The organism is Clostridium sartagoforme AAU1 (genome assembly GCF_000401215.1).
In the GTDB taxonomy this organism is placed as follows: domain Bacteria; phylum Bacillota; class Clostridia; order Clostridiales; family Clostridiaceae; genus Clostridium; species Clostridium sartagoforme.
This window is the reverse complement of record NZ_ASRV01000091.1, coordinates 1-57,671: the sequence shown is the minus strand read 5'-3', so window position 1 is coordinate 57,671 and position 57,671 is coordinate 1. Positions and strand designations below refer to the sequence as shown.

Below are 57,671 nucleotides of genomic sequence, written 5' to 3'. Positions count from 1 at the left end.
TATCTGTATTAGCTAAACTAGAAAGATTGGAAATAAATTTATAATACTATTTAAGAAGGTTATTTTTGAAGTTGCTAATTTCAAAATAGCCTTTTTTAAATTTTTCACTATTTCTTTATTCAATATTTTGCAAAGCAAAATATAATCTGCGAAACAAATTTATAAATTAAATTCTCACTTTTATAATAATTACATATATTATTATAAACAAGTTGTAGAGGTGATAACGATAGAAAACATAAATCCAAATAAGGTAGATGCAGTATTAGGATTAATACAAAATGTACCGAAGAACATATTAAGTAAATTAGGAATAAGCTATGGAGATAAATTTTCACAATTAAATATAATAGAAGTTACTATAATATCAGGAGATAGTGAGGAAAATGTAAGAAGTATCGTCCAAAGTTTAGGTGGAACCTACGAAAATTTAGGGTTTGGATTTGGAATAGTCAATATACCAACTGAGAATCTATGGAGATTAGCAAGTAGTGACTCAATACAATATATAGAATTACCGAAGAGTTTATATACAACAGATGCTCAGAGTAATAGAGCTGCTTGCGTAAATACAGCAAGAGAAGGATATAACATTAGAGGTGAAGGAATTTTAATTGGATTTATAGATTCAGGAATAGATTATACTCATCCAGCGTTTAGAAATCAGGATGGGACTACAAGAATAGATTATATATATGATTTAAGTGATAATGGCAAAGTTTATAATAGGGAAATCATAAATACTGCACTACAGAATCAAGATCCATTTACAATTGTACCTTCATATGACAATACAGAACATGGAACTCATGTGGCTGGTATAGCTTGTGCTGGTGGAAATATAAATAATGCTTTTTATGGTGTAGCTCCGGAAAGTTCGATTGCTATGGTTAAGTGCACTAGAGGACAGTATGCTCTTAGTACAAACATAATGAGGGGAATTAAATTCTTAGTAGATAAGGGAAAGGAGCTAACTAAACCATTAGTAGTAAATATAAGCTTAAGTACTAATGATGGAGCTCATAATGGTAGCAGTTTATTAGAACAATATATATCAACTATAGCTACTCTAGAAAGAATTACAATTGTTATTGCAGCAGGAAATGAAGGAGATGCGGCGCATCATGTTGGTGGGGATTTATCAGGAGAAAAGAGAATACTTATAAATATAGCCGAAGATGAAGCTGCTGTTATATTAAACTTATATAAACCTGTCTTATCAGAAATAGCGATAAGAATAATTAGTCCTACAGCAGCAACTAGCGGAGACATAATAGTACGTGAAGGATACAACGAAGGATTTATTGGACGAGATAGATATCAAGTATTTTATACAGGGCCTAAACCATTTGACTTAATAGGAGAAATATCTATTGCATTACTTACAAATGGACAATATATATCTTCAGGTCAATGGGAAATTAGGATATTTTTATTAAATGAATATACAGGTTTATTTGATATGTGGTTACCAATATCAGAAGGATTAAATGTTAACACAAAATTTCTTCAACCCACAGTTTTAAATACACTGGGAATACCAGCAACTGTTAGTAATATAATTGCAGTTGGGAGCTATAACTATGTCACTAATAATATATCACCTTTTAGTGGAAGAGGAAGGCCCTATATATTTCAAACAATAAGACCAGATTTGGTGGCACCAGGAGAAAATATATCATCAACAACTCCAAATAGATCTTTTGATACTAAAAGCGGAACATCTATGGCAGCTCCGCATGTAGCCGGAATAGCTGCATTAATGATGGAGTGGGGGGTTGTTAAAAGAAATGATCCGTATTTATATGGAGAGCGGCTAAAATACTACTTGGTTACATCTGCAAAAAGGCCTAGAACAGATGTTAAGTATCCTGATCCAAGTTGGGGGTATGGAGAGGTATGTCTAAGTTCTGCTATAGAAAGTATAATAAATAATATAGGGTTTATTGGTACTAGAAATAGTGGGAATTATAGATATGATGAAGAAAAACAAAGCGATAGCAATGGAATTAATTATAAAGATATCACGGCTGAGGAAAATAACGTTTTTATTAAATTGGAGGAAAAGGAAGTGGATATCAAAAATAATAAGTATAGACAAATGAGTATATACAAGGATCTTCAAAGTGAAGCACTTCAAAATTATCAGAATTACTCAGAGGTTGTAGGTTTTTTAATTGAATATAGTTCTAGGGAGCAAGCGCTAAAAGTAAATGATATACCAGGTGCATCAATTGTGTTAGTAGATAATAACTTTGGAATCGCTTTTATACCATTTAATAGAGTACTAGAACTTGAGCCATATGTTAAAGATGTAGTTTCAATAGAAATACCTGTAATTTATACATTAGAGCAATCTTCACCTGTAGAAGCAAGTGGGGCTCCGTTATTTCATAACAATCCATTTATACAACTAAATGGGAGAGGCGTTATTGTTGGAATTATAGATACTGGAATAGATTACTTAAATAGTGAATTTATGAGAGAAGACGAGACTACAAGAATAGTAAGAATATGGGATCAAAGCATAGAAGGAAATAGTAGAATATATGATGTTAAGCTAGGCGTAGAGTATAATAGTGATCAAATAAACCAAGCTATACAAGCTAATAAAAGAGGAGAAGATCCATATGCAATAGTTAGAACTAAAGATGATATAGGACATGGGACAATGGTGGCAAGTTTAGTTGGTGCTAGAGGAATAAATCCAGAAGTTATGGGAATAGCTCCAGATTGTGAGTTTGCAATAGTTAAATTGAAACAAGCTCCAAGTGTGATATTAGATTATGCAGGTGTTAGTACACCAGGAAGTGGAAGATATACAAGTATAGAACTATCTTTAGCAATACGGTATTTGAATATGTTAGCAAGTGACTTAGGGAAGCCTATGGTTATATGTCTCCCTGTAGGAAGCAATATAGGATCACATGATGGGACCAATGTAGTTGAGGCATATATATCACAAATAAGTATTCAACTAGGAGTAGTATGTGTTACGGGTACTGGAAATGAAGGTGATACAGACACACATACAGAAGGAAGGTTTGATAGACCAGGGCAAATAAGAACTTTAGAAATCAGAATTGGAAAGGGACAAAGAGATTTAAATTTTCAAATATATATTCAACAACCTGATAAGGTTTCAATAGGAGTAGTATCGCCCTCTGGAGAAGTCGTTGAAAGAATACCAGTAAGACTAAATAAAGTTGAAAAGGTAAATTTTATTTATGAAGGAACAAGAATGAGAATTTCATATATATATCCAGATCTTTTTACAGGAGACCAGATAATAAGTATAGAAGCAAGAGGGTTAAAGGAAGGAATATGGCAATTTAGATTATATGGAGATTATGTAGTGGATGGACGATACTGGAGTTGGCTACCACAAAGAAGTTTACTTGATCCAGATACCAAGTTCTTAAGTCCAAGTCAATATACGACACTAACAATTCCTGCAACAGCAAGAAGTGTAATAGCAGCAGCATTTTATAATCAAAACAACAATGCAACTATAGGACAATCTGGTAGAGGATTCACAAGAGATGGGAGAATAAAGCCAGATATTGCAGCAGGAGGAATAAATGCAATAGTTACAACACCAGGCGGAGGAACTAGGATAGTTAGTGGCTCATCTGTGGGGACCTCCATTACAGCAGGATGTTGTGCACTTTTAATGCAATGGGGAATAGTTAATGGTAATGATCCGAGTTTATATGCAACGGAAATAAGAACTTATTTAATAAGAGGAACTAGTATGAGAGTTGGAGATATATATCCAAATGAGCAGTGGGGATATGGAACAATTAACATGAAAGGAGTATTTGATGCTATAAGGGAAAATTTAGCAGGTGGAGTTGATCAAACAAGATCAAATGATGACTATGAGGATAATGATTTTTTTGTAAGTAAGCCTGAAGAAATATAATAGAACTATTTTAACTATAAAAGCATATATTAATTAGAGGAAAAATATTAAAGGAGTAATATATGGCAGAAAAGGGTAGATTAAAGGTACAATGTTTTGTTAAGGAAAGTTATATACCCGTTGATGATACGAGAATAGTTATAAGACCGTCAATTGGAGGCGAAAGTACAAATGATATAGTTTTATCAACTAACTCTATGGGAGAATCTGAAATAGTAGAATTAGATGCTCCTCCACTAGAATATTCACAGCAGCCAACAGGACAAGTACCTTATAGTATGTATGACATAAGAGTAGAAAAAGATGGATTCCAAAGTATATTAATAAATAGATGCCAAGTTTTCCCGGAAGAATTAGCAATACAAGAGTGTAATCTTATAGAATCTTTGAATAGAGCTTATAGAACGGAAACGATAAATATTCCACCTAATACAGCCATCCCTCCAACAATCTTAAGTGCAACAGATGGCTCAAATGGAGTTACTGGCTTAAATGGTATCACTGATTTAAATGGGATAACTGGAGCTACCGGAGGAAATGTAGCAAATATAAACGAAATTATAAATATAGGACCAAATGTATTAAATGGAAATTATCCTGAGAAGATTCCAGAAGAAGAGGATAAACCATTACCACCTCCAACAAGTGGAGTAGTTTTACAAACACCAGTTGTACCTGAATTTATAGTGGTTCATGCAGGAGGGCCTAATAATACATCAGCACCAAATTATAGAGTTTTATATAAAGACTATATAAAAAATGTAGCATCTTGTGAAATATATTCAACATGGTCAGAAAATACAATAAGATCAAATATATATGCTATAATTTCTTTTACCTTAAATAGAATATATACGGAATGGTATAGGGGTAAGGGAAAGAACTTTGATATTACAAATTCAACAGCATACGATCATGCATTTACTTATGGAAGAAACATATTTGAAAGTATTAGTAGAGTAGTGGATGATATTTTTGCGACTTATATAAGAAGAATAGGGCGGAAGCAACCTCTATTAGCTCAATATTGTGATGGAAAGAATGTATCTTGTCCAGGATGGATGACTCAATGGGGAAGCAAATACTTAGGAGATCAAGGGAAAGGTCCTTATGATATATTAACAAGTTTTTATGGAAGTGATATAGAATTAGTAACTGCAGAGCAAGTTAAAGGTATTCCTAAATCATATCCAGGATATAATTTAATAGTAGGTTCTTCAGGACAAGAAGTTAGAACAGTACAAGAATTTTTAAATAGAATATCACAAAACTATCCATTAATTCCTAAAGTAGCTCAAGATGGTATATATGGCGCTAAAACTGCTGAGGCGGTAAGAGTATTCCAAGGAGTATTTAATTTACCAAAAACAGGAATAGTAGATTATGCAACTTGGTATAAAATATCAGATATTTATGTAGGTGTAACAAGAATAGCAGAATTAAGAAGTAGTGCTAGAAATGTTCAAAGAATATTTATACCTCCTAGGTCTTTTGATAACTATTATGATTCAACAGTTCCTAAATTTAATTATATAGATGATATGGTATAGCATAAACAAATTAACAATTAAAAATGATTTGATTTTTAAAACTCCTACGGGAGTTTTTTGTTAAGTTTCCATCTTGTATTATTAATTTTTTATCATGAATAGGTATTTATAAAAAAAATATACATCCTTCGACAGTACTTCTTTTTTTATTATAATAGAGGTATAATAGATATAAATATGTGATAATCTTAACGGTGTTATTATAAATTAAATAAAATTAGGGAGGTAGGTTATGAAAGGCACAGTTGTTTCTACATGGATAAGAACATGTAGAGATTTGTATGGAAATGATATTATAAATAAAAGTTTAAAATCTGTAGATTGGTCGGAAGATATAGTATTTACACCTTTAGAAGATGTAGATGATACTAAAATATTTAAACTTATAGAAATTATAGCTAATAATGTAGATACTCCAATAAATAAATTATGGCAAATTATTGGGGAAAATAATTTAAATAAGTTTTTAGAGGACTATCCTGTATTCTTTAAAAGGGTAAATTTATATAAATTTTTAAATTCCCTTAACTTTATACATGCAATAATAATGAAGAAGATAAAGGGAGCAAAACCACCTAAAATGGTATTGGAACCGGTAACAAATGATAGCATATATTTTACATATAGATCAGATAGAGAACTATTTGATTATTTTTTAGGGTTATTACATGGAAGTGCTAAATATTTTGGTGAAAAAATCGAAGTAAAAGAGATAGAGAGAAAAAAGGGAGAACTTAAAGTACACATAAAATTTGAAAATACTATTCAACATAGTAAAAAGTATAATTTTAGTAAAGCTTTATCAAGTATAGGCTTAAAAAGCTTAGAGTTAAAGATGACTATGCCTATATTTATAATTATGACTTGTGTTGGTATAGCACTTTCAGGATTGGCTAAGGGTCTATTAATTGGGGGCATATCAGGAGTCATTTCAGCTATTGTATCATATATGACAGTGAAGCCTTTAAATGACATAATAGAAAATATAGAAAATAGAAATTTTGAAGATATTGATAGAAGCATTAAAACTAATGATAAGCTTGAAAAAATATATTTAGGAATATCAAAATTAAAAGATAGCATAGGTAAGGATTCAACATCTGCTAATCTTGCAATAAATGAGTTGTCAGTATTTACTAACAATATGTACAATACTACAGAAAAAATGAAGGAAGCAACTAGAGAAATAGCAGAGTACTCCGAACAGGTTTCACAATTAGCTACTCAACAAGAAATAAGCACTGAAACTCTTGTGAAACAAACCAATGAAAATATGGTAGCTTTAAAAGAACTTGTACAATCTGAAAATAAAAATAAAGTAGAGCTAGATAAATCAGTAGAAAAGATAAATCAAAGTCATATTAATGTAGATAAGTCAAGTGAAGCTATAAAGGAATCCTTAAAATCATTTATGAATGTAAAAGAAAAAGGTAAAAATCTTAAAAATAAAACTGAGGATATAACTAATATAGTATCATTAGTTTCAGGAATCGCAGCACAAACAAATCTTTTAGCATTAAATGCTTCAATAGAAGCAGCAAGAGCAGGCGAACAAGGTAGAGGCTTTGCTGTAGTTGCAGAAGAGGTTAGAAAACTTGCTGAGCAATCTCAACAAGCGGTAAAGGATATTAATAGTAATTTATTATATTTTGCAGATGAAATAAATTCATTAGTAGGTAGCATAGAAAGTCAATATAGCGTATTAGAATTAGAAACTACTAACTTAGAAAATGTAAGAAAAATAAGTTCAGAAGCCAATGACCTAATTAAAGTTGTATCAGATGAAACTAATAAATCAATAACTCAATTAAATAGTGAAGTGGAGTCTGTAGAAGAAATGTTTAAAACTATTGATTCATTGGCAGCAATTGCAACAGAGAACGCATCATCATCACAAGAAGTTAACAGGAATATAGAAGAATTTACCAATAATATTCAAGATATGATTGAAACACTTCAAAAGGTTAAGGATGTTGGAGACAACTTTGCAAATGATATAGAAATATAATTGGAAAAAATTACACCTCAGGGGTCCAAAAAATTGGAACTTAGGTGTAATTTTTTTGTTTTATTATTTAGGACTTTTAATTTAACTCATGTTTATGTTTAAAATAAAAATAAATAGTTTGGATTATAAATACTAAACTAAGTAATCCAAAAAAAGGATATAGAGATCCTATTAACTTAGAAAATCCAATTCTTGATATAGGAAGAGCAATAATTATAACTAAGAAAATTGCTTTCTTAAAGTCTATGTTTAAAGTATTATCTAATGTCTTACTTATAGAGTAAACATCAGAAACTTCAGTCGAAAACATTTCCAACCAAATTACAACTAGTAACAATGCTTGAATTATGTTTCCAAAACGCTGAGCCACAAATAACAAAGGTACTTCATATTGATGTATATATGGTTGATTTATCATTAGCAAGAAGTTTATTGCAAAGCTTAAAGCAGCTAAACCTAAAGCTCCTAAAGCTATTCCATAGAACATGGTTTTAGGCTTTCTAACTTGATTACTTAAAGGAACTAAGACTCCTAAACAACAAAGTGTATTATAACCTGAGTATAAAATAGTAGATAAGGTTATCCCTGTTTTTTTAGGCTCAAACTTAGTCAAAAATTCTAATGAAATCATATCTTTGCAAAACATAAAATATAGTATGGTTATTGTAGTGATAGTTATTACCAAAGTTGGAACAATAAAGGAATTTATCTCTATTAATCCATCAGTATCTCTTAAAAGGAAAAATATAGCTAAGGCTATCATTATAAGAGAACCGATTATCTTAGGTATTCCAAAAAATTGATTTATTAAAGCTCCGCTACCAGCTAAAATAATTGATGCACTAGAAATGAGATAAAGAGTAGTGATAACACCAGTTATTTTACCAAGAAGATTTGGGCTAACTACTTTAATTACATCTCCATAAGAGTTTAACTTATACTTAATACTTATTTTGGAAACCATAGTACCCATGATTACATAAAATATGCCACAAGCTATAATTCCTACAAAACTAGATATTCCATATGAAGTAAAAAACTCCTTAATCTCTTGTCCAGAAGCAAGTCCAGCACCAACTATTGTTCCTATAAAAACAACAGCTATTTGAAAAATTTTAGAAAGTTCCCGTTTCATTTATATATCCCCCTAATTTCTATCTATTAACAAATATATATGTATTGAGTTACTTTTATTCTTCAAAAATGAATAAGGTATATATTCTTAGGGAAAATAAGTTTAAGGACAATATGTAAGGAGGTATTATAAGTGAAGAATAGAAAAATAATAATGTGTTATTTATTAGTAATTATGAATCTTTTTTTATTATCATGTTCTAAAAAAGAAATTCATGAAGAGGCCAACATAGATTTATTTAACCCTAAAGCAGCATCAGAAGTAGCAAAGGATTATTTAAATTATGTAAAAGAGAATAATATTGAAGAAGCAAATAATTTATGTACAGATCAACTTATAAGTAAAAATAAAGAAATATCTATGGGAGGAACAAGAATAATATCTTATGCACCTGATAATTTAATAGAATCCTCAGGATCTGCATATATATTATTTAATGTAGTTAGAAATTCAGAATCAGAATCAAGATGTGATTTAGATAATTATGCAATAAAGGTAGTTAAGATTGGTGATGAATACAAAATAGATGAAATTAAATCTATAAACAAAAAACAAGTTTTTGTTAGAGATAGATCATTAAGAGTTATTGGAGAGGATGGGGGAAAAAGTGATTTAATACTAACATTAAACAATTTGCCAAGAGATATTTATTTAAGTGAAAATAAAGTAATGCTTTATAAAGAACAAACACCAAATGAAAAATTTGGGCCTATATCAATAGGATATAGAGGCCAAAAGGTAGCAATTTCAACAATAGGTGATAATAAATCATTTATATCAATTGCATATATGGAAGAAAGTAAGGAAGCACAGGCTCAAGCACAATCAGAAGAAGCTGGTGGATCGGCAGATAAAGGAATTACAGGAAGTACCAATTTAGAAGAAGTATTAGATAAACCTATAGCCAAAAAAGTAATATCACTAGATATTTTAGATAACATAAAGTTACAAGACTTGATTTTCTCAAAGGAAGAGGAATATTTAATAGTAAGTTATTTAAATTCTAATTCATTAAATAGAATGAATGTTTATAGCACATCAAAAGGTGATCTTATTAAGCTAAAATTTAATGAGATGTTTCCAGAAGATAAGTATAACATAGCATTAAAGGAATTTGATAAAAATACAATTACTATTGAAGTAACAGGAAAGACTAAATTAGATAATATAAACAAAGAAGTTATAGGTAATTATAAAGTAAATATGGAAGAGGAAGAAATTGAAAAAATATTTAATTCATAAAAGGCTTAACATATAAAAATATTGTAGTAGAATAAAAGTACAACTTAAAATAAAGTTGTACTTTTACTTTTTAGGAGGAACTTATGAAAACATGGAATGGTAAGAGATATCATAGTTTAAACTATTATCTTAGAAATAAATTTAATGAAAAAGTGTATAAAATATCACTAGATGGAGGATTTACATGCCTAATAGGGATGGGAAAGTTGCTACGGGGGGATGTACTTTTTGTAGCGCAAGAGGTTCTGGAGATTTTGCAGGAAGTAGAATTTTATCAATAACAAAGCAGTTTGAAGATAGAAAAGATATGATGGAGAAAAAGTGGAAGGATGGAAAGTTAATTGCATATTTTCAAGCTTACACAAATACATATGCTCCAGTAGACGAACTTAGAGAAAAGTATGAGGAAGCTTTAAAGCAAAAAAATGTAGTAGCAATATCAATAGCAACAAGACCAGATTGCATCGATAATGATGTTTTGGAGTTCTTAACAGAGCTAAATAAAAAAACTTATTTAATTATAGAGTTAGGCCTACAAACTATAAATGATGAAACGGCAAGAGACTTTAATAGAGGATATGATTTTGAAGTGTTTGATAATACTTTAAAAAGGCTATTAGAAAGAAATATAGAAGTTGTAGCTCATACAATTTTTGGACTACCAGGAGAAACAAAAGAGGATATGCTAAAGACTGTTGATTATATAGCACATTCAGGAGCCAAAGGTATAAAATTTCATTTGCTTCATTTAATGGAGGGAACAAAGATGGTTAGACAGTATGAAAGCGGAGAGTTAAAATTGTTAAGCCAAGAAGAATATATAGATTTAATATGTGAAGGAGTCTCTATGTTGCCAGAAGAAATGGTTGTTCATAGGCTAACAGGAGATGCCCCAAGAGAATTATTAATAGGTCCTATGTGGAGTTTAAAAAAATGGGAAGTGTTAAATGCTATAGATAAAGCATTAGAAGATAATGATATTTGGCAAGGGAAAACTTTTAAATAAATTGCTTCACAATTTATTTTAGTCCACAGTGCAAAATTCACAGTTCACAATTTTTGGGTAAGGGAACAAGGAACAGGGAACAGGTAACAGGTTATTATATAAATTGCGAAGCAATTTCTTTTAGTTCACAGTTTTTTCTAGTTGATAATTGAGAGTGGAAAGTGGAGAGTTATTGAAATAATAAGAAAACTATTATTAAAAACTCTTAGAGTTTTTATATGTCCTAATCTTAGAAACTACGTAGTAGTTTCATCCATAACTTTCAACTATCAATTTTCAACTCTCAACTAATTAATAACTGTGCACTGTGCCTTGTGAACTGTGAACTGAAAAATGCTTCGCATTTTATTACAAGGGGGTTTTTATGAATATAGATGTTATTATATCAGCGGATCATATTAAGGAAGAATATCTAGAAAATAAAACTGTGGTAGTGATAGATATGCTAAGAGCAACATCTGTTATTATTACAGCCTTAGCCAATGGAGCGAAGGAAGTCATTCCAATGTTGACCGTAGAAGAATCTTTTAAGAAGAAAATGGAACTTTCAAAATTAGGAATACCATCTTTACTTGGAGGAGAAAGAAGAGCGGTAAAAATAGAAGGATTTGACTTCACAAATTCACCATTAGAATATACTAAAGAAAAGATAGACCAAAAGGTAATTATATTAAGCACTACTAATGGGACAAGGGCTATTAATTTGAGTTTAAAGGCAAAGAAAATATTAATAGGAGCAATGATAAACGCTAATGCTGTTGTTGAATTATTAAAAAATCAAGAAGAGGATATAGTATTTATAAATTCAGGAACCAATGGTGAATTTTCTATGGATGATTTTATATGTTCAGGATATATGATAAATTTATTGTGCCAAAGTCATGAACATAACTTATCAGATATAGCAAAGACGGCTAGATATATATATGCTAATAATAGTGATGTGGTACAGTATATAAAAAATGCTAGGCATTATAATGTATTGAAAGCTTTAAATTTAGAAGAGGATTTAAAATATTGTTGTAAAAAAAGTATTGTTGATATAGTTCCCATAGTCAATAAAAGTAGCAAAACTATATCTATAATTAGTAAATGATAATAAATTTCAATTATTTTAAATTTTCTATTGACAATAATATGAAAAGATTATATTATAATATTAGATTGATAATGAATATCAATTAAGCGGAAAAAATACTATTAAAAGCTCCACACTTTTAATAGTATGGATTATATACAAACAAACTAAACTCCTATAATTATAGAATTTATTTCAATAAAAGATGACTAAGCATTACACTTAGTCATCTTTTATTTTGTTTGAAAATAATTGTAATATTTTTAATTTATTATCGATATATAAGATGAAGAAGTAAATAGGAGTGAGTAAATGCGAATTGATGAGAATAACTTTATAGAGAACTTAAAGAAGAAGCATCCTAAAGCTTTAAATTATATTGTAGATACTTATGGAGGATTAGTTAATACAATAATCACTAATGCTCTTAAGTCAATTGGAGACAGAGGGTTAATAGAAGAATGTATAGATGATGTGTTTATTGCTGTATGGGAAAATGGATATAAATTTATAGGAACTAGAGATAACTTTAAAAGTTGGATAGCGGGGATATCAAAGTATAAAGCAATAGATTATTTTAGGAAAAATTCTAAAAGAATTAATACTGAAATAATAGATGAAAATATATCTGACAAAAAGGATTTAGAAGAAGAGTTTATAAATAGTTTAGAGTCAAAAAGGTTACTGAAACTTATAATGACCTATGAAGAACCTGATAAAAGTATTTTTATTAGAAAATTTTTACTAGGAGAGACAAGTATTGAAATAAGTAAAGCAATTGGAATGACAATAAGCAATATAAATACCAGGATATTTAGGGGGAGACAAAAAATAAAAAAAGATTTCTATGGAGAAAAGGAGGTATTATAGTATGAAAGAAAAAGATATTTATGAATATTTAAACAATCTTAATATAGAAACCATAGATGAAGAAATTTCATTAAATAAAATTGATAAGAAAAGAATAAAAAGGAGACTATATAAGAAAATATTTTATAATAACAAAAGAAGATATTTAATAGTTGCACTATTATTTTTAAGCTTTATATTTGTAATATCTCCTATAGGAAATGATGTAATTGCTAAAATAAAAGAAAAATTAGTCTTTAGTGCTTCACATGGTATTATTTCTTTAGAAGAAGATAAAGAAATATATATGTTAGAAGAGCCTTTTAAAGTAAATATCAATAATAAGGATATATTAGTTAAGGGTATAATAAAGAAAGGCGAGAATTTATTTGTTCAAATAATATCAGAATCATATCCTGAAGAAGCTAAAGAAATAGCATCTGGAATTAAAATAAAGTTAGAAGATGGAGAAGTAATTAATATTGACGGTTATGGTATTGGTTTTAGTACTACATCAATTATAGAAGTTGGAATTAATATAAAAAACAAAAAAGTGAATAAATTTGTATTAATGTTTAAAGATGAAGAACTAAAGGAAGTAACTTTAGAAAAGGCTGAGTATAAATATAATTATAATGATATTGGTGGAAATATAGATAATAAAGGTATATTAATTGGTGGAACTAGTTATTATGTACAAGGAGAAAGATATTTTAGACTTTGGAATGATGAAAGTGCGATAAGTTCAAAGCAGTATAATGTATCTATAGGAAATATAAAAATTGATAAGGTGTTAGATGAAGGCGGAAAAAGTTTGAACTTTGAAGCTAGTAATGATGGTACTGGGAAGGAATATAAAATATTAGAAGAATATAATGGAAAAATAAATATAGAAATAAAGGAAATAAGTTTAGAATATAAGTTTAAAAATCCCACTAAAATAACAATTAAAGATCCTAAATATGCAGGAGATTATAAATTAAATCAAGAGTTGTCATTCGAAGGAATAGATGATATTGCAAAGATAACAGAAGTAAAAAGATCAAATGATGAAGTTGTAATAGGTCTTGATTTTTCTAATAATAATTCAAGTGATAGATTTATATATATGATTTTAGATAGTTCTAAATACAGTGGAGGAATGGGGAATATGGAAAATTTAATTGGCGAAATAAATATTGATTATGAAGATATAAGTATCTTTGAAAAGCTTACAAGGAAAATAAACCTTAAGCTTGATGATATCGATATTTTGCAAAAGGGAAACTGGAAATTTACAATAGAATAATTTAAAAAGTATTAGAAATATAATATGATTTTAGAAGAAGATATAAGAAACTTTATTAACTTAAAAATTATATAGAAAAGTTTTAATCAAAAATTAAATGAAGTGTATTATATAATATAAGAGTTTAATAGATAATAAAATCATAAAAATTAAAAAAATAATTAAGAAGAAACTCAACTAATAAAAATTAAGTTTCTTCTTAATTTTTAAAATTTATCAATAGTAAATAATTTTATCCTTTTATTAAAACATTTTCATTAATTACAAGGTAACTCATATTTAGTGTAATCTATTATTATGATATTATTAATATTGTACATAAGATTAAATTAAAGGAGGAAATTCCTATGAGCAAATCTAGAATAATTACTCTTATAATTTCGGGATTCTTAGCCATAGCAGTGGCTGGTGGAGTATACTATACATATTCTAAAAATGAAGTTGGTGATAATAACACAACTAATATTGAAGAAAACAAAAAACTTGCATCTGATAAAAATAAGAATGATAATGATAAAAATAAAGAGACTGAGATACCAGATAATAGTGATGGAGGACCAAATATTAATGAAGAAAATAATGATGGAAGTCCTGATTTAGGTGGTAATGTTCCAAATAATAATGATAATTCTAATAACGAAACTGTACCTCCGAGTCAACCAGAACAAGCGCCTCAAGCTCCACAAGGAGGTAGTGTTAATCCTAATACTATTACGCCAGAGGTTCCACAACAACCATCAACCTCAGATAATAGTAATTATATAGCAGAAATTGAGCAAGCTATTTTTCAAAGAGTAAATAAAGAAAGAGCAGCAGCGGGACTTACAGCTCTAAGTTATAATACAACTATGGAATACTATGCTAGAATAAAATCAAAAGATATGGGAGATAAAGGATACTTTGATCATAAAGACCCACAAGGTAGATTAATTACAGAACAAATGAAAGCAGATGGAGTATCATATAATGCTTGGGGAGAAAATATTGCTTATATCCAAGGTGCTAGAGGAGATTCTGCTTTAGCAACACAATTTATGGATAATTGGATGAATTCACCAGGACATAGAGCTAATATATTATCATCAAATTTTAGTAGTATAGGCATTGGTGTTTTTAAGATAGGAGATACTTATTATGCAACACAAGAATTCTATAGATAATAAATAAAAATTAAAAAGCTATTATTTCACAATTATAATTTTATGAAATAATAGCTTTTTAAATGAATTTGTTTAAATTACTATATAACTTGGAATATAAAGAATTTTAGATAATAAGATTCATCGGAATTCCATAAAATTGGATGGTCTGCACTTTGAGTTCTTATTTCAACTTGCCTTAAGGTTCTTCTAGCATCATGAGCTGCTTCTTGAACTGTTTTCTTTAATTGTTCTTCACTCATATAATGAGAGCAAGAGCAAGTTGCGAAATAACCACCTGATTTAACCATTTTTAAACCTCTAAGATTTATTTCTTTATAGCCTCTAATTGCAGATTTAATTGTGTTTCTTGACTTTGTAAATGCTGGAGGATCGAGAATAACAACATCAAATTGTTTTCTTTCTCTAGACCAGTCACCAAGAATATCAAAGGCATTATGACATTCAAATTTAACAGTATCTTGAAGATTGTTAAGTTCTGAATTTTTTCTAGCACAATCGATGGCATGTTGAGATACATCAATACCTAATACTGATTTAGCTCCTGCAATACCAGCATTTAATGCGAAAGACCCTGTATGAGTAAAACAGTCTAATACATCCTTGTTCTTACAAATTCTATGTATAGCAGCTCTATTTTCTTTTTGGTCTAAAAAGAATCCTGTTTTTTGGCCGTTTTCTAAATCAACTATGTATTTAACTCCATTTTCTATTATTTCAACATTTGTATCAAAGGGTTCAGTTAAAAATCCTTTGGTTTGTTCAAGGCCTTCTATTTCTCTTGTTTTTATATCACTTCTTTCATAAACGCCCTTAGCAGAATACTCATCAACTAAAATTTTAACTATTATATCTCTATACTTATCCATACCTAGAGTAGAAATTTGAATTACATAATAATCTTCAAATTTATCAACAGTAAGGCCAGGTAAAAAGTCAGCCTCCCCGAAAATAAACCTGCAAGATGATATATCTATAACAGTTTTTCTATATTCAAATGCATTAGAAAATCTCTTTTTAAAAAAATTATAATCTATTTCCTCGTCAATGTCTGTTGTCATTATTCTTATAGTAATTTTACTTTTATCATTTATATAACCTTTACCTATAAAAATCCTTTATGATTATATACTTCAACTATATCGCCGTTTTCATAATCACCATCATATTCATTTATTTCATCAATATATATCCAAGGTCTACCTTGCTCAGCTCTTTTATTCTTTCCCTTATGTAAATAGAACTTACTTGCCATAACTTATCCTATCTCCTTTTTAAATTAAATCTTATAAAATTATAACATATATATAATTAAATCAATATTATAAAGTTAAATAGTACAAGTTTAATATAATAACTTTATGTGAATTAATAGGTAGTAGAGACAAATTCACCAGTTAATCCATCAAATGCAACTAATGGATGATATCCATTTGCGGAATAATGAAAATTGTACCTAAAACCATATTGATTCCTATAGGTTTCACAATTAATTGAATCTAAATCAATCAATACTTGTTTAGGTTTTTTGATAGAGTAAACTTTATCTTGATCTATAGGATATCAGCATTAAATTTTAGAACTATAGCCCACTAAAATATTAAATATTTATTAAGAATTGAAATTAATACAATATTAGACAAAAATATACATTTAATTATGGTAAAATATTCATGTATTATAAATAAATTATGAGGTGATTTTATGAAAGCTAAAACAAAACAATTGCTAACATTACTTATGGCAGGGTTACTGTCTATTTCTGTTCCATTTACTACTTATGCAAGTACTTCAGCAAAAAATTCACTTGTGAATGTTATTGTTTCTGAGAGTGATGAACAAACTATAATTGCTCAAGTACCAAAAGAATATGTTGATGAATATAAAGAAAAATTAAAGGATCCAGTTTTTAAACAAGAGCAAATTAACATGATGAGTGGTAATAATAGTGATCTTTCAGAAGGAAAAATTGTTGCACAAAGTCTTCCTGAAGGAAAAATGATTGCACAAAGATATTTGTATAGGTCTGATATAAAAAGGATATATGAATCTGCTACGGCACCGAATGCATTGGAAAATCTTATTCTTAATTTTGGGCCAAGCGCTGCTGTTTCAAAGATAATAGCAACTTTAGGGCTAGGTAGCCCATGGGGTCTTGTAGGTGCATTAGGAACTTGGGCAGTTGAGTATATAAGAGTTAAGCCAGAGGACTGGTGGACGCAATCGTATATAATGATTTTAGAAAAGAGTATTAGTTGTGTAAGAGTATCACATATTCAAAATCTAAAGCCAACATATCCTGCAGCTTGGTTAATCTTAGAAAGGCTATAAGTTTATTAATATATGAAAACTAATTATTTTATAAGAAATATTAAAGTTTTATGTAATAAAAAGATATTTATATATTTTGTTCGAGGGATTGGATGGATAGTTTTACCCATTGCAATTCACATAGGATTATTTCACAAGGGAGTTTTGGATGAATATCCAATTTTATCTTTAGTTTTTGTTTTAATATTTCTTCTTACAGATTATAAAGTTAAATATAAAGATATGAAAACTTCAAAACGAGTGATTATACTTTTATCATACCTTGTTGCTTGTATTATATGTGGATATATCGTTTATATTATAGGTTGCAAATTCTAAAAAATATTATAAAAAATAAAGAAAAAGATTATGTGTTATATAAATTAAGGTATAATCTTTTTAAATACTAAATAATTAAAGTCTTAGAAAACTAAGGCTTTTTATTTTGCTTAAAAATCGTCCTATGTGCTTTAGGTGTATAGGGGAAAATACTATTGTTAAACAAAATAATTTTGTTTAACAAGGCTCATGGAAGTTTGTGGGATAAGGAGGATATATGTTAAAGAAAGAATCATTAAAATTAATAGAAAAAGCTGGTGATGGTGAAAATATAGATTCATTGCGAGAAAATAATTGGTGATGGTAAAATGGATGAAGCTTAGTTTTCTTTAATAATTTTTCTATATTAAATTCATTGATAAATTTATACCCATAAGTTATGAATATAAAATTTAAATACAAATATAATTATAGTATAAAGCAATTATTTGGGGGATTTAGATGATATTTAAGGCAATTGTTATACCAACTCCAAGAAGAATACGAAAATTTGTGGAGGACAAAATAGATGAATTGACCTGCGAGAGCATAACAAGGGATAAAATTGAAAATAAAAAATTAGAACATATGGATATGACAAAAGATACTTTTAAAAATTATGGATTATCAGTTAGACTTTTTTAAATGAAATATTAGACATATGTAAGGTTAATTTATTATGGTGTCCTTTTTAGGTCAGCACAAACTTACATATGTCTATTTTAAATTTAAACAAAATATAAGCCACCTGTTTCCATAACAGGTGGCTTAGGGGAGATATAATCTATATGCTAATATAGTTTGGGGGAACTATATTAGTTATTTTCCAGATGTTTATCAATCAAATTTTGGATTGTAGGGGTACATCTGTAGCCTCTGCATCCACCTGTACAAGCTCCTGTTGCCTTTGAAACTTGTTCTACGGTATGAGCTCCGGCTTTGATTGCATCTTTTATTTTGGATCTTGGTATTGCCTTGCAAGTACAAACTTTAGTAATCTTATCAAGGACTTGTTCGTTTAAGTTATTTTCCATTTAGTTTTCCTCCTATATATTAAGAAATAGACTAAGGAAAATAAAGGGGATAAAAAATAATTATTGTTTATTCTTTATGATTAAATTATATAGCTATCAATAAAGAAAGTCAATACTAATTAATAAAAATTATTAGATAAGTATAAGTTTGTCAATTGGTATTGATAATACTATTTTGTGAAAATTATATTTAAATATTCCTAAATATAATCTTTTATATTATTCTACTTTGTAGTAGAATATAATTATTATTAACATAATGATTATATTTATATTAGCTTATTCAATAATTAAAGACTGTGATTAGGAAAAGTACTTAGTTGGATACTTTAAGAGAGTGACTGTTTGGTGGAAAGTCATAGAGAAGATTAAGGAAAATCACCTAGGAGTTTGAGACTGAAAGGTAAATTTACTAATTAAGTTTTCACGTTAGCCAGCGTTAAAGGATAGAGTATGATTGTACTCGAAATAGAAAGTTTTTCATAATTTTATGATAAACTTATGACCTTAGGTGGTATAGCGAATTATCTTCGTCCTATTGGGCGAAGTTTTTTTTATTTAATTTATGTTTAGTAGCAATCAGCTTGTGAATAATTACTAGTCTATAGTTAATAATGTAAAATATAGATTAAGGGTTATGATAAAGATAAGTATAGTCTTAAACTAGTATATTTAATATAAATTGATCAAAAGAAGGGAGTTTATATATGTACAAAAAAGTTGAACTGTCAAAGGGCTTTGTTGGCATGGAAAAGGAAGTAGCAAACCTTTGGAAAGAAAATAATGTTATTAAAAAGAATTTTGATATGAATCAAGATGGTGAGTATTTTACATTTTATGATGGACCTCCAACAGCAAATGGAAGACCTCACGTAGGACACGTTTTAACAAGAGTTATGAAGGATATTATCCCAAGATACAAAGTTATGAAGGGATACAAAGTTATAAGAAAAGCAGGTTGGGATACTCATGGATTACCAGTTGAACTTGAGATTGAAAAGAAACTTGGAATTTCAGGGAAAGAGCAAATCGAAAGTTATGGAGTAGAGAAGTTTGTTACAGAGTGTAAGGAATCAGTATTTACTTATGTAAACATGTGGGAAAAAATGACTAATCAAATAGGATACTGGGTAGATATGGAACAGCCTTATGTTACATATCATAACTCATATATAGAATCTGTTTGGTGGGCATTAAGCCAAATGTGGGAAAAAGGACTTTTATATAAAGGTCATAAAGTAATGCCATACTGTCCAAGATGTGGAACAGGACTTTCTTCACATGAAGTTTCACAAGGATATAAGGATGTTAAGGATTTAACTGCTATAGTTAAATTTAAAGTTGAAGGAGAAGAAAATAAATATATATTAGCATGGACAACAACTCCATGGACATTACCTTCAAACTTAGCGTTATGTGTAAATAAAGCTTATGATTATATTGAAGCGAAAGTTGGAGATGAAACATTAGTACTTGCTAAAGATTTAGCTTCAAAGGTATTAGGCGAAGACTATGAAGTAATTAAAGAGTTTAAAGGAACTGAATTATTAGGAACTAAATATGAAAGATTACTTCCTTTTGGTGAAGTTGAAGGAAAGGCATTTGAAGTTATTCATGGAGACTATGTAACTTTATCAGATGGTACAGGGATAGTTCATATAGCACCTGCATATGGTGAAGATGATAGTTTTGTTGCAAAGAAAAATGGAATAGGATTTATAAACTTAGTAGATGCTAGTGGTAACTTTGTAGAAGAAGTAACTCCATGGGCAGGAAAGTTTGTTAAAAAGTGTGATGAAAGCATAGTTAAATACTTAGATGAAAATAACAAGTTATTTAAAGCTGAAAAGCATACACACTCATATCCACACTGTTGGAGATGTGACACACCACTTCTTTATTATCCAAGAGAAAGCTGGTTTGTTGCAATGACTAAGCTTAGAGATAAGCTATTAGAAAATAATAATAAAATTAATTGGTATCCAGATAACATAAGAACAGGTAGATTTGGAAAGTTCTTAGAAAATGTTATTGACTGGGGAATATCAAGAGATAGATATTGGGGTACTCCACTTCCTATTTGGGAATGTGAATGTGGCCATAAAGAATGTATAGGAAGTATAGAAGAATTAAAAGAAAAGGGAATTAATGTTCCTGAAGATATAGAGCTGCATAAGCCATATATAGATAATGTTCACTTAAAGTGCCCTAAGTGTAGTAAGGAAATGACAAGAACAGCTGAAGTTATTGACTGTTGGTTTGATTCAGGATCAATGCCTTTTGCACAATTACATTATCCATTTGAGAATAAAGAAGTATTTGAAAAGAATTTCCCAGCTCAATTTATTTCAGAAGCTGTTGACCAGACAAGAGGTTGGTTCTATACTTTATTAGCTATTTCTACAGCTATATTTGATACGAATTCATTTGAAAATTGTATAGTTTTAGGCCACGTGTTAGATAAGAAAGGCTTAAAGATGTCAAAGTCAAAAGGAAATGTTGTAGATCCATTTGAAGTTTTAGATTCACAAGGAGCAGATGCAACAAGATGGCATTTCTATACAGCAAGTGCGCCATGGCTTCCAACAAGATTTTCTATTGATGATGTTCAAGAAGCACAAAGAAAGTTCTTAAGTACTTTCTGGAATGTATATTCATTTTATGTTTTATATGCAGATTTAGATAAGTTTAATCCATTAGAATATAAAGATTTTAAATCAAAAAATGTAATGGATAAATGGATAATGTCAAAGCTTAATACATTAATTAAAGATGTTGATGACAATTTAAATTCATATAATATAACTCAAGCTGCATTAATTATTGAAGAGTTTACAGATGAACTTTCAAATTGGTATGTAAGAAGAAATAGAGCAAGATACTGGTCAGAAGACTTAACTGAAGACAAGATTGGTGCTTATGTTACTTTATATAGAGTCTTAACTACTTTAGTTAAAGTTGCAGCTCCGTTTGTACCATTTATAACAGAAGAAATTTATCAAAATTTAGTTGTAGGCTTAGATGAATCAGCTGTGGAAAGTGTACATTTATGCACATGGCCAACTTATGATGAAAATGCTATTGATGAAAAGTTAGAAAAGGAAATGGATTTAGCTTATACAATAGTTAAACTTGGAAGAAGTGCTAGAAATGGTGCTAACATAAAAAATAGACAGCCGCTTTCAAAGATGCTTTTATCAACAGCAGTAATACCAGAATATTATGGTGATATAATAAAAGATGAACTTAATATAAAAGTCGTAGAATTCGGTGCTGATTTATCACAATATGTTAATTTTGAAATTAAGCCTAATTTACCTGTATTAGGAAAGGCGTATGGTAAGTTAATTCCAGGAATAAGAAAAGAAATAGCTTCAAGAAATCAAATGGAATTAGCACAAAAACTTCAAAATGGTGGAACTGAAACTATAATAGTGAATGAAACTGAAATAGTTTTAAATAGTGAAAGCGTTCTAGTAACAATGCAAGGTTTAGAAGGATATGCTTTTGCTGGAGAAGGTCAAATAGGAATAGTTCTTGATACTACTATTACAGAAGAATTAAGAGAAGAAGGACATTTAAGAGAAGTAATTTCAAAGATTCAAAATATGAGAAAAGAGAAAGGCTTTGAGGTTGCAGATAAAATTAAATTATTTATTTCAGATAATGATATGTTAATAGGCGTAATCAATAAATATTCTGATGTAATAAAAAGAGAAACTTTAACGCAAGAGATTGCAGTAAATGAAAAGGCAGATTATACAGAAACAATCATAAATGGCGAAAAGCTAAATATGACAGTAGAAGTTATAAAATAGGTAAAGATTTTATTAAAAGGTTAGAAGTTTCTACTAAACTTCTAACTTTTTAACTCTATTATAGTAAGTTATTATAAAGAGAAAGCTTGAATATTGTATTAATTATTTGTAAATAGTATAATATATAGATAATATATAGTAGAATAAGGAAAAGATTATAATAAAAATGGAGTGATGTTGGTATGGCTACTTCTATAAAAGATGTTGCTAAAGAAGCGGGCGTCTCAATTGCTACTGTTTCTAGAGTTTTAAATGACATAGATGTTGTAAACGAGGATACGAAAAAAAGGTCTTAGATGCAATAAAAAAACTAGGATATAGACCTAATATAGTAGCAAGAAGCTTAAAGACGCAAAAAACAAAAACTGTAGGTATTTTAGTTCCTGATATTTCAAGTGGTTTTTATCCTGAAATAGTTAGAGGAGCAGAAGATGTTGCTAATATTTACGATTATAACGTAATATTATGTAATTCAGACTTTGATGATGAAAAGGAAAAAGAATATTTAAGAGTACTTAAAGAGAAAATGGTTGATGGAGTTATATATATGAGTTCATCACTGCAAGAAGAAACTTTACAGATAATAAATGAATTAGATTTAACTACAGTATTAGTTGAAACTAAAGATAAGGATGAAAGCTTACCAAGTGTAATAATAGATAACATAAAAGCTTCAGAAGAAGCTACAAATTATCTTATAAACAAAGGTTTAAAAAATATAGCATATGCTGGTGCTAAAAAGGATAGTATGAATGCTTGGGGTGATAGATACATAGGTTATGAAAATGCCCTAAGAGATAAAAATATCAGTATAGATGAAGATTTAATATATACAAAAGGATTAAAAGTTAAGACTGGGTATGAGGCCGTAGAATATTTCGAAAATAGCAATAAAGCTTATGAAGCAGTAGTATGTGGATCCGATGAAATTGCTATGGGTGTAATAAATGCACTAAGAGAGCGTGGAAAAAAAGTTCCAGAAGATGTAAGCGTTATAGGATTTAATGACAATGCTGTTTCTTCAGTTTTCTATCCTAAAATAACTACTATAAGACAACCAAGTTATGATATGGGATCAGTAGCTATGAGAATGCTTATAAAAATGTTAAACAAAAAGGAATTAGATGAATCACAGTTTATTCTTGAATATGAGCTTATAGAAAGAGAAAGCTGTAAATAGTATTAGTAAGGGGATATCGTAGATATCCCCTTAATTGTAAACTTTATACTTTTTTGTTCTGAAGTATTGCTAGCGGATGAAAATCATGGTATAATTATGACAATATATTATTAAACGTTTTCAAATTTCGACTGTGTGTAAGAGAAAGTATGATAGTGTATGGTCTTAAGATTAGAAGTGGGTTATCTAATCAAAAAAATGTGAGTTATAAGTCATAAAAAAACAACTTCGTTATCGAAGTTGTTTTTTTTATAATAAATATTAAAGAATTCCTTCAGTTTTTAAAATACTTTCCAATTCTTGAACCTTTTCTGTTAATGTAAGAAACTTTTCCTTTAAGATATCTTTAGAAAGGTCATCTCCATCGATGACGCTTACCATATCATCTACTGTTTTTAATGCATCATCTATATCTTGTTGAGCTAGTTTTAAGTTTGCTTCTTTCATAATTTGTCTCCTTTAAGCATATAAACATAATTAATATTACATATATTTATCCTATCACTAATAAATACCTTATGCAAGGCATATATTGTATAAGGCAAAATCAAATAAATGATAGACCAATAGTAAAATATCTTTAGTCTATTATTCATTTTAATATGCCTAAGCAATTTATAAGAGGTGAGATTTTGATAAACTATATTTGGTTTGGAATGATATTTTTAGGGGTATTAATTGGATTGTTAACAGGTAATGGAGAGGTAATATCAAAAGCTATAATATCTTCTGCTGATTCAACTGTTTCATTAATTTTAGGGCTAGTAGGACTTATGTGTTTTTGGTGTGGGGTAATGAAAGTAGCAGAAAAAAGTGGTTTTACGAATAAACTTGCAAAGATTTTAAGACCAATATTAAAGCTTATTTTTAAAGAGGCTGCTAAGGATGAAAAGGCATTAGGAGCAATAGTTATGAACATAACAGCAAATATGATGGGGCTGGGTAATGCAGCAACACCATTTGGTATAAAAGCTATGCAAGAAATGGACAGGTTAAATAAGGAAAAAGGAACAGCATCAGATGACATGTCATTATTTTTAGTGCTAAATGCAGCTTGTATACAATTAGTACCTTCAACAGTAATATCAATAAGAGCTGCTTGTGGCTCAAGTAATCCAGGCTCAATAATACTTCCAGCAGTACTAGCAAGTACTATTGCTGCTATAATGGGAGTTATTTGTTGTAAAGTATTACAAAGATATTTTTAATAGGAGGTGTATAATAAAATGTTTCAATATTTAACCAAAAGTATAATTCCTATAATAGTTATTATAATCATTACTTATGGAATGTTTAAAGGACGAAAAGTCTACGAATGGTTTATAGAAGGAGCAAAAGATGGGTTGAAGGTTTGTTTAAACATATTTCCATATTTATTAGCTATGATAATAGCCGTGAACATATTTAGGGAAGCAAAATTATTAGATATATTAAATAATATGGTAGCACCAATTGGTGGGTTAATTGGATTGCCAAAGGAGGTAGTTCCACTAGTATTAGTAAAGCCCTTATCAGGCAGTGGAGCTATAGGAATTCTTACTGATATACTAAAAACACATGGACCGGATACACCAATAGGATTAATTTCCTCAGTTATTATGGGAACAACAGAAACAATATTCTACACAATAACAGTTTACTTTGGAGCAGTTCAAATTAAGAAGATAAGGCATACATTATGGGCTGCTATATTAGCTGATTTAACAGCTATAATAGCTGCAATTTTCTTGGTGAATAAATTTATAATGTAGTGAATTTATTAAATAAATAATTAACAAATTTTAATCAATACGTAATAATTTTGTAACTAGTTATTAATGAAAGTATCTTATAATAAAAATATAGAAAGAAGGAGGGAAGTGTATAAACATGGAATGGAATGACAAATTATTTTTGTCAGAAGAGGAATTGAAATTACTAACTATGTTTCTTGCTTATGGAGTAGGACTTGGAGTTTTAGCAGGGTTATTTACAGGAAACATTCAACTGTGTTTTGCATTAGGGGGAGTTATATCTATATTGATTTCGCTTTTAAAGATATTTATAAATAGAATAAAGAAATCAAATAAGATTCATATATAAATAATAGTAGATATCTAAGTATATTTATTATAAATTTAATTATACTTTAAATTTATGATATTATGTAGAGTCTCAAAAACTTATATAAAAGTTTCAACAATGTATGTTTTGAATTTTGCTTAAGTAGTAATGTTAACTTGTAATAGTATTACTTAGTAATGATGTAGATTATTAATTGAAACATATATATTTTATTTTAAATAAGCTATATAATTATTAATTATATAGCTTATTTAATTTTAATATAAGGTAGGTGACTTTATGTCTTCGGAAAAGTTTTATATAGTTAGTGGGAGAGTATTGCCGGAGGTTTTTAAAAAAGTTTTAGAAGTTAAGGAAAACCTTATTACTGGAAAGGCAAAGGATATAAGTGATGCTGTGAAACAAACAGGGATAAGTAGAAGTACCTTTTATAAATATAAAGATTATGTTTTTCCAATGACAGAAGGGATACATAGTAAGAAAATAACATTAGTTGTATTACTATCCCATGAAACTGGAACTTTATCTAAGGTTTTAGATTGTATTGCTTTTAATAAGGGAAATATATTAACAATAAGTCAAGATATACCTATAAATATGGCTGCAAATGTCACTATAACCCTTGACATATCTAATGTAAAAAAAGATTTAAAACATTTAGTAAATACTTTAAGAGCACTACCTAATGTAATTAGCGTTAAGGTATTAGCAATGGAATAAGGAGGACATTAATTTATGAATAAGAAATTTTATAAAAGTAATAGAAATAAGGTTTTAAATAAAATTAAAGATAATTCCTTATTAATATTATTTGCTGGAAATGCCCCGAAAAAAACTGCTGATGAAAAATATAAATTTACACCTAACAGAAACTTTTATTATTTAACGGGGATAGATGAAGAAAATCATATTTTAGTCTTATCAAAATTTAGTGGTAAGATAAAAGAATATTTATTTATAAAAGAGGTTGACCCAATTGTAGAGAAATGGGAAGGTAAAACTATAAGAAAAGAAGAGGTACCTGAAATTTGTGATATAGAAGATGTGAGATATTTAGGTGAATTTAATAATTTTATAGATAAGATAATTTCGGATAATGAAGAAATAAATATCTATTTAGACTTAGAAAAAGAAAATAGCTCATATAAGTATGCGAGTGAAATTAAGAGTAAGTATTATAACTTAAACATAAAGAATTCTTTTAAGCTTATAGGTAATTTAAGACTCATAAAAAGTGAAGAAGAAATTGAAAGAATTAGAAAAGCTATAGAAATTACAATAGAAGGTGTAGAAACATTAATGAAAAATTCTAGATCTGGAATGAAGGAATATGAACTAGAGGCATATTTTGATTTTATATGTAAGAAAAATGGAGTAAATGATTTTGCTTTTAAAACTATTGCAGCCGCAGGGAAAAATGCAACAGTTTTGCATTATGTAAATAATGACTCAGAATTGAATAATGGAGATTTAATATTATTTGATTTAGGAGCTCAATATAAATATTATAATGGAGATATATCAAGGACATTCCCTGTTAATGGTAAGTTTACGGAAAGGCAAAAAGAAGTATATAATGCGGTTCTTAGAGTAAATGAAAAAGTTATTAAAGAAATGAGACCAGGAGTAAGCTTTTTAGAGTTAAATAGTAAAGCAAGAGAATGGATTGCTGAAGAGTGTATTTCACTTGGATTAATGACCAATAAAGATGAAGTTTCAAAGTTTTATTATCATAGTATAGGGCATAGCTTAGGCATGGACACACATGATATAGAATTAGAAAATAGGGATGTTATATTAGAAGCTGGCATGGTCTATACTGTTGAACCAGGAATATATATAGAAGAAGAGAAGATAGGAGTAAGAATAGAAGATGATATTCTTATTACTGAGAATGGTAATGAAGTATTAACTAAAGATATGATTAAGACTATAGAAGAAATAGAAACATTTATGGAAACAAGATAAAATAATATATTATAGGTTAATGGTTGCTTTAGTTAGTTAATGATTATATAATATTTGTATAAAATAAATATAAATAAAGACAAGGGTAGAGGAGCGATACTTAAAAGTACTATTAATGAGGTAAGCACTTAGATTTAGTAGGAAAGGAATTATCGCCGAAGTGTATGATTGATGCTTTAAGATCATGTTACTGGGGTTGCATAAAATATGTGTAACACTGTCACAAGTTTTGTTATTGTGATGAGCTATCGCTTGAGGAATTTTACTTTTTGAATTTAGAGTATATTAGAGCCTTGAGTGAAACTCAAGGCTTTTTTTTGTTCTGCTTTTTAATTATTTATTTAAACATTGAAGGAGAAAAATATGAATAATAAAAGAAACTTAAGAATATTATTGATTACAATAATATTAACATTACAATCAACATCTATAGTTTTTGCAACGGAAGTAGATACAGCTACATCTAATGCTAATCATTATGGATTCTTAACTTTAATACCACCAGTTATTGCAATAGTATTAGCCTTTTTAACTAAGAATGTTATTATATCTTTATTCATAGGAACACTATCAGGAGCATTTTTAGTACAGTTAGTAGATAAATCTTTTTTTACTGCTGTTATTCATTCATTTTTAGATTTAGTATCTAGATCTTTAAACTCTCTAGCAGATCCTTGGAATGCAGGAATAATACTACAGGTTTTAGTAATAGGTGGAGTTATTCATTTAGTTGCTAAAATGGGTGGTGCTAAAGCTGTTGCAGAAGCATTAGCCAAAAAGGCCAAAACTGCAAGAAGTACTCAAGTAGTAACTCTTTTATTAGGGATAGCTGTGTTTTTTGACGACTACGCTAATTCATTAATTGTTGGACCTATTATGAAACCAGTTGCAGATAAAATGAAAATATCAAGAGAAAGATTAGCTTTTATAATAGATGCAACAGCAGCACCTATTGCAGGATTAGCTATTGTATCTACTTGGATAGGATTAGAAGTTGGATTAATAAAGGATGCTTTTTTAAATGGTATAGGGAAAGAAGTTGATGCGTTTGGAATCTTCTTACAGACTATACCTTATAGATTTTACAATATATTAATATTAGTTTTTGTATTTATCACTTCAATATTATTAAAAGAGTTTGGGCCAATGTATAAAGCAGAAGTAGCTGCAAGAAGAAGAAGTTTAAATTCGGAGAATGATAGTGAGGTCGCAGTTGATTCTAATATGGATCATGATGATCTTGAACCAAAGGAAGGGGTAGAGTTAAGTATATGGAATGCAATAATTCCTATAGGAACATTAGTTATTACAGCTTTAATATGTTTTTATTTTAGTGGATATTCTGCAATAATGGGTGGAGAAGATAGTGCTCTTCAGCAAATAATGAACAGCTCACCACTATCATTCAAAGCTATACAAGAGGCATTTAGTGCATCGGATGCATCAATTGCATTATTCCAATCAGCTTTAATAGCAAGCGTTGTATCTATAATAATGGGAGTATCTAAGAAAATATTTACTATTTCAGAAGCTATAGACACATGGATAGATGGTATGAAACCTCTACTAATAACAGGTGTAATATTATTATTAGCATGGTCATTAAGCTCTGTAATAAAGGATTTAGGAACAGCTAAATATTTAGTTTCGTTACTTTCAGGTTCATTACCTAACTTTTTACTTCCAAGCTTAATATTTATATTAGGAGCAGTTATTTCATTTGCTACAGGAACTGCATATGGAACTATGGGAATATTAATGCCTCTAGCAATACCATTAGCGTATTCTATGAATCCAGATATGAGTTACGTGATTGTTAGTACAAGTGCTGTATTAACGGGTGCTATTTTTGGGGATCATTGTTCGCCAATATCAGATACAACAATCCTTTCATCAATGGGATCTGGATGCAATCATATTGCTCATGTAAATACGCAAATATGGTACTCACTGTTTATAGCAGTAATAACTATTTTGTTTGGATATATTCCAGCAGGATTTGGAATAAAGTGGTATGTAGTACTTCCAATAGCTGTGATAGCGGTTTATTTAGGAATTCAAGTCTTAGGTAAAAAGGTTGAGGAATCAGTGTAAATAAGTTTTACAAAATAAAGAGGAAGTTTTGCAAGTATATATACTTGCAAAACTTCCTAAATTTTTTTGCTATTATTTAAGATTTCCTCCATGAAAATAAAGTTTAAATATTTGTGTTCCTTTATGATATATTGCTTCAACACCATTAAAAGAAGCAATATCACCATCCCAAGTACATTCATAAACAAAATCTTCATCCTCAAAATGTCTAGGTCCTCTAAATGGACAATCATCAGATACTTTTTTTAAAGCATCTTTTAAGAATTTACTAAATCCAGAAGGAGTTTCTTTAACAAGAACTTGTCCTTTATAATTCATCCCCCAACAAATTTTTTCATTATCCCAAACCAATTCTTCACCTATAAAATCTTTGTTTCCAACAAAACTATCAAGATAGTAATAATTAAATTTTTTGTAAGCATAGTCTTTAGAATTTGGTCTAGAAGATTCTTCTTTTTTTGCTCCTGAAGCATATGTATTTCTTTTAGCCTCTACAATAAAGCTCTTAAATTTAGATTGGTCTCCCATATAAGCCTTCCCCCCTTGTATACGTTACATAAATTATATACGAAAAACTTAATCGAATCAATAAATTTTCAGAAAATACAATATATTAAGAATTTTCGATTTAACTATATAAGCTGAAGATAGAGTTATATTATATTAATTATGTAGATTATTAACTAAAACATATATATAATATTGAATATAAAAATAAAGAAGTGATAGAAAATAATTTATCATTTTAATTAGGGGGCACTAACGTGAGTAATTTAGAAAAAATTAGAGACATTATGAAAAAAAATAATATAAATTATTATATTATTCCAAGTAGTGATTCACATCAAAGTGAATATGTAGCAGATTATTTTAAAGGAAGAGAGTTCATATCAGGTTTTACTGGCTCAGCAGGAACTCTATTAATAGGACATCAGGATGCTTATTTATGGACTGACGGAAGGTATTTTATTCAAGCTGAGAAAGAACTTAGAGGAACTGGAATTTCACTTATGAAAATGAGAACTTCAGGATATCCAACTATTGAGGAATGGATTAAGCAAAATATTAAAGAAGAAGAAACTTTGGGATTTGATGGTAAGTTGTTTTCTGTTAATCAATATAAAGGTTTTTTAAATATAGCTAATGAAAATAAGCTTAGATTAAATATGAATAATGATTTATTAGAGGAATTTTGGGCTACAAGAAGCGAACTTCCTAAAAGTAAAATATTTATACATGAAGAAGTATATTCTGGTAAATCTGCTTTAGAAAAATTAAGTGAAGTCAGATACCATATGAAAGAAAAAAAAGCTGCAAATTATATAATATCATCATTAGACGATATAGCATGGCTATGTAACATAAGAGGAAACGATATAAAGTTTAATCCTGTTGCTCTTGCTTATGTAATTGTTACTGAAAAGGATACAAATCTTTATATAAATAATAATAAGATAGATAACGAAACCAGAATCAAATTAAATAGCCAAGGCATTAACATATATGAATATGATGAAATAGAGGAGCACGTTAAATTAATAAATGAAGCTACTATAATAGATGCAAGTAAGTTAAATGCTAAAATATATTCACTATTAAGTAAAGATATAGAAATAATAGATGAAATTAATATAACAACAAGACTAAAAGCAGTTAAAAATGATATTGAAATTTCTAACATAGAAAAATCTCAAATTAGAGATGGAGTAGCTATGGTTAGATTTATTAAGTGGTTAAAAGAATCAATAAAGAAAGAAAAAATAACTGAGATATCAGCAAGTAAGAAATTGACAGAGCTTAGAGCGATGGGTGAAAATTATAAAGGTGATAGTTTTAATACTATAGCCGGCTATAAAGACCATGCAGCAATGATGCACTATTCAGCTACAGAGGCAACAGACTATGAATTAAAAGCAGAAGGAATGTTTCTTGTAGATTCAGGAGCTCAATATCTTGATGGAACAACAGATATAACAAGGACTTTTGTTTTAGGAAAGCTAACTTCTGAAGAAAAAAGAGATTTTACTCTTGTGTTAAAGGGACATATAGCTTTAGCAACAGCCAAATTCCTAAAAGGAACAACTGGGATGAATTTAGATATATTAGCAAGAAGACCTCTCTGGAACTATAGAATTGACTATAAGTGTGGAACAGGTCATGGTGTAGGATATTTTTTAAATGTTCATGAAGGACCTCAAGGAATAAGACCAGAAGGAAATACTACAGCTTTAGAAAAAGGGATGATAATAACCAATGAACCAGGAGTCTACAAAGAAGGAAAACATGGAATAAGAATAGAAAATACACTTTTAGTGGTAGAAGATATGAAGTCAGAAGAGTTTGGAGAGTTTTATAAGTTTAATACAATATCATATTGTCCAATAGATTTAAACGGTGTAGATATATATATGCTTACAAATGAAGAAAAAGAATGGTTAAACAACTATCATAAAATTGTATTTGAAAAATTAAGTCCATATCTAAGTGAAGAAGAAGTTAAGTTCTTAGAAGGTGAAACTAGAGAAATTTAAATTTATTTATGTATTCAATGGCTAGAGGAATATTTAATATTAATCTAGCCAAAATAACCATGAAGGGAGGTTAGAATAATGAAGAAATTTATTACTATTAGTTTGGTTTCCTTATTTTTATCATTTATTATATTTACTCAATCAGTATATGCAGTAAATATATTTGAGGAAGGAGTATATAAGGTTTCTGACTTAAACTTTTCAAATGAAAGATATACAGTACAAAATGTATCTGAAACAGATAGCATTTATTTACAAGTATTTGATGAAAATCAAATAATTCTCCAAGCTATTAGGCTTTCGCCTAAATCAGATAAGTTTAATTTAACTTTTTTATTACCAGATTATAGGATTGTAATAGTCGGCAAAGGAAATGTTTATATTTCTTAAAAATTGCGGAGGAATTTTTTTATATTATTTATTTTCATTTGGTTCATCCATTTTTTTAAGTTTTTCTTCTGGAGGATTTATATATCTATTTATTAATATTCCGATAATAACTCCTATAGCAGTTTCACCTGTCCTTCTTATAGAATACATAATAGGATTAGCAACGGCAGGATCTACCAAAATACTTAAAACAACTATTGATGCAATGACACAAGCAGCAGGTTTTTTTATTACATTACAAATATAAATAATTAGACAAACATTTACTGCAGATATAATTGTAGAAAATGAATGTAAATTAAGTTTGCTTATAGCAAGTAACATAACAATACCAAGAATACCACCAAGAAAAGTACCAATTAATCTATTAATTCCGGTATGCACCGAATTTTCTATGGTACTTTGCATACAGATAATTGCTGCAATTGGTGGGTTTAAGGCACCTGGAAATAATAATAAACATATTAAAACGGCTATACCAGTTTTTATGTTTCTAGAGCCTATATTAGGTACATTTAAATTATTCATACTTAAACACCTCCATACAAAATTATTATATCATATAAATTTAATTAAATATAATATATGACATATTTGGTAAATAAGTATATAATTATGACTATAAATAAAAAAGATAAAGAGTTAGGATATTATAATATGAATTTTTGGATTTATTTAATATTGATAGAACTAATACCAATAGCGCTATTTGTTATAGGTGGAATTTATGAAACTAAATCTACGAATTACCCAGATACTAAAATTGGGTATAAGACTGAATATTCGATTAAAGATAAGTTTTCTTGGGAATATTCTAATAAAGTGGCTGCTAAGATTTATGGAACAGTAGGAACGATATTATTTATAATTAATGCAATAGTATTACTTATAATAGGGGAAAAGTCATTCAATTTTTTATTATTAGTTAATTCATTTATGGTTATTTTAGATAAATTAATAATAGATAAATTATTAAAGAAAAAATTTGAAAAAAGATGATATGATAAAAATAATTGACAGTAAAATTAATATAGAATATCATAATAATAAATAAAGAATGCAATGAAGAGAAGAGTAGTAAAGGAGAATGTCTAAAGAGAGCTAGGTTAGGTGAAAGCTAGTGGCATAAAGCTTTATGAAGATGGCCTTGGAGCATATTTTCTGAGCAATATAGCTAGGAAAATACGGGAGCAACCGTTATATTGCAAGGTGATGGCATGTCACCTATTGAGATATTTATCGCAAGATAAATATGAATTAGAGTGGTAACACGTATAATACGTCTCTATGTAGGTTTTAATATACCTATATAGGGACTTTTTTATTATTCAAGAATTTATAAAGAAGAAACGATTAAGGGAGGAAAATGGTATGTGTAAGAAGACATATTATATTACTACACCAATTTATTATCCATCAACTAAACTTCATATTGGAAACACTTATACTACTGTAGCAGCAGATGCTTTAGCAAGATATAAGAGATTAACAGGGTATGATGTGATGTTTTTAACAGGAACAGATGAGCATGGACAAAAAATACAAAGAATAGCAGAAGAAAAGGGAATAACACCTAAGAAACATGTAGATGAAATAGTAGCAGGAATTAAAGATTTATGGAAGATGATGAATATCAGCTATGATAAATTTATAAGAACAACTGATGATTATCATATTAAAGCTGTTCAAGATATATTCAAAAAGCTATATGATAATGGAGATATATATAAGTCATCTTATGAAGGTTTATACTGTACTCCTTGTGAATCCTTCTGGACAGAAACTCAATTAGTTAATGGAAATTGTCCAGACTGTGGAAGACCAGTAGAAAAATCAAAGGAAGAAGCTTATTTCTTTAAGATGAGTAAATATGCTGACAAGTTAATGGAATACATTGAAACTCATCCAGATTTTATTCAACCAGAATCAAGAAAAAATGAAATGGTTAATAACTTCTTAAAACCAGGATTGCAAGATCTTTGCGTTTCAAGAACAAGCTTCAATTGGGGAGTTCCAGTTACTTTTGATGAAGGACACGTAGTTTATGTTTGGATAGATGCCCTTTCAAACTATATAACAGCTTTAGGATATGGAAGTGACAACAAAGAGCTTTATGAAAAATACTGGCCAGCAGATGTTCATTTAATAGGTAAGGACATATTAAGATTCCATACTATTTATTGGCCAATTATGTTAATGGCTTTAGATTTACCACTACCAAAGCAAGTATTCGGACACGGATGGTTACTTGTTGATGGTGGAAAGATGTCTAAATCTAAAGGTAATGTAGTTGATCCAGTAACTTTAGTTGAAAACTTTGGAGTGGATGCAGTTAGATACTATTTATTAAGAGAAATTCCATTTGGAGCAGATGGATTATTCAATAATGAAATATTTATAAAGAAAATAAACTCTGATTTATGCAATGATTTAGGGAACCTATTATCTAGAACTGTAGCAATGATAGAAAAATACTTTGATGGAGTAGTTCCAAATAATAATGTTAAAGAAGCTATAGATAATGAATTAATTAATTTAGCTTTAGAAACTCCTAAGAAGGTTAATGATGCAATAGATAAATTAAGAATACCAGAAGCATTAGAATATATATTTGATTTAATAGGAAGAGCAAATAAATATATAGATGAAACTACACCATGGATATTAGCTAAGGATGAAGAAAAGAAAGAAAGACTTGGAACAGTTTTATACAACTTAGTTGAGAGCTTAAGATTTGCTTCAGTACTACTATCTGCTTTCTTACCAGATACAAGCAAGAAGATAAATGAACAAATAACTGCAAGCAATGTTACTTTTGAATCATTAAATAGTTTTGATGGAACAGTAGTTGGAACTAAGGTCCAAAAGGGAGAAGCACTATTCCCAAGAATAGATGTAGATAAGAAATTAGCAGAATTAGACGCTTTAAGAGAAGCTCAATTAGCTGCTAATAAACCAGAAGAAAAAAGAGAAATAACTCCAATTAAAGAAGAAATAACTATAGAGGATTTCGAAAAAATAGACTTAAGAGTAGTAAAAGTATTAGCTTGTGAGCCAATAAAGAAGGCTAAGAAATTATTAAAACTAACTGTAGACTTAAATGGGGAAGAAAGACAAGTGGTTTCAGGAATAGCACAATACTATAAGCCGGAAGAGCTAGTTGGTAAATATGTAGTATTAGTAGCAAACTTAAAACCAGTAACACTAAGAGGGGAACTATCACAAGGAATGATATTAGCAGCATCAACTGATGGCGATAGTTTACTAAAGGTAGTAAATCCAGGGGAACTACCAACAGGAAGCGTAGTAAGATAAATTAAAAATTAAGAATAAAGAATGTAAAATCGAGGAAACAATTCAGCCTTTATGAATTATAAAAATATAAGACTCAGCCTAAGCTGAGTCTTCTCCTTAATTCTACATTCTTAATTCAAACAAGGGGGTTTTTTATGAATATAATAGTAGGAAATGCATGGCCTTATGCAAATGGACCATTACATCTAGGAAGAATAGCAGTATTACTACCTGGTGATATAATTGCTAGGTATCATAGACTTATGGGTGATGAAGTTATATTTTTATCTGGAACTGACTGTCATGGTACACCAGTAACTATGAAGGCTAAGGAAGAAGGAATAACTCCATTAGAAGCAACAAAAAAGTACCATAATGAATTTAAAGAATGCTTTGATAAGTTAGGATTTTCTTTTGATATATTTGCAAGGACTCATTCAGAGTATCACGAGGAAAGGGTTAAGAAATTTATACTCGAGTTATATAATAAGGGATATATATATGAAAAGGAAATAGAACAAACTTATTGTGAAAGTTGCAATGAGTTTTTATCCGATAGATATATAGAAGGAAAGTGTCCGCATTGTGGAGAAATAGTATCTGGAGATGAATGTGAAAGTTGTTCTGAGATAATTGAAGCAGAAGACCTTTTAGATAAAAAGTGTAAACTTTGTGGAAATGAAACAGTAGTTAAACAAACAAAACATTTATTTTTCTCTCTTTCAAGTTTTGAAAATGATGTTAGAAGACTTTTAATTAGACAAAAGGGTTGGAGAGAAAATGCTGAAAAAATAGTAAAGAGATATTTAGATGAAGGATTAAGGGATAGAGCAGTTACAAGAGATTTTAATTGGGGGGTAGATGTACCTTTAGAAGGATACGAAGATAAAAGGATATTTGTTTGGATTGAGGCAGTTATGGGATATTTAACTGCGAGTATGAAGTGTTTAGAAGAAAAAAATGAGGACTGGAAGGAATATTGGCAAGGAGATGATTCAAGAGTTTATTTTGTTCATGGCAAAGATAATATACCTTTCCACACAGTTATATTTCCAGCTATTCTAGCAGGACTTGGAATAAAAAATCCTAATTTAAGAGTTATATCAAGTGAATATATGAAATTAGAAGGGAAAAATTTCTCATCAGTAAAAAATTGGGCTATATGGGCAGATTATATAGTTGATAATTATAATGTGGATGAGTTCAGATATTATTATTTAGCTTTAAATTCTCCAGAGATTAAGGATACAGATTTCACTTGGAGGGATTTTATAAATGTAGTAAATAGGGACTTAGTAAGTTCCTTAGAAGGTTTTGTTAAGAAAATCATAGATTTTATAAATAAATACTATGAAAGGGAAGTACCAGTAGGAATTACATCAAATGATTTTAGAAATGAAATACTTAACCTATATTTCGAAGTAGGAGATAATATAGAAGAAGGTAAATTTAAAGTTGCAATTTTAGGTATAATGAATTTTATAAAAAAAATGAATAAGTCTTTTGATGAAGAATATCAAGCTATATACACAGAGGTAAATAGAAAAGGAAATAAAAATAAAATATATGAGTATATTCAAGCTGTTGTAAATATATCAAATTTATTAGAACCATTTATGCCATATACTTGTAAAAAGATAAGACTTTCATTAAGACTATATGACCCTATTTGGAGTTATTCAGAAAAGAAAACTGGTAAAATTTTAGAATTAGAGAATTTATTTAATAAAATTGATAGAAAAAGGGCTTCAGAAGAAGTAAAAAGATTAAAAGAAGAAAGAAATTAATTTAATAAAGGAAAAACCCTAGATTAAATCACTTTGGGGAATAATTTAATCTAGGGACCATTAGATGGTTTTAGGGGTAAATAATAATGCTTTAACTACTTTACAAATATTATAATACAGCAATAATATGACAATACCGTGACAAAAGTATAAAAAAATTGTGAATACTTATCAAGTTATTAGTTTTAACAAGAATTTAACATTCTATCTATATTTACAACTACGAATATTAATTGTATATTAAGTTTGGTAATTAATAATTTTAATATATAAATTATAAATTTATAAGGAGAGAGTCATGGATAAGTTTGCTATTTTTACAGGTTTGCTAGGAGGATTAGGACTATTTTTATATGGAATGAAGCTTATGGGAGATGGTCTAGAAAATGCTGCTGGTGAGGGCTTAAAATCCATATTAGAGAAATTAACAAGTAATAAGTACATAGGAGTATTGGTTGGAGCAGCAGTTACAGCAATAATACAAAGTTCAAGTGCAACTACTGTAATGATTGTTAGTTTTGTAAATGCAGGATTAATGAATTTACTTCAAGCTGCAGGAGTAATAATGGGAGCTAATATAGGAACAACTATTACAGCTCAAATGGTATCATTCAAGTTAGATGCAATTGCACCAATATTTATAGGTGTAGGGGCAATAATATTACTTGTAGCTAAAAAGAAAAGAGTTAGAGATATAGCTAGTATAGCTTTAGGTTTTGGAATTCTATTTATGGGAATGGGTGTAATGTCAGATGCAATGAAGCCAATAGCAGAAGCAAGCTGGTTTAAAGAATTTGTAATAGTAGTTGCAGATAATAGCATATTAGGACTACTTGCAGGACTGGGAATGACTGCTGTTGTTCAAAGTTCATCAGCAACAACAGGTATTTTAGTTGCATTAGCGACAACAGGAGCAATAGATATGCGATTAGCATTTCCGGTAATACTAGGTTGCAATATAGGTACATGCGTTACTGCAATATTAGCTTCATTAGGGGCAAATAGAACTGCAAAAAAAGCTGCATTAATACATTTATTATTTAATTCAATGGGAGCATTAATTTTCTTGCCATTTATAGGTCCATTTATAAGATTAGTAGAATCAACTGATCCATCAAGCGTGGCAAGGCAAGTTGCAAATGCACATACTATATTTAATGTTACAGTTACTGTATTATTACTACCATTATCAGCATACTTAGTTAAAATAGTTAATAGAATACTTCCAGGAGATGCGGAGATAGAAAAAGAAGGAGCTATTTATTTGGATAAAAGTTTATTAGAAACTCCAATAGTAGCAAATGGCCAAGTTTTTAAAGAAACTTTAAGAATGGCTACAAAAGCAAAAGAAAATGTAGCATTAGCTATGGAAGCATTTACAAATAGTAATATGGATTCTGCAGATAAAGTATATAAAAATGAGAAAATAATAAATGCATTAGAGAAAGACATAACAGATTATTTAGTTGAGTTATCTCAATTAGAGTTACCTGAGGAAGATATTAAGCTATTTAGTTCAACATATCATGTAATTAATGATATAGAAAGAATTGGGGATCATGCAGAAAATATAGCTGATTTAGCAGTAGAAAAAATAAATAAAAACATACATCTTGGAAGTAGTGCTAAAGAGGAGTTAACAATTATTTTTGATAAAACTATGAAAGCCATGGAAATTGCTATTGAAAGTTATAATAATAAAAAAATAATGGCTCCAATTGAAATAGAGCAAATAGAGGATGAGATAGACGAACTAGAAAAGAAGTTTAGAGAAAATAATATAAAGAGATTAAATGAAAAGTCTTGTTCAGCTGCATCAAGTGTAATCTTCTTAGATTTATTAAGCAACTTAGAAAGAATAGGGGATCATGCAAATAATATCGGAACTTCAGGAAAAAAGAATAAATAATAAAAATAAAATGTGATAAAAAATTAAGCCCATCTACTTTGGAAAATCCTTAGTGGATGGGCTTGTATATTAGATTCAGCAATTTCTTCATTGTTTCATTTTTAATTATTTTAATTTGAAAAATTCTACTTATGGTATAATACTTATAATAAATTAATATATACGATGGAGGAATTGAAATGGAAAATAAATACGTAATATTTGATACACACGCGCATTATGATGATGAAGCATTTGATGAAGATAGAGAAACTATTCTTAAGCAAATTAAGGATAATGGTGTTATAGGAATATTAAATTGTGCATCAAGCTACAAGAGTATAGAAAAAACAAATAAATTAACAATAGAAAATGATTTTATATATGGAGCATTAGGAATACATCCTGAGAATGCAAATGAATTTAACAGTAATGTAGAAATAGAAATTATTGATTTAATTGAAAAAAATAAAAAAATAATTGCAATAGGGGAGATAGGATTAGATTACTATTGGGATGAAAATCCTTCAAAAGATATACAAAAGCAGGTATTTAGAGAACAGATGAGGTTAGCAGAAAAATTAAAATTACCAGTTATTATCCATGATAGAGAAGCTCATGGAGATACCTTAGAGATTATAAAGGAGTTTCCAAATGTTAATGGTATAGTTCATTGTTTTTCTGGAAGTGTTGAATTTGCAATGGAATGTATAAAACTTGGATACTACATAGGCATAACAGGAGTAGTAACTTTTAAGAATGCTAAAAAAATAATAGAGGTAGTAAAGCATGTCCCACTAGAAAAATTGCTAGTTGAGACAGATTGTCCATATATGGCCCCTGCACCAAACCGAGGAAAAAGGAATAAATCAGACTATATAGCTTATATAATAGAACAAATTGCTTTAATAAAGGAATTGGAACCGAAAGAGGTAAATTTAGCTGTAAATGACAATTTTAAAAGGTTGATTCAAAATAATATATAAAGTACAATTAAAAAGTAACAATTTGAAAAATTTAACAGTAACAATTGTTTATCAATATATAGGATGAACTGTTTAAAGAACAAATCTACTTTAGAAAAATTATAAACTGCAAATTTGCTATTATTTATAAATTATATTTTAATTATGCATATGATGCATTCATCCGCAGTTTTATTAATGCGAGAGGTCTTAAATTTGACAAAAGCGCTTAATTCCATTATAATTCAAAAGACGCTCTTGCCAAGGGAGGTAAAGTAGATGGTAGAAAAATGTAAAAAATATCTAAAAAATAATTTTTCTAACGGTCCAAAGGCAAAAATACTGATAGGAACAATAGCAGTTGCTATTATTTTATCAGCGACGTTCATAAATATGCGAAAGACAATAACAATGAAGATAGACGATAAAGAAGAGACTTTTGTCACATATAAAGGGACTGTTGAAGATGTGTTGAATTCTAAGGGAGTAGAGGTTAGTCCTAAGGATAAAATTCAACCAGCTTTAAATAGTAAGGTATCTGAAGGAGATACAATATCTATTAAGAGAGCTGTTTCAATAGAATTAACTGTAGGAGATAAACAAATAGAAGTTTACACTGCAGAAGATACTATTGAAGAAATGCTAGAAGTAGAAAAGGAAGAACTTAAGAATCAAGGGATTGAATTTAATGAAGGATTAGATGAAATAACTCCTACATTAAATACAGAAATTACATCTGATTTAAAAGTTAACCTTGTTAAGGTTGAGGTAAAAAAAGAATTAGCTAAAGAAGCTATAGATTTTGATGTAGTAGTTGAATCTGACTCTAACCTTGATAGTGGACTAGAAGAAATAAGACAAGATGGAGCTTCAGGAGAAAAGGAAGTTACTTATGAAATAGTTTACAAAAATGGTAAGGAATTTTCTAAATCTATAAAAAGCTCAAAAGTATTAGCAGAACCAGTTAACAAAATAGTTGTACAAGGAACAAGGAAGACCCTTGCAAGTAGAGATGGCCAGCTATTAAATTATAAGAGCGTAATATATTGTGAATCTACAGCATATAGCGGAGGTGGAACTACTGCAACAGGAACTGTACCAGTTAGAGATCCTAATGGTATAAGCACAATAGCAGTTGATCCAAGAGTTATTCCTCTAGGAAGCTTAGTATATGTAGAAGGATATGGCAGGGCTGTAGCTGCAGATACTGGTGGAGCTATACAAGGAAATATTGTTGATGTATATGTTAATTCTCAAGAAGAAGCATATAATAGCTGGGGAAGGAAATATAACGTTGCTGTTTATATTTTAGCGTATCCAGGAGAATGGTAAAATAAAAATGGGCACGGCTTAGGCTGTGCCTTTTTTATGGACAATTATTGAGTAGATTTAGACTAATAAATATTTATCATAATACTTATTTTAATTCTTATTTCGTTTGACATAATAAGTATATAAGGATAAATTAATATTTAGATGTGAAAGATAAAGGAATTTCTTAATTAATAGAAAGGAAGTTAATATTTTGATTAAAGAAGTTATAGTTGTTGAAGGAAGAGATGATATAACCGCTGTAAAACAAGCTGTAGATGCCGAAGTTATAGCTGTAGGAGGATTTGGAATAAATGCTAGAGTTATAGAAAGGATAAAGGAAGCACAAAGAAGAAAAGGCGTAATAGTATTAACAGATCCTGATTTTGCTGGAGAAAAGATTAGAAGTATAATTGCTAAAAGGGTAAAGGGAATAAAACATGCATATATAGCTCAAGAAGACGGAATAAAAGGCGATGATATAGGCGTTGAAAATGCATCTCCAGAAGTAATTATAGAAGCTTTAAATAGAGCAAAGATATCAGAAGAAATAATTGAAGAAATATATACATCAGAAGATATGTTTCATTTTAAGCTTACAGGCGATGCTGATTCAAAGAAAAGAAGAATTATTCTAGGAAAAGAATTAGGAATTGGTTACGGAAATTCAAATCAAATGTTAAGCAGATTAAATAAATACTCTATAACAAAAGAAGAGTTTATTACTGCTATAGAAAAAATTGAAAAATTTTTAGAGGTGAAAGAATAATGGAAATACAGGATATAAAAACAGCAGAATTAGTTAAGAAATATAATTTTAAATTTTCTAAAAGTTTAGGGCAAAATTTCTTAATAGATGATTCAGTTCCAAAAGATATTGTGGCAGGGGCTGAGGTTAATGAAGATGACCTAGTTATAGAAATAGGTCCAGGAGTGGGGACGTTAACAGCTCAATTACTAAATAAAGCTAAAAGGGTAGTTGCAATAGAATTAGATAGTGATCTTATACCTATTTTAAGTAAAGAAATAGGTGATAATCCTAAATTTACATTAATACATAATGATGCTTTAAAAGTTAATTTTAATGAAATAATAGGAGATGAAGAAAGTGTAAAGTTAGTAGCTAATTTACCTTATTATGTTACAACTCCTATAATACTAAAATTATTAAAAGAAGACTATAAATTTAAATCTTTAACTATAATGATACAAAAGGAAGTAGCAGAAAGGATGAATGCAGAACCAGGTAATAAAGATTATGGTTCACTTTCATTATTAGTTCAATATTATTGTGATACCAAGATAGTAAGAAAAGTAGCACCGCAATGCTTTATACCAAGGCCTAAGGTAGATTCAATAGTGATAAGATTAGATAAGCTTACAGAACCTAAGGTAAGTGTTAAAAGTGAAAAGCTATTTTTTGATATAATAAGAAGTTCATTTAATATGAGAAGAAAAACTCTTTGGAATGGTGTGAAAAATATCGGGTTAAGCAAAGAAAAACTAGAACTAGCCTTTAATGAAGCAGACATAGATCCAAAAAGAAGAGGAGAAACATTATCTATACAAGAGTTTGCAGTTTTATCAGACAAAATTTATGAAAAAATGGAATAAGATTAGAGGTGATTTTATTCAGTTCACAATTCACGGTTATTTAAGTTAAAGGTAACAGGTAACAAGTAACAGAGAGTATAGTAATTTAATTTTTTGGAGAAAAATTAAACTGGTGTAGAACTTAAAGCATATACTATTAATCATTCACTAGTAATTGCTTTGCAATTTATTTAAACTCGTGAGAAATTTGGTGTAATATCAAATAATCTCACGAGTTTTATTTTTAACATATTTGGATATATTAAGCATATAATGTATTGAATTAATGTAAAGTGGAGGTTCTAAAGGTTTGTCACAGTTAAATAAATTGTATAGAAATTTTATTATTTTACAAGAAGATGAAAGAGGCTATTCTAGTTCTAACGACAAAACCTTATCAGGATATTCAAAGATAGAAGCAAAGGGGGATACTTGCAAAATTTCCTTTTATGCTCAAAATCTAAGAAATGATGGTGATGATTATTGCATTATGGCTATATGCAATAAAAAGGATACTAAGAAAATGTTGGACTTAGGAAAAATCACCGTATCAGATGGGGGAAAAGCTGAAATAACAAAGGAGTATTCTGTTGACGATATAGCAGGATTAGGAATATCTTATGACAAAATTTCAGGAGCTGCAATAGCTAAAATGAAAGATGAAATTCCTATAATTATTATGTGTGGATTTATAAATGGTGAACAACCAAGTGATAATTGGAAAAACTATAAAATAATTAAATCTACTAGTGATAAATCAAAAGATAAAGTTGAATATTTCAAAAAAGAAGATAAAATGAAAAAAGATTATGACAAAAAGAAAGAATCTGATAAGAAAAAAGATGATGATAAAAAGTACTATGATAAAAAGAAAGATGAAGATAAGAAGAAGGATGAAGATAAGAAGAAGGATGAAAACAATTGTAAATGTTCAGAACATAGAGAGGAAGATCTTAGAAGTGATGAAAGACCTATTATGGAAGAAGGCATTGGGCCAATAGATATAGAAGAACAAGATGTAGAAGCAATTCCAGAAGATGGAGCTGATGTTAAAAAGAATATTGATGATAAGGACAATCCGTTTACTAATTTAAACGGAGTAAATGCGGCTCAAAATCCTTTTGTTAATAATTCAGGAGAAATTAATTATTATGGTTCAAATTCATTAAATAGAGCAAGTAAAAAGAATAAATTTGATGAATATGAAGAAGAAATAGAAAAAAAATCTGATGTATTCTCTATAAAAGGAAGCGTAGGAGAATATTTTGAAGGGATTGCCAATGGTTTTGAACATTGTAGAAATGAATATAGGGAAATAAAATATTGTAAGTGGTATAAGATACCTGTTCATGACTTACATGAAATGTGTAATATGTCAAATTACAATAGATATACAGTGGCATACTATCCAATGCTTAACTATTATCCATATATAAGAAAATATGGACACTTTATGCTAGGCTATAAATGTGATAAGGACGGAAATTTAAGATATATAGTTTATGGAATTCCGGGAAGAAAAAATAGGGACGAACAGCCTTATGAGGGGAAAACTGGATTTGTAACTTGGATTAGTAATGAAACTAGGGATGGAGTAGGATGTTGGTTAATGTTCTATGATTTTAGAAATTCAACTGTTGTTGTACCTATGAAATAAAGTGCAGCAATAAAATGTACTTATAATCCTAATGAGTATATGAGATGAATAAGAAAAAAATCTATATAATAGCCCTACTGGTAATCCTAATGTTTATTATAGTTTGTATGAAAAACCTATTTATACAAGATATAAAAGAAGTTGCAATTTCAAATAATAATATAAAAAATTTTGATGAATATTTATTGGGAGAGGGAGAATATAAAGTTTCACTGCCAGAAGGATGGGAAATAGATAAAAAAATAAAAAGCTTTAATGGTGATATTAATATCAATTTTAGTGATAATGATAATATTGAAGGTAATATTTCTATAGAAAAAGGAAATATAGAAGATATTTCTAATAGTATTACTAATAGTAAAGAGAATATTAAAATAATAGAAGATAATTATATATGGCATATAATAAATGTGGTAAATAATAAAACTATTAATAAATATTATCTTAGAAGTTACTCAGAGGGAAAAGTTCTTATAATTAAGTATTCCTATATTAAGGAGAAAGAAAAAAATAGTATTAATGTAGTTTTTGATAGTATATCAATGAGTTTTAAGTGATGCTTCAAAAAATTTGCTATTGAAGAATTAAAGTATTATAATTTATTTATAATTAGGAGAAGCTAATGCTTCTCCTAATTAACTATTAAGCATTGTAGGGAAAATATTGACTTTTTAATAGAGGGGAAGGATACAATTGAAAAAGCCAATAAAAAGTATAATAACTATATTAGTAATAATATTATCTTTCAACTTAACATCTTGTACATTAATTGATAATATAAAAGGTAAATTTAAAAAAGATAATGGATATTTTGATTATTTGCTAAGCGGTAAGGTTGATGTTATAAGTATACAAAGTGTTAGAGATAAGTCTTTTAAATTTCTTGTTACAGATGAAAAAGCTATACAAAGTATGCATGAGCTTTTATCTAAAGCTAAAGTGAGCGAAGAAAAATCAGATTTGCAACCAGATTATATATTTGAAATAAAAATGGGGAGCGAAATTAAACAATTCAACTATATAGTTGGAGCATATGAAGGTAATTTCTATGATGAAAATGAGAATTTTACAGTATCTAAGAGATTAGATGAAAGTATAATTCAAAACTTATCAATAATAAGAAAGCCTAGAGACTTTGAGTACATATATTATAATTCTATACTAGATGTTATGAATTTGAAGAAAGAAGTTCTTAATAATGGGAATAATAAAATTGGTATTGATGTAGAAAATGATATAGATTGTCTTAAATATATATTTTCTACAGATATAGAAGATTTTCTATCAAGGGCCAGAAAGATAACTTCTAATGTTGAAATTGTAAATAATAATGAAGAAGATTTTGACATTGTTATAAAAGTAAAAAATAGGGGACATAACACAACTGTTTATAAAAGTAATATAACTGTTGAAGACAAGAAAAATAAGGTTGAATATTACTATTATATAGTTGGTGAAAATGAATTTAAAGAATGGAACATAGATATTTATACGAAAGATAATGTTCCAAAAGAAGTAGAAAAGAACTGGTAGGAGGTAATTAATATGTCAGATTGTTCAACTTGTCCAAGTAAAAATAAATGTAGCTCTAAAGATACTGTTGGATCTCAAGGATGTGGTAAGTTATTACCTAAGTATGGAACAATAAAAAATGTTATTGGAATAATAAGCGGAAAAGGTGGAGTTGGTAAATCTACTGTTACTGGTATATTAGCTAGTACATTAAGAAAAAAGGGATATAAGGTTGGTGTGCTTGATGCGGATATAACAGGACCATCAATGCCAAGATTCTTTGGAATAAATGATAAAAGAGCTGTTATAGAGCCAATAGATGAAAATAACTTTAAATATAATCCAGTAGAATCTAAGGGTGGAACAAAAGTATTGTCAATGAATCTATTAATACCTAAAGAAGATGATCCGGTTGTATGGAGGGGACCTATAGTAACAAGCGTTTTAACTCAATTATTTACTGATACAGTTTGGGGAGAACTTGATTACTTATTAATAGATATGCCACCTGGAACATCAGATATAACATTAACAGTAATGCAAAGCTTCCCTATTACTGAGCTTATTATTGTTTCTACTCCACAAGATATGGTTTCTATGATAGTTAAAAAAGTAATAACCATGGCAAAAAAAATGCCTTTACAAATAAGAGGAGTAGTAGAAAATATGTCTTATATAGTGTGTCCAGGTTGTGATACAAAAATGAGAGTATTTAGCAAAAAGTCTGCAGAAGAGCATGCAGAATATCTAGGAATACCCCTATTAGGAGAACTTCCTATAAATGTTGATTTAACAGAAGCATTAGAGCAAGGAATAGCAGAACAGTATGTAATGGATAATGATTTATACTCATTAATTTTCGAAGGTCTATATTAATAGTAGAATACATAAAATCTATATTGGTGGTAATAATATTATTGAGTTTAATAAAGAAAGGAAGAAACAATATGGAGGCTTATGTAGATAAAGATACTTGTATTGGATGTGGATTATGTCCATCAATTTGTGAGGCAGTATTTGAAATGGATGATGATGGTAAAGCAATTGCAAGAAATCCTAATGTACCTAGTGACGTAGAAGATGAGGCAAAGGATGCAGAAGCAAGTTGTCCAGTAAACGCAATTAGTGTATCCTAATAAAAAGATGCTTGAAAACTTCAAGCATCTTTTTTAAAAAAAATCAATTACTTTATCTTGATGTATTTTAGGCTGATTGCTGGTATTGTAGCTTAGATTATTGGAGTCAATATTAACAACATAACCTATTCCTAAATAATCATTTACTTGAGTGAGTGGCACCTTAACAATAGTATCATCTTCTAATGCTACGAATGCTTCAAAATAATTATAGTCTATAATTTTTCCTTTCAAAATAACACCACCTAAAAGTTAGTAGTATTATTTTGTACAAAATTAAAAATATAATACTATAAAAATTTAATATTAATCTATTTATACAGATCTTTATATATTATTTTAAAAACTTTTAAAGCTTCTTCGATCTTGGGTCTTAAAAGTCCTTTTCTAGCTTCATATTCTTTTTTGCCTTTTGGAGTTAATGAATAAATTTTTTGAAACTTTTTTTTAGGATCATCCCATTGTCCAATAACATATTCTTCTTTTTCTAATTTTTTTAAAAGAGGATATATACCTCCTGTACTAGGAATCCAGAGTCCATTAGTACGTTCACCTATTTTGGTTGCAATATCATTTCCATTTGAAGGTGATATACTAAGTATATGAAGAACATATATTGGAAGGAGTCCTTTAGTAAATACCTGACCTACTGATTCCTTTTCCTTTTGAATTTTTTTTAACTCAGCAAGTTTTCTTTTATACTCTTCGTGAAGTTTTTTCTCTTCTTCTTTTATATCTTCTATACTACTTAGATGAAGATTGTACTCATCCATATTAATAAACCTTTTGAATTGCTAGGCCAAGTAATCCAGGACCACCATGAACTCCTAAAGCTGGACTTATCTGAGACATATTAAGACTAACTATATTTTTTAAGTCTTTTATAGATTCCATAAATTTCTTAGCTTCCTCTAAAGCGCCACCTTGAAGTACCCAAACTTTGCAAGGACCTAAAGAAAGTTCATCTTTTAGTATGTTAGTAAGCTTTAATATAGATTGTTTTCTTCCTCTGGCCTTACAAACAGTATAGTAAACCCCGTCATCATCAACAGAAACAACAGGTTTTAAGTTTAACATTTCTCCTATAGTACCAGAAATTTTGCCTATTCTTCCGCCTTTTTTTAAGTATTCCAAAGTATTTATTGTAAAATATCCGCTAATACTCTTTCTTATTTTAGGGATAGCAGATACTATTTCTTCAAAACTTTTGCCACTATTAATTAAATCAGAAACCTCTAAAGCCATAATTCCTTCTGGCATAGCTAGAATCTTAGTATCAAAGACATAAGATGTTAATTTAGGGTGATCTTCTAATGCTAATCTTATTGAGTTGAAGGTTCCAGATAAGCCACTAGAAATAGTTATAGCAATAACATGAGTATATCCTTCATCTTCTAATGACATTAATATTTCTTCCATAATTTCAGCACTAGGCAATGAAGTTTTTGGAACTTCTTTTTCTAAGTTGTTATAAATCTCATCAGCAGAGATATCTATTTTATCTTTATACTCTTTATCTGAATAAGAAATTCTAAGTGGTAATAGTTTAATATTTCTTTCGTTAAGGGTTTCAAGAGATAGATCGCATGCGCTATCAACTATTAAGGCTATTTTTTGCATAAAAATCCTCCTAATATTTAATATATTTATATAATTTTATAATATCAATATCTTTAAATTCTATTCATCTAAATTATATCATAACAAGCATGTATATCAATACTGATAATCAAAAAACCATATCACTATTGATATAGTTTTGTTTAAGTAAAAACTTATTTGTCAACTTTAATTTGCAATAAAAAAGTCCAAATATAGAATAGAATGCCATAAATCAATAATAAATCTAGCGATATCTATCCATCTTATAATTTGAAATGAATATTTTTAGAGTCTATAATAGATACTATGATTAATACAAGATATTGTGTAATGGGGGTTTTGTAAGTGCAATATGTAGTAAAAAGAGATGGCAGAGAAGTTTCTTTTAATTCAGTTAAGATAGCTACAGCTATAAAAAAGGCATCAGATGAAGTAGGGGAAAAGCTCAAAGAAAGTGAACTTTTAGATATAGTAAAAAAAGTTATAAATTACATAGAAGATTTAGAAAAAGAGAAAGTAACTGTTGAAGAAATTCAAAATTTAGTAGAAAAAGCATTATTAGTTAAGGGTTATGAAAATATAAAAATAGCATATTCTAGCTATAGAAAAGAAAGAACAAAGGTTAGAGAAATAAAGTCTGATTTAATGAGAGCAATAGAAAAAATAGGGATAGAAACAGATAGAGATAATGCTAATGTAGGGAATAATTTTAGTTCCAAGCTACTAAGAATAGCATCTGAATCTAACAAGTGGCATAATTTAGCCATGATGCCAAAACATTTAGCAAAGGCACATGAAAATGGTGATTTATATTATCATGATTTGGATAGTTATAATCTTACAACTAATTGTCTTCACATACCAACAAAGGAAATATTAGAAAGAGGATTTAATACTGGATATGGAACTATAAAAATACCTAAGAGGATAGAAACGGCAGCAGAACTATCCTGTATTTTATTACAATCAACTCAAAATGACATGTTTGGTGGCCAATCACATCCAGATTTTGATAATGATATGGCTGTATTTGTTGAGCCAACAAGAAAAGAAATAAAGCTTGAATTAGAAGAACTTGGTTTAGATAAAAACAAAATAGAAGAGTTGACAGAAAAAAAGCTAAGAAAAAAAGTACATCAGGCTATGCAGGGAGTAATTTATAATTTAAATACCATGCATTCTAGGGCAGGATCTCAAGTACCATTTAGTTCTATTAACTTAGGAATACCTTATTCAAAAGATGCAGCATTAATATGTGAAGTATTTTTATTAGAATATGAAAAAGGTTTAGGGAAAGGTGAACAACCAATATTCCCCAATATAATATTTAGAGTTAAAGAGGGGGTTAATAGAGAGCCAGAAGATAAATATTATTACTTATATAAATTAGCTTGTAGGGTAGCAGCGAAGAGAATGAATCCTACATTTATGAATATAGATGCTGACTTTAATAAGGAATATTATGACATGGGATATATGCCAGCAACCATGGGATGTAGAACATACCTAATGAAAAATGTAAATGGAGAACCTGGATGTAAAGGTAGAGGAAATATTGCTCCAGTAACAATTAACTTACCTAGAATAGGAATTCAAGCTAAAGGGGATATAAATGAATTTTTTAATATACTAGATAAAAGATTAAATCTAGCAAAAGAATCCTTAATGCATAGATATGATATATTAAAAAATCTAAAGGTTAAAGACTTACCATTTGTTGCAGGTCAAGGGTTAATGAAGGGCTCAGAGGGGCTTTCAAAGGAAGATTCTATAGAACCAATATTAAAACAAGGAACTTGGGGGATTGGATTTATAGGTCTTGCAGAAACTTTGATTTCATTAATTGGATATCATCATGGAGAAAATAATGAAGCAAAAGATTTAGGAGTAAAAATAGTAAGTCATATAAGAAAGTTTATTGATAGGGTAACAGAGGAAACTAAATTAAACTGGAGCTGTTATGCAACTCCGGCAGAAGGTCTTTCAGGTAAATTTATAAAGAAAGATAAAAAAGTTTTTGGTACTATTAAAGGTGTAACAGATAAGGATTATTATACTAATAGCTTTCATATACCTGTAAATTATCCTATATCAATAAAAGATAAAATAGATATAGAAGCAACTTATCACAAACTATGTAATGCTGGGCATATAAGTTACTTAGAAGTAGATGATCGTCCATCTGGCGAGGCTATAATGGATATTTTAAACTATGCATATAAAAATACTAATATCAGTTATATAGGAATAAATTTTCATATAAGATATTGTAAGAATTGTGGTAGTCATTTAAGTAGTAATGAAAGAAAATGTCCAGAATGTGGAAGCGGAGATATACAAGGGGTTTCAAGAGTAACAGGATATTTAAGCTTAGATGAAAGGTTTGGACCTGGAAAATATGAGGAAAGGGCAGATAGATTATCACATTTAGGAAATAGAAAAAATAATTATAAATTACTATAATTATGCATAAATATACGAATTTAAAAGTAGGAATATAAAAAATCCTACTTTTTTTATTTTAAAAATGGTGCAAGATTTTTAAAATTTATTGCAAATTTTCTATGCATTTCAATCAAATAAAACATAAAAGCATTTTAAACTGAAATAATTTTATAAAAACTTGCAATTTTTATAAAAATCAAACGCTTTTTACTTGTCTGTAATTACTTGATATGATAAAATTGTTATTAATTATTATAAAAAATATTTTACATTGGGGTTAATTAGCAATAAGTAATATTTTAAAGGGGGAGGCTTATGTCTATTAAAAATTTAAATAATGGCAAAGAGGTCTTTATTGTAGATACTACTTTAAGAGACGGAGAGCAAACAGCAGGAGTTGTTTTTGCAAATGAGGAAAAAGTTGCAATAGCATCTATGCTAAGCGAACTTGGAGTTGATCAACTAGAAGTAGGTATTCCTACTATGGGTGGAGATGAAAAAGAAGCTATAAAACAAATTGTAAAAAGAAACCAAAAATCAAGCATTATGGCTTGGAATAGAGCAGTAATAAAAGATATAGAAGAATCTATAGATTGTGGAGTCGATGCTGTAGCTATATCAATATCAGTTTCAGATATTCATATACAACACAAACTAAAAACCTCTCGAGGATGGGTTCTAGAAAATATGGTTAAATCTGTGGAATTTGCGAAAAAAAATGGATTATATGTATCTGTAAATGGAGAAGATGCATCAAGAGCTGATAGAGAGTTTTTGATTCAATTCATAGAAGTAGCAAAGCAAGCAGGAGCAGATAGATTTAGATATTGTGATACTGTAGGTATAATGGAGCCTTTTAAAATTAATGAGGACATAAGATATTTACATGCTAAAACAAATTTTGATATTGAAATGCATACTCATAATGATTTTGGGATGGCAACTGCAAATGCAATAGCAGGAATTATGGGAGGAGCATCTCATGTTGGTGTAACTGTTAATGGTTTAGGTGAAAGAGCTGGAAATGCAGCCTTGGAAGAAGTTTTAATGGCATTAATGTTTGTTTATAATTATGGAGGTAATATAAGCACAACTATGTTTAGGGAGGTTTCAGAATATGTTTCTAGGGCCTCAGGAAGAATATTGCCAGCATGGAAGGCTATTGTTGGAGATAATATGTTTGCACATGAATCAGGTATTCATGCAGATGGGGCAATAAAAAATCCGAAGAACTATGAAGCTTTTGATCCAGGAATAGTTGGATTAGAAAGACAAATAGTTATAGGGAAACACTCTGGCAAAGCTGGAATTATAAATAAGTTTAAAGAATATGGAATAGATTTAGATAACAATTCAGCCAAAGATATATTAGAAATGGTAAGATCTACTTCAGTAAGACTTAAAAGAAGTTTATTTGATAAAGAGCTTGTTCAAATATATAAGGAATATTTAAGGTTGAGAGAAGAAAAGGTTAATTAGATAAAAAGGGGGCAATAAGTTAATGGGGGACAATTTAGTTTATAAAATATTAAAAAGTCATTTAATTGAAGGAACTATAGATATAGGAAAAGAAATAGGAATAAAAATAGATAGAACATTAACTCAAGATTCTACAGGTACTATGGCATATTTACAGTTAGAAGCAATGGGAATAGATAGAGTAAAAACTAAAAAGTCTATAGCTTTTATTGATCATAATATGCTTCAGCAAGGATTTGAAAATGCGGATGATCATAAATTTATACAAACCGTGGCTTCAAAATATGGAGTTTACTTTTCAAAGCCTGGTAATGGAATATGTCATCAAGTATTTCTAGAAAGATTTTCAGTTCCAGGAGAAACTCTTATAGGATCAGATAGTCATACTCCTACTGCTGGAGGAGTTGGAATGCTTGCAATGGGAGCAGGTGGACTTGATGTAGCATTAGCTATGGGCGGTGGAGCTTATTATATAGCAACCCCTAAAGTATGCAAAATCAACTTAATTGGAAAGCTAAAACCAATGGTTTCAGCTAAGGATATAATACTAGAAGTCCTTAGGAAATTAACTGTTAAAGGTGGAGTTTCTAGAGTTTTTGAATATGCAGGAGAAGGAGTTAAAACACTTTCAGTTCCTCAAAGAGCTACAATTACAAATATGGGAGCGGAACTTGGAGCAACAACTTCAATATTTCCAAGTGATGAAAAGACTTTAGAGTATTTTAAGGCTCAAGGAAGAGAAGATGATTGGATAGAATTTAAACCTGACGCAGATGCAGTATACGATGAAGAAATAATAATAAATTTAGATGAATTAAAGCCGCTAGCAGCTAAGCCACATAGTCCTGATAATGTTGAAGAAGTAGAAAGCATTGGGAAAATTAAGGTTGATCAAGTTGCTATAGGAAGTTGTACAAATTCTTCATATGAAGATTTGATGAAAGTAGCTAAAATCTTAAAAGATAATAAAGTTCATGAAGATGTAAGTTTAGTTATAGCTCCAGGATCGAGACAAGTTATGGAGATGTTAGCTAGAAATGGAGCTTTAGGAGATATAATAAGTGCAGGAGCAAGAATATTAGAAAACTCTTGTGGACCATGTATAGGTATGGGGCAAGCTCCTGGAACAGATGGAGTATCATTAAGAACATTTAATAGAAACTTCTATGGTAGAAGTGGAACATTATCTGCCAAAGTGTATTTAGTCAGCCCAGAAACAGCAGCAGTTTCAGCAATAAGTGGGGTACTTACAGATCCAAGGGAGTTAGATTTAGATATTAAGGTAGAAATGCCAGAAAGATTCTTAATAGATGATTCTATGATAATTTCTCCGGCAAAAGAAGGAGAGGATGTAGAAGTTGTAAGAGGACCAAATATAAAGCCTTTCCCTGTAAATAAGGAATTAGGTGATAAGGTTGAAGGAAAGGTTCTTATTAAAGTTGAGGATAATATTACAACTGATCATATAATGCCATCTAATTCAAAACTTTTACCATTTAGATCTAATATACCTTACTTAGCAGAATATTGTTTCAATACAGTTGATGAAGAATTCCCAAGGAGAGCTAAGGAAAATAATGGAGGAATAATAGTTGCAGGCAATAATTACGGACAAGGATCTAGTAGGGAGCATGCAGCACTTGCACCATTATATTTAGGAGTTAAAGCAGTAATTGCAAAATCTTTTGCAAGAATTCACAAAGCTAATCTTATAAACAATGGTATTATACCAATGGAGTTTGAAGCGGAAGTGGATTATGATAAGATAGGCCTTCTAGACGAACTTGTAATAGAAGATATAAAATCAGCTTTGGTTAATGGAAAAACTATAGTAAAGAATTTAACTAATGGAAGCTTGTTTAATGTTTATATAAATCTAACAGAAAAAGAGATAAATGTAATAAAGTCTGGAGGAAGACTTAATTCAGTCCGCAAAGCATAGTTTTATATGGATGATTAAAAAGAGAGTTTGTTACTCTCTTTTTTCGTGCAGAGAAAAAATAATAAAGTTATTATTTTACATATTACTTTTAAATCTAGTGGTATATAATAAAGATAAAAACATTACATAGGGGGATTTATGAAAAGTAAAGGTAAGGGTAAAATATTTATTCCATTATTATTAATATTAATCATAGCTGTTGTAGGCATATTTTATATTCCAAAGATAGAAAAATTATTATTAAATAGTAAACCTAAAGAAGAAAATTTGAACATTGATAATGTTGATAATGATACAAAAGAAAATGAAAATATTGAAATAGAAGATAAAAGCAATACAAAATCTATAGAAATAGTTGCGACTGGAGATTTCTTAATACATAAAGAAATATTAGATACTCAATATAACTCTGAAACTGATAGTTATGATTTTAAAAATACTGTTCAATATGTGAAAAGTTATTTAAGTGATGCAAGTTTAACTATTGCAAACTTAGAGGGAACACTTTCTGGTATAGAGAATTATGGTTATTCAGGATATCCAAGCTTTAATGCTCCAGATGATTTAGCAGATGCTATGAAATGGGTAGGAGTAGATGTAGTAAATAATATGAATAATCATTCATTAGACAGAGATGTAAGAGGTTTTAATAGAACAAGAAGTATTTTAGTTGAGAAGGGCTTTGATGTAATAGGAACAAGAGCAGATACTACAGAGGACAGATATATAATAAAAGAGGTTGAAGGAATAAAAATTGGGATAGTATCCTATAGCTATTCTATGACAGCAGAGGGTGGTTCAAGAGGATTAAATGGAGCAGTTATTCCACAAGAACTTTATCCACTTATGAATACATTTAGAGAAGATACTTTAGATTCAGATCTTCAAGAAATGAAAGAGCAAATAGCTGATATGAGAAATAAGGGTGCAGAAGTAGTTGTTTTTTATATGCATTGGGGAGATGAATATGAGCTAGAACCAAATGCAACTCAATTAAAAATGGCTAAGTTTTTAGCTAATGAAAAAGTTGATATAATCTTTGGTACTCATCCACATTCATTACAGCCAATAGATATTATAAAATCAGAGGATGGAAATAGTGAAACAGCAGTAATTTATTCCATGGGAAATTTTTTATCAAGTCAAAGAACTGAAAGAATACAGAATCCTTATACAGAAGATGGAGTCATAGTGTCAGTTAAACTAAGTAAAAATTTAGATACGAATGAGATAAAGTTAGATTATCCAACATATATACCAACTTGGGTTAACTGGTACGAGAAAGACGGAAAATTATTTTATGAAGTTGTTCCTGCAACAATAAGTGATGCTGATTACTTAACAGAAGAAGGAAAGATAAGGGTTGTAGAATCCTTTAACAGAACTAAAGGAATAATAGAACAATATAGTGATAAGATAAAACTATATAAGGAAAATTACTAGCATAAATCTTCTGTATTAGAATAATAAGCAAGTTTATAAAGGGGCGTTATGGACATATGGGGCTTATTAATAAGAAATTCAAAAATAAAGGAAATAAAAAAGTAAAGAGGATAAAAAAGTAGAGAAGATAATAAAGGGGATGTACTATATGGATAAAATGATAAGACTTTCAGGAATAGCTTACGAAAGTTTGGTTAATGGACCAGGAATAAGGAGAGTATTTTTTTCTCAAGGTTGTAGGCATAATTGCGAAGGTTGTTTTAATCCAGATACCCACGATTTTTCTGGTGGCGAAGATCGTAATATGGATGAACTTATCGAAGATGTTCTTAAAAATCCTATTATTAAAGGGGTTACCTTTAGTGGGGGGATCCTTTTGAAAGGGCAGAAAAGTTTGCATATATGGCAAAAAAATTTAAAGAAGCTAATTTAAATATATGGAGTTATACAGGATATACCTTTGAATATATAATAAACAATTTAGATAAGATATTAGGCTGGAGAGACCTACTTAATAATATAGATGTTTTAGTAGATGGTAAATTTGAGAAAGATATGATGGAAGATGGATTAAGATTTAGAGGGTCAAGTAATCAAAGAATTATTGATGTAAGAAAGACTCTAAAAGAAAATAAAATATGCCAATTAGAATATTAGTTTTAAAATGCG

General features: G+C 29.1%; 46 protein-coding genes, 4 pseudogenes, 1 riboswitch and 2 other annotated features (1 of these 53 running past the window's edge). Of the genes and pseudogenes, 40 read left to right on the top strand and 10 right to left on the bottom strand.

Annotated features, from left to right (window positions below; all coding sequences use genetic code 11):
• From A500_RS07265 to A500_RS07250, 4 genes are all read left to right on the top strand, one after another.
• On the top strand, positions 1-44 hold the 3' end of the coding sequence (locus tag A500_RS07265; RefSeq protein ID WP_016206935.1) for a helix-turn-helix domain-containing protein. Its footprint begins 640 nt before the window's first position; the window shows 44 of its 684 coding nt (coding positions 641-684); its start codon lies off the left edge, out of view; it ends in the stop codon at positions 42-44.
• Positions 45-220: 176 nt separating this feature from the next.
• The gene (locus A500_RS07260) at positions 221-3,925 is read left to right on the top strand and encodes a S8 family peptidase (protein WP_016206934.1); all 3,705 of its coding nucleotides are present in this window, start codon (positions 221-223) and stop codon (positions 3,923-3,925) included.
• A gap of 62 nt (positions 3,926-3,987) precedes the next feature.
• On the top strand, positions 3,988-5,475 hold the full coding sequence (locus A500_RS07255) for a peptidoglycan-binding domain-containing protein (protein ID WP_016206933.1): 1,488 nt from the start codon (positions 3,988-3,990) through the stop codon (positions 5,473-5,475).
• Between the two features lie 232 nt (positions 5,476-5,707).
• Positions 5,708-7,483 (top strand): heme NO-binding domain-containing protein, encoded by a 1,776-nt coding sequence (locus tag A500_RS07250; protein ID WP_016206932.1) that lies wholly within the window; start codon positions 5,708-5,710, stop codon positions 7,481-7,483.
• A 76-nt stretch (positions 7,484-7,559) separates the two neighbouring features.
• On the opposite strand, the gene A500_RS07245 is transcribed toward A500_RS07250, so the two are convergent.
• Positions 7,560-8,618: a YkvI family membrane protein gene (locus A500_RS07245; protein ID WP_016206931.1), complete on the bottom strand. Its 1,059-nt coding sequence runs from the start codon at positions 8,616-8,618 to the stop codon at positions 7,560-7,562.
• Positions 8,619-8,750: 132 nt separating this feature from the next.
• Between A500_RS07245 and A500_RS07240 the strand changes: the two genes are divergently transcribed.
• From A500_RS07240 to A500_RS07215, 6 genes and pseudogenes are all read left to right on the top strand, one after another.
• Positions 8,751-9,860: a hypothetical protein gene (locus A500_RS07240; RefSeq protein ID WP_016206930.1), complete on the top strand. Its 1,110-nt coding sequence runs from the start codon at positions 8,751-8,753 to the stop codon at positions 9,858-9,860.
• An 83-nt stretch (positions 9,861-9,943) separates the two neighbouring features.
• Positions 9,944-10,866: pseudogene (gene mnmL, locus A500_RS07235) on the top strand (tRNA modification radical SAM protein MnmL/YtqA).
• Between the two features lie 364 nt (positions 10,867-11,230).
• Positions 11,231-11,962 (top strand): 2-phosphosulfolactate phosphatase family protein, encoded by a 732-nt coding sequence (locus tag A500_RS07230; RefSeq protein ID WP_016206928.1) that lies wholly within the window; start codon positions 11,231-11,233, stop codon positions 11,960-11,962.
• Positions 11,963-12,256: 294 nt separating this feature from the next.
• Positions 12,257-12,814: a sigma-70 family RNA polymerase sigma factor gene (locus A500_RS07225; protein WP_016206927.1), complete on the top strand. Its 558-nt coding sequence runs from the start codon at positions 12,257-12,259 to the stop codon at positions 12,812-12,814.
• Between the two features lies 1 nt (position 12,815).
• Positions 12,816-14,081, top strand: coding sequence for a hypothetical protein (locus A500_RS07220; protein WP_016206926.1), 1,266 nt, complete (start codon positions 12,816-12,818; stop codon positions 14,079-14,081).
• Between the two features lie 347 nt (positions 14,082-14,428).
• A complete protein-coding gene (locus tag A500_RS07215; RefSeq protein WP_016206925.1) occupies positions 14,429-15,241 on the top strand; it encodes a CAP domain-containing protein in 813 nt (270 codons plus the stop codon).
• An 80-nt stretch (positions 15,242-15,321) separates the two neighbouring features.
• Here A500_RS07215 and A500_RS07210 read toward each other — a convergent pair.
• A pseudogene (locus A500_RS07210) lies at positions 15,322-16,496 on the bottom strand (class I SAM-dependent rRNA methyltransferase).
• A 113-nt stretch (positions 16,497-16,609) separates the two neighbouring features.
• Positions 16,610-16,774: a transposase gene (locus A500_RS19910; RefSeq protein ID WP_278245097.1), complete on the bottom strand. Its 165-nt coding sequence runs from the start codon at positions 16,772-16,774 to the stop codon at positions 16,610-16,612.
• A gap of 171 nt (positions 16,775-16,945) precedes the next feature.
• On the opposite strand from A500_RS19910, the gene A500_RS07205 reads away from it, so the two are divergent.
• Both A500_RS07205 and A500_RS07200 read left to right on the top strand, forming a co-directional pair.
• Positions 16,946-17,572 (top strand): hypothetical protein, encoded by a 627-nt coding sequence (locus A500_RS07205; protein ID WP_016206924.1) that lies wholly within the window; start codon positions 16,946-16,948, stop codon positions 17,570-17,572.
• 759 nt (positions 17,573-18,331) lie between these two features.
• Entirely contained in the window at positions 18,332-18,514 is a 183-nt protein-coding gene (locus tag A500_RS07200) for a hypothetical protein (protein WP_016206922.1), read from the top strand.
• 170 nt (positions 18,515-18,684) lie between these two features.
• Here A500_RS07200 and A500_RS07195 read toward each other — a convergent pair whose 3' ends face one another.
• A complete protein-coding gene (locus tag A500_RS07195) occupies positions 18,685-18,903 on the bottom strand; it encodes a (2Fe-2S)-binding protein (protein ID WP_016206921.1) in 219 nt (72 codons plus the stop codon).
• A 290-nt stretch (positions 18,904-19,193) separates the two neighbouring features.
• Positions 19,194-19,444: a binding site (T-box leader), on the top strand.
• A 166-nt stretch (positions 19,445-19,610) separates the two neighbouring features.
• Between A500_RS07195 and ileS the strand changes: the two genes are divergently transcribed.
• Positions 19,611-22,721 (top strand): isoleucine--tRNA ligase, encoded by a 3,111-nt coding sequence (gene ileS / locus A500_RS07190; protein WP_016206920.1) that lies wholly within the window; start codon positions 19,611-19,613, stop codon positions 22,719-22,721.
• 182 nt (positions 22,722-22,903) lie between these two features.
• Positions 22,904-23,901: pseudogene (locus A500_RS07185) on the top strand (LacI family DNA-binding transcriptional regulator).
• 261 nt (positions 23,902-24,162) lie between these two features.
• Here A500_RS07185 and A500_RS07180 read toward each other — a convergent pair.
• Positions 24,163-24,348 carry a hypothetical protein gene (locus A500_RS07180; protein WP_016206919.1) on the bottom strand — a complete coding sequence of 62 codons (186 nt, stop codon included), beginning with the start codon at positions 24,346-24,348 and terminating at the stop codon, positions 24,163-24,165.
• Positions 24,349-24,533: 185 nt separating this feature from the next.
• Here A500_RS07180 and A500_RS07175 point away from each other — a divergent pair, with 185 nt between their 5' ends.
• The 6 genes from A500_RS07175 (at position 24,534) to A500_RS07150 (ending at position 30,027) form a co-directional block, all read left to right on the top strand.
• Positions 24,534-25,109 (top strand): nucleoside recognition domain-containing protein, encoded by a 576-nt coding sequence (locus A500_RS07175; protein WP_016206918.1) that lies wholly within the window; start codon positions 24,534-24,536, stop codon positions 25,107-25,109.
• Between the two features lie 18 nt (positions 25,110-25,127).
• Positions 25,128-25,652 carry a spore maturation protein gene (locus A500_RS07170; RefSeq protein ID WP_016206917.1) on the top strand — a complete coding sequence of 175 codons (525 nt, stop codon included), beginning with the start codon at positions 25,128-25,130 and terminating at the stop codon, positions 25,650-25,652.
• Between the two features lie 118 nt (positions 25,653-25,770).
• Entirely contained in the window at positions 25,771-25,983 is a 213-nt protein-coding gene (locus A500_RS07165; RefSeq protein ID WP_016206916.1) for a hypothetical protein, read from the top strand.
• Positions 25,984-26,244: 261 nt separating this feature from the next.
• Complete coding sequence (locus A500_RS07160; RefSeq protein ID WP_016206915.1) at positions 26,245-26,685, top strand: ACT domain-containing protein; 441 nt, start codon at positions 26,245-26,247, stop codon at positions 26,683-26,685.
• Positions 26,686-26,700: 15 nt separating this feature from the next.
• Positions 26,701-27,933 carry an aminopeptidase P family protein gene (locus A500_RS07155; protein WP_016206914.1) on the top strand — a complete coding sequence of 411 codons (1,233 nt, stop codon included), beginning with the start codon at positions 26,701-26,703 and terminating at the stop codon, positions 27,931-27,933.
• Between the two features lie 78 nt (positions 27,934-28,011).
• A riboswitch (Lysine riboswitch) is annotated at positions 28,012-28,189 on the top strand.
• Between the two features lie 107 nt (positions 28,190-28,296).
• On the top strand, positions 28,297-30,027 hold the full coding sequence (locus tag A500_RS07150) for a Na+/H+ antiporter NhaC family protein (RefSeq protein WP_016206913.1): 1,731 nt from the start codon (positions 28,297-28,299) through the stop codon (positions 30,025-30,027).
• A 72-nt stretch (positions 30,028-30,099) separates the two neighbouring features.
• Here A500_RS07150 and A500_RS07145 read toward each other — a convergent pair whose 3' ends face one another.
• On the bottom strand, positions 30,100-30,555 hold the full coding sequence (locus A500_RS07145) for a DUF5680 domain-containing protein (protein WP_016206912.1): 456 nt from the start codon (positions 30,553-30,555) through the stop codon (positions 30,100-30,102).
• Between the two features lie 236 nt (positions 30,556-30,791).
• Between A500_RS07145 and A500_RS07140 the strand changes: the two genes are divergently transcribed.
• Entirely contained in the window at positions 30,792-32,558 is a 1,767-nt protein-coding gene (locus tag A500_RS07140; RefSeq protein WP_016206911.1) for an aminopeptidase P family protein, read from the top strand.
• Between the two features lie 78 nt (positions 32,559-32,636).
• Entirely contained in the window at positions 32,637-32,948 is a 312-nt protein-coding gene (locus A500_RS07135) for a hypothetical protein (RefSeq protein WP_016206910.1), read from the top strand.
• 24 nt (positions 32,949-32,972) lie between these two features.
• On the opposite strand, the gene A500_RS07130 is transcribed toward A500_RS07135, so the two are convergent.
• Complete coding sequence (locus A500_RS07130; RefSeq protein WP_016206909.1) at positions 32,973-33,476, bottom strand: FUSC family protein; 504 nt, start codon at positions 33,474-33,476, stop codon at positions 32,973-32,975.
• 87 nt (positions 33,477-33,563) lie between these two features.
• Here A500_RS07130 and A500_RS07125 point away from each other — a divergent pair, with 87 nt between their 5' ends.
• The 13 genes from A500_RS07125 (at position 33,564) to A500_RS07065 (ending at position 48,091) form a co-directional block, all read left to right on the top strand.
• Positions 33,564-33,947 (top strand): SdpI family protein, encoded by a 384-nt coding sequence (locus tag A500_RS07125; protein WP_016206908.1) that lies wholly within the window; start codon positions 33,564-33,566, stop codon positions 33,945-33,947.
• A 54-nt stretch (positions 33,948-34,001) separates the two neighbouring features.
• Positions 34,002-34,238 (top strand) — a binding site (T-box leader).
• An 81-nt stretch (positions 34,239-34,319) separates the two neighbouring features.
• Positions 34,320-36,263 (top strand): methionine--tRNA ligase, encoded by a 1,944-nt coding sequence (gene metG / locus A500_RS07120; protein WP_016206907.1) that lies wholly within the window; start codon positions 34,320-34,322, stop codon positions 36,261-36,263.
• Positions 36,264-36,397: 134 nt separating this feature from the next.
• Positions 36,398-38,029, top strand: coding sequence for a methionine--tRNA ligase (gene metG, locus A500_RS07115; RefSeq protein ID WP_016206906.1), 1,632 nt, complete (start codon positions 36,398-36,400; stop codon positions 38,027-38,029).
• A gap of 298 nt (positions 38,030-38,327) precedes the next feature.
• Positions 38,328-39,938, top strand: a complete 1,611-nt coding sequence (locus A500_RS07110; protein WP_016206905.1) for a Na/Pi cotransporter family protein — start codon at positions 38,328-38,330, stop codon at positions 39,936-39,938.
• A gap of 179 nt (positions 39,939-40,117) precedes the next feature.
• Positions 40,118-40,903: a TatD family hydrolase gene (locus tag A500_RS07105; RefSeq protein WP_016206904.1), complete on the top strand. Its 786-nt coding sequence runs from the start codon at positions 40,118-40,120 to the stop codon at positions 40,901-40,903.
• Positions 40,904-41,161: 258 nt separating this feature from the next.
• Positions 41,162-42,214: a 3D domain-containing protein gene (locus tag A500_RS07100; RefSeq protein ID WP_016206903.1), complete on the top strand. Its 1,053-nt coding sequence runs from the start codon at positions 41,162-41,164 to the stop codon at positions 42,212-42,214.
• Positions 42,215-42,407: 193 nt separating this feature from the next.
• Positions 42,408-42,962, top strand: a complete 555-nt coding sequence (rnmV, locus tag A500_RS07095; protein ID WP_016206902.1) for a ribonuclease M5 — start codon at positions 42,408-42,410, stop codon at positions 42,960-42,962.
• Complete coding sequence (rsmA, locus tag A500_RS07090; protein ID WP_016206901.1) at positions 42,962-43,807, top strand: 16S rRNA (adenine(1518)-N(6)/adenine(1519)-N(6))-dimethyltransferase RsmA; 846 nt, start codon at positions 42,962-42,964, stop codon at positions 43,805-43,807. Before rnmV ends, rsmA begins: the two co-directional genes overlap by 1 nt.
• Before the next feature lie 289 nt (positions 43,808-44,096).
• Entirely contained in the window at positions 44,097-45,443 is a 1,347-nt protein-coding gene (locus tag A500_RS07085; RefSeq protein WP_016206900.1) for a hypothetical protein, read from the top strand.
• A 44-nt stretch (positions 45,444-45,487) separates the two neighbouring features.
• A complete protein-coding gene (locus tag A500_RS07080) occupies positions 45,488-46,000 on the top strand; it encodes a hypothetical protein (RefSeq protein WP_016206899.1) in 513 nt (170 codons plus the stop codon).
• 136 nt (positions 46,001-46,136) lie between these two features.
• Complete coding sequence (locus A500_RS07075; protein WP_016206898.1) at positions 46,137-46,976, top strand: YhfM domain-containing protein; 840 nt, start codon at positions 46,137-46,139, stop codon at positions 46,974-46,976.
• Positions 46,977-46,988: 12 nt separating this feature from the next.
• Positions 46,989-47,831, top strand: coding sequence for an Mrp/NBP35 family ATP-binding protein (locus tag A500_RS07070; RefSeq protein ID WP_016206897.1), 843 nt, complete (start codon positions 46,989-46,991; stop codon positions 47,829-47,831).
• A gap of 71 nt (positions 47,832-47,902) precedes the next feature.
• Positions 47,903-48,091 (top strand): ferredoxin, encoded by a 189-nt coding sequence (locus tag A500_RS07065; RefSeq protein ID WP_016206896.1) that lies wholly within the window; start codon positions 47,903-47,905, stop codon positions 48,089-48,091.
• 33 nt (positions 48,092-48,124) lie between these two features.
• On the opposite strand, the gene A500_RS07060 is transcribed toward A500_RS07065, so the two are convergent.
• The 3 genes from A500_RS07060 to A500_RS07050 form a co-directional block, all read right to left on the bottom strand.
• Positions 48,125-48,325, bottom strand: coding sequence for a hypothetical protein (locus A500_RS07060; protein ID WP_016206895.1), 201 nt, complete (start codon positions 48,323-48,325; stop codon positions 48,125-48,127).
• A 77-nt stretch (positions 48,326-48,402) separates the two neighbouring features.
• Entirely contained in the window at positions 48,403-48,864 is a 462-nt protein-coding gene (locus A500_RS07055) for a PadR family transcriptional regulator (protein WP_016206894.1), read from the bottom strand.
• A 1-nt stretch (position 48,865) separates the two neighbouring features.
• Entirely contained in the window at positions 48,866-49,711 is an 846-nt protein-coding gene (locus A500_RS07050; RefSeq protein ID WP_016206893.1) for a DegV family protein, read from the bottom strand.
• A gap of 327 nt (positions 49,712-50,038) precedes the next feature.
• On the opposite strand from A500_RS07050, the gene A500_RS07045 reads away from it, so the two are divergent.
• The 5 genes and pseudogenes from A500_RS07045 (at position 50,039) to nrdG (ending at position 57,659) form a co-directional block, all read left to right on the top strand.
• A complete protein-coding gene (locus tag A500_RS07045) occupies positions 50,039-52,156 on the top strand; it encodes an anaerobic ribonucleoside triphosphate reductase (protein WP_016206892.1) in 2,118 nt (705 codons plus the stop codon).
• A gap of 297 nt (positions 52,157-52,453) precedes the next feature.
• Positions 52,454-53,617 (top strand): homocitrate synthase, encoded by a 1,164-nt coding sequence (nifV, locus tag A500_RS07040; protein WP_016206891.1) that lies wholly within the window; start codon positions 52,454-52,456, stop codon positions 53,615-53,617.
• Between the two features lie 22 nt (positions 53,618-53,639).
• Positions 53,640-55,559, top strand: a complete 1,920-nt coding sequence (locus tag A500_RS07035; RefSeq protein WP_016206890.1) for an aconitate hydratase — start codon at positions 53,640-53,642, stop codon at positions 55,557-55,559.
• 138 nt (positions 55,560-55,697) lie between these two features.
• Complete coding sequence (locus A500_RS07030; RefSeq protein ID WP_016206889.1) at positions 55,698-57,002, top strand: CapA family protein; 1,305 nt, start codon at positions 55,698-55,700, stop codon at positions 57,000-57,002.
• A gap of 139 nt (positions 57,003-57,141) precedes the next feature.
• Positions 57,142-57,659: pseudogene (nrdG, locus tag A500_RS07025) on the top strand (anaerobic ribonucleoside-triphosphate reductase activating protein).
• Positions 57,660-57,671 lie beyond the last annotated feature (12 nt).

What these genes read in the sequence shown, in the direction of transcription:
- A500_RS07205 (WP_016206924.1), top strand. Translation starts at nt 16,946, where the DNA reads ATGAAAGCTAAAACAAAACAATTGCTAACATTACTTATGGCAGGGTTA.
- A500_RS07245 (WP_016206931.1), bottom strand. Translation starts at nt 8,618, where the DNA reads ATGAAACGGGAACTTTCTAAAATTTTTCAAATAGCTGTTGTTTTTATA.
- A500_RS07200 (WP_016206922.1), top strand. Translation starts at nt 18,332, where the DNA reads ATGATATTTAAGGCAATTGTTATACCAACTCCAAGAAGAATACGAAAA.
- A500_RS07195 (WP_016206921.1), bottom strand. Translation starts at nt 18,903, where the DNA reads ATGGAAAATAACTTAAACGAACAAGTCCTTGATAAGATTACTAAAGTT.
- A500_RS07100 (WP_016206903.1), top strand. Translation starts at nt 41,162, where the DNA reads ATGGTAGAAAAATGTAAAAAATATCTAAAAAATAATTTTTCTAACGGT.
- A500_RS07230 (WP_016206928.1), top strand. Translation starts at nt 11,231, where the DNA reads ATGAATATAGATGTTATTATATCAGCGGATCATATTAAGGAAGAATAT.
- A500_RS07160 (WP_016206915.1), top strand. Translation starts at nt 26,245, where the DNA reads ATGTCTTCGGAAAAGTTTTATATAGTTAGTGGGAGAGTATTGCCGGAG.
- metG (WP_016206906.1), top strand. Translation starts at nt 36,398, where the DNA reads ATGAATATAATAGTAGGAAATGCATGGCCTTATGCAAATGGACCATTA.
- A500_RS07035 (WP_016206890.1), top strand. Translation starts at nt 53,640, where the DNA reads ATGGGGGACAATTTAGTTTATAAAATATTAAAAAGTCATTTAATTGAA.
- A500_RS07215 (WP_016206925.1), top strand. Translation starts at nt 14,429, where the DNA reads ATGAGCAAATCTAGAATAATTACTCTTATAATTTCGGGATTCTTAGCC.
- A500_RS07055 (WP_016206894.1), bottom strand. Translation starts at nt 48,864, where the DNA reads ATGGATGAGTACAATCTTCATCTAAGTAGTATAGAAGATATAAAAGAA.
- A500_RS07255 (WP_016206933.1), top strand. Translation starts at nt 3,988, where the DNA reads ATGGCAGAAAAGGGTAGATTAAAGGTACAATGTTTTGTTAAGGAAAGT.
- metG (WP_016206907.1), top strand. Translation starts at nt 34,320, where the DNA reads ATGTGTAAGAAGACATATTATATTACTACACCAATTTATTATCCATCA.
- A500_RS07135 (WP_016206910.1), top strand. Translation starts at nt 32,637, where the DNA reads ATGAAGAAATTTATTACTATTAGTTTGGTTTCCTTATTTTTATCATTT.
- A500_RS07080 (WP_016206899.1), top strand. Translation starts at nt 45,488, where the DNA reads ATGAATAAGAAAAAAATCTATATAATAGCCCTACTGGTAATCCTAATG.
- A500_RS07110 (WP_016206905.1), top strand. Translation starts at nt 38,328, where the DNA reads ATGGATAAGTTTGCTATTTTTACAGGTTTGCTAGGAGGATTAGGACTA.
- A500_RS07155 (WP_016206914.1), top strand. Translation starts at nt 26,701, where the DNA reads ATGAATAAGAAATTTTATAAAAGTAATAGAAATAAGGTTTTAAATAAA.
- A500_RS07130 (WP_016206909.1), bottom strand. Translation starts at nt 33,476, where the DNA reads ATGAATAATTTAAATGTACCTAATATAGGCTCTAGAAACATAAAAACT.
- A500_RS07030 (WP_016206889.1), top strand. Translation starts at nt 55,698, where the DNA reads ATGAAAAGTAAAGGTAAGGGTAAAATATTTATTCCATTATTATTAATA.
- rsmA (WP_016206901.1), top strand. Translation starts at nt 42,962, where the DNA reads ATGGAAATACAGGATATAAAAACAGCAGAATTAGTTAAGAAATATAAT.
- A500_RS07150 (WP_016206913.1), top strand. Translation starts at nt 28,297, where the DNA reads ATGAATAATAAAAGAAACTTAAGAATATTATTGATTACAATAATATTA.
- A500_RS07250 (WP_016206932.1), top strand. Translation starts at nt 5,708, where the DNA reads ATGAAAGGCACAGTTGTTTCTACATGGATAAGAACATGTAGAGATTTG.
- A500_RS07105 (WP_016206904.1), top strand. Translation starts at nt 40,118, where the DNA reads ATGGAAAATAAATACGTAATATTTGATACACACGCGCATTATGATGAT.
- A500_RS07170 (WP_016206917.1), top strand. Translation starts at nt 25,128, where the DNA reads ATGTTTCAATATTTAACCAAAAGTATAATTCCTATAATAGTTATTATA.
- A500_RS07180 (WP_016206919.1), bottom strand. Translation starts at nt 24,348, where the DNA reads ATGAAAGAAGCAAACTTAAAACTAGCTCAACAAGATATAGATGATGCA.
- A500_RS07050 (WP_016206893.1), bottom strand. Translation starts at nt 49,711, where the DNA reads ATGCAAAAAATAGCCTTAATAGTTGATAGCGCATGCGATCTATCTCTT.
- ileS (WP_016206920.1), top strand. Translation starts at nt 19,611, where the DNA reads ATGTACAAAAAAGTTGAACTGTCAAAGGGCTTTGTTGGCATGGAAAAG.
- A500_RS07145 (WP_016206912.1), bottom strand. Translation starts at nt 30,555, where the DNA reads ATGGGAGACCAATCTAAATTTAAGAGCTTTATTGTAGAGGCTAAAAGA.
- A500_RS07125 (WP_016206908.1), top strand. Translation starts at nt 33,564, where the DNA reads ATGACTATAAATAAAAAAGATAAAGAGTTAGGATATTATAATATGAAT.
- A500_RS07065 (WP_016206896.1), top strand. Translation starts at nt 47,903, where the DNA reads ATGGAGGCTTATGTAGATAAAGATACTTGTATTGGATGTGGATTATGT.
- A500_RS07220 (WP_016206926.1), top strand. Translation starts at nt 12,816, where the DNA reads ATGAAAGAAAAAGATATTTATGAATATTTAAACAATCTTAATATAGAA.
- A500_RS07070 (WP_016206897.1), top strand. Translation starts at nt 46,989, where the DNA reads ATGTCAGATTGTTCAACTTGTCCAAGTAAAAATAAATGTAGCTCTAAA.
- nifV (WP_016206891.1), top strand. Translation starts at nt 52,454, where the DNA reads ATGTCTATTAAAAATTTAAATAATGGCAAAGAGGTCTTTATTGTAGAT.
- A500_RS07225 (WP_016206927.1), top strand. Translation starts at nt 12,257, where the DNA reads ATGCGAATTGATGAGAATAACTTTATAGAGAACTTAAAGAAGAAGCAT.
- A500_RS07165 (WP_016206916.1), top strand. Translation starts at nt 25,771, where the DNA reads ATGGAATGGAATGACAAATTATTTTTGTCAGAAGAGGAATTGAAATTA.